The following is a 41,730-nucleotide window of genomic DNA, read 5'->3' as shown; positions in this document are numbered from 1 at the left end:
TAATTGTCTAACTTTTTGGGGTCAGTACATTATCGGACAGGTCTTTTATCAGTAATTCCTGCTTTGTAAAATATCCATAATATCTTCATGCCTATCTGCATTAATATTTGATGAAACTGCCCATACCATCAATAAAATCCAGCCTAGTAGGGTCGGACTAAGTAGAAAGCATAGAAGAAAAATAATCAACTTACTTCCTGTTCGACAAATCAAAGCTGGAAGAATAGCTAGCCAAGTGAATAAAGCAATTAAAATAATAATAACACTTAAAACAATATTCTCATATTCGACAGACATACTAGCTGCTATTTGAGGTAAAAAGAACAAATAAATAACTGTATAGGTAGGAATTGCATAAAGCATAAAAAAGATAAGATTAGTTAGAGATTGTTTCATAATTAATTTCCTTATTTTCTATAAACTGAATTCTTATGTTCAGTATATTCTCCAAAAGTAAGTTCTCTACGATTGTTTTTCAATAGTACCCCATAAAGCTTCCGAGTCATTCCATCATTATCTGATATCAAAGTGATAACTATATTTGCCACGTATTCCTTAGGTTCTTGAGGTGCTCCATTGTCATCTAAAACAAGACCCCAAACTTTTGTTTCCTGACTAGGTTCTTCTATTTTTACTTTGAAAAGCGTTTCTCCTCCTGATGTAATCATACTTCCTGTTCCATCTTCTTTAATTACGTAGCGAATACTTGATGTCCAGTTAACATAGTAGCCTGCCCATTCTTTGTAGAGCGATGAATTATTGCTAATTGAAGATTCCGAACTATCAGCAGATGACGGTTTAGTTACCTTTGTAGTATAATCGAGAGCAATCCATCCTTTTCCAGACTTCACACGCCCCCAAAGGTGTCCATCCATTTGGACCGTTTCAGTAATCGTGTAAATCCCTTTCTCAATGAAACCTAAATCTTTCCCATTTAATGCTGGTTTCTCGCGAATAATCAAATTATCAATATCGACTTGCACTTGATAATTTACTGGTACCGAAGCAACGCTACTAGACAGAGTAGGGCTATTTTGTTTTTCTTGAACATTAGTTGATGATTCTTTTTCAACAACTTCTTCCTGATTTTTTGTATCCCGAATCTGGCTACTAGATGCTTGAACAGTTGCTATTTGAGTACGATAAGCATTAATAGCATTTTTATAGATGATAAAAACAAGACAGAGTAAAGATAAAATCATACAAGTAGAGATAAAAACAGTATCTCTTTTGCTTTCCTGTCGCCATCGCAATCTGTCTTCTAAATCAACTCCTGCTGAATGACTATTTTGTTTATTTAATTTGGCAGCAAGCTCGTTTTCCTCTGATTCTTTTTTAGCCCACGAATCTCCATGTACATGATTTACCGATACGAGCTGTTCCTCTAATGTTTTATCTACTGCCAACTGAATTTGCTGTGCTTGTGATTCTGCAAGCTGCTTTTTCTCATAATAAATCTCCCTCTTTTGCTCTTCCTCATTCAATAAAACTTGCAAGTCTCCCCGAATAAGTAAATCTGTTGTCTGAGCTAAAGTTTTTCTCAGCTCAAAAATACGTTCGTCCATTTTTTCCTCTAAAAGGGCGATTCGTGCTTTTTCAGCTAACCTTTGCTTTTCTAACAATCGTTCCTCACGTAATTTAGCAGCACTTTTATTTTCTTCCATAACTTTTTCATCCCTTTTTTCTCAGTTAAGCATTGAGCCCCAAATCAATGCTTGTTATGCATAGTATAGCAACTTTTTTATATAACGACAATCTTAAAATAAAAAAGCATAGACCTGAACTGCAACCCCAACAATGCTTTTAAAATCTTTATCAAAAACTAAATTTCAAAACAACAAAAACCAGATTGGAAAATCCAATCTGGCTAAACTCATATTCAAACAATTTATTGCCCCGGCCAATTCAGTCCAACATGAGAATTCATTTCCTGATAGGCGGTATCAATCCGTGCTCTGGTTTCTTGATCCAGTTTGTCTCGATACTTGCCGCCTTCGACAAAGTCATCCAAAATCCAGGTCTGATATGTGTATAAAGGTAGACCGTCTGCTGAAGTAGCGCCCTTTTCAACTCGGCTGACCCAGCTCGGATGAGCCTGAGCACTTTTTATCTGCGTGCCTGATGCTGTCTTCTCAATGGTAACATCCATCAGCACTCCGCGCTCGGTCCAATGAGCATTTTCAATCTCCTCCATGGTTTCGATGCGCTGATTGGAAATGAAATTTCCCATAGAATACATGATCAGCTTCTTCTGGCCATCTTTCTCTAAAATCTCCGCCGGCTCAACCACATGCGGATGCCCTCCAAAGACGATATCTGCTCCCCAGTCAACCATTTTATGGTAGAGGGTCATCTGCTCCTCTGTTGGCTCCAGCTGGTACTCTATCCCCATCTGAGGCATGACGACTGTAATATCTGCTTCCTTTTCTGCCCGCTCAATCTCGGCTCGCATCTTTTCTTCATCCAGATTGGACAGGCGGTTGTCATAGTCTTCCTGACTGAGCAGCCCCTCCATGCCATTGTAACCATAGGAGTAAGCCAGCAGTGCAATCTTAATGCCTTTGACTTCCTTTATTAATAGCGGTGCCTGACTGCGTTTTTCATGAGGATAAACACCGATGGGAGTGATTCCCTCTTTTTCAAAAGCCTGAGCTGTAGTAAAAACACCCTCCAAGCCGGAGTCCAAAATATGGTTATGAGCCAAGTCCATCACCTGATAGCCGGCATCCTTGATTGCTGGAACTACGGCTTCTGGAGCATTAAAGAGCGGATAGCCATTCAAGGGATAGTCCGGCCGAATCGTGCCTTCAAAGTCCCCTAAGACCAAGTCTCCCTGCCGAAGCCATTCTTTGGCATAGTGGAAATTCTCAGAAAATTCATAAGTTCCATCTTCTTTCTGAGCGCTCAGATAAAGTCCGTCGTGATAAAGCAAATCCCCAGTCGCCATGATACGAACCGTCTGATTCTGAGAAGAACCTGACTGCTGCTCTTTCTTACTAGGAGACAGAAAGGTAAAATCCTGCATATGCTCTGACAGCAGAATTAAGCCGGCTGACAGCCCAACAACTGTCAAAAGTACTCCGACAAACTGCCGATTGCTAAGTTGTTTTTGAAAGAACTTAGAACGAGGAAGCAGCAACTTCTTAATCCAATCCCGCCAAGCATGGTAAGCATCTGCCAGGAGAGTATGCTCCGCAGCAAAATCAGATATCTTCTTCCAAAGTTCCTGAAAAAAAGTCTTAATTCTCTCCCAAAGAAATTTTTTATCCATCACATCTCTCCGCTTTTTCTTGCTTGATAATAGTGCATCAACATTTACTATATTGTACTATTTTTATCACCAAAAAGAAAGAAAAGCAAAAAGCAGGAACTGGGAGAGGCATGCTACAATCTAGAAATTGTCGCAATCTCTCCCACTCTCCTGCTCCATTTTCTATTTTTTCAATTCTAAGAGCTGATTGCCGAGATGAAACTCGGCTTTCATTCTTACACAAAACTCCCTACATCAACGGTCAGCACTTGGCCGTCTCGAACGACCTGCTGTCCTGCAATGTAGACATCCTGAACATCGCTGCCTTTGACTGCGTACACTAGGTGTGACAGCATATTTTCCAAAGGATAGAGATGAAGTCGCCCCTTAGGTTGAATAACAATGAAATCGGCTTGCTTGCCTGCTTCCAGACTGCCAATTTTCTTCTCTAAGCCCAGCGCCTTGGCTCCCTCAATAGTCAAAGCTTTTAAAGCCTGCTCAATTGTAAACTGAGTCGCATCTCCTGCCCGCATCTTCTGAAGGAGGGCAGCTGTCCGACCTTCTTCAAACATATCCAGATTATTATTGGAAGCGACAGAGTCCGTCGCTAGGCCAACGGTCACCCCAGCGGCTAGTAAGTCGGTCACCGGAGCTACACCAGAAGCCAGCTTGAGATTGCTGATAGGATTGTGGGCGATGCTGACTGGTGAAGCCGCTAAGTCCGCAATCTCTGAAGGATTCAGCTCAACCCCGTGAGCAAAAATGGCTGGCTGCTCCAAGTAGCCCAGGCCTTTTAAGAAAGCCAGAGGCCGTTTACCATAACGCTCAAGGATGATTTTATTTTCATCCTGTGTCTCAGCCACATGGATATGAAGCTTCAAATCCAGCTCACGCGCTAGCTCAAGACTCCCCTTGAGCAGTTCTTCGTCACAGGCATAAGGCGAATGAGACGCCACCATGACCTGAAAATCTTCATCGTCATAGGAGCGAATTTTCTCAATAATGGCCCGAGTACGAGCCAGAGTCTCTTCTGCCGTTTCCGCGGCTGAGCTAAAGAGGGTTGGTGAGAAATAGCAGCGCATACCAGACTGCCGCACAGCCTGATAAATCCGGTCAATATCCACTCCCTGAGGATTATACATGTCGTTAAAAGTCGTTGTTCCTGACAGCAGCATTTCAGCCAGAGCCAGCTGGACAGCCTGGGTCGTTAAATCCGCTGTGAATTGACTTTCTGCTGGCCAAATATAATCCTCCAGCCATTCATGCAGATTGCTGTCATCACGAATCCCGCGCAGCAAGGTCATGGCCGAGTGAGTATGACAGTTGACCAGCCCTGGCATAATCCAAGCACCTTCATAATCTACTCTTTCACTGCACTTCCCTAGCCAGTTTTCATCATAGGGACCACAGTAGGCAATGCGGTCGTCCTCAACCACTAGCAGCCCGTCCCGGTAAACATGAAATGCGCTATCACAGGTCACCAGATTGACATTTGTATAAGCTTTCATCCGCCATACCCTCACTTTCCCAACACTTGGTTTCAAAAGATTTTAGCTATTATAACAAGCCTAATCTAATTGTGCAAGTCTTTTTATAAAATCATGGCATAAAAAAGAGCCCCGCATGGAGCTCTCCAATACCAACTTAACGTTTATCAACTTTCTTAGTAACGAAGTCACCAAGAATTTGAATAATAAATACCAATATCAAAATACAAACTGTTGATACAAAAATAACATCTTGCATATTTCGAGTAAAGCCAACTTGATAAGCAAGGTTACCAAGACCACCTGCACCAATTACCCCAGCAATAGCAGTTGACCCTACTAGAGCAATAGCAGTTACAGTAATACCAGAAACAAGTGCAGGTAAAGATTCTGGAATTAGGACTTTCCAAATGACCTGAAAAGTATTAGCTCCCATAGATTCTGCAGCCTCAATGACACCAGACGGTATTTCATTTAGAGCAATAGAAACTAATCGAGCATAAAATGGAGCCGCGCTGATAACCAGAGTTGGAATGGCACCTTCCGGACCAATAATTGTTCCCATGATTGAACGAGTAAAAGGAATCAATAAGACCAAAAGGATGATAAAAGGAATGGAACGAAATACGTTAATGATCCCTGCCAGTAAAAAATTAACAAACCTGTTGGCTAGAACTTTTTTAGGACCTGTAAGATAGAGAAATAATCCCAAAATCAATCCTATAACAAAGACATAAAATGTTGATACCAGAGTCATATACAAGGTCTCTTGAATAGCAACAATTAAATTTTCCCAAACAACATTTTTAAAACTCAACATTTCGTTCAGGAGAGCCAAGAACCCTCTTTGTTCTACACTAGCGAACATTATCTAACACCTCCACACTGACACCAGCCTGACGGAAACGATCCAGAACTTCGTGTGTCTTTTCTTCATTTTCTTCGACTACAATAACCATGGAGCCCAACGGGCCTTTTTGGGTTACATTGACTTTGGCTTGCAGAATGGTAATCGTAGCATCCAAATCCCGAATAACGTTCGAAAGCATGCCTTCTGCTGTCTTATCTCCCAGATATTGGATACGAACCAGAGTTCCAGATTTTAGCGATTTTTCTAGATGATGATAGACATGTGTCAGGTCATCTTCCGCAAATTCTTCTCCGACAAACTGTTTGGTGATTTCCTGCTGAGGATTCTTAAAGACATCAATGACTTGCCCTTCTTCGACTACACGGCCATTCTCCATAACGGCAACCTTATGACAAATCTGACTGACCACATGCATCTCATGGGTAATCATAATAATAGTCAGTCCAAGTTTCTTATTGATATCCACTAGAAGTCTCAGTATATCATCGGTTGTTTTAGGATCTAATGCACTCGTTGCCTCATCACAAAGAAGAACTTCTGGGTTATTAGCTAGTGCACGAGCGATCCCTACACGCTGTTTCTGACCACCAGATAATTGAGCTGGATATGATTTTTCTCGCCCTTTTAAACCTACTAACTCGATCAACTCATTGACACGTTTTAGACGCTCATCCTTAGGAACTCCTGCAACTTCCAGCGGGAAGGCAATGTTTTGCTCCACTGTTCGAGACCAGAGCAAATTGAAATGCTGGAAAATCATCGCAATCTTTTTACGTGCTTCTAACAAGTCTTTCCGTTTCAGACTGCTAATATTTTTATCGTTAATGGTTACAGTACCTTTGCTAACCGTTTCAAGACCATTCAGCAAGCGAACTAAAGTGCTCTTTCCTGCGCCAGAAAAGCCTATAATCCCATAAATCTCACCTGTTTGGATATCTAGTGAAACATCATCAACAGCCTTTACCAAACCTTGCTTAGTTTGGTAATACTTAGATACATTCTCAATACGAATCATTATTAGTCCTTTCATTTTTTCATGATGCGCAATCATTCATTTTCTTACATAGAGTGGATAAAATAGCTTATTCTATGAAAAAAACGAACTTAGGAGGAAATCTGTGCTTGATGTAAGTCAGAGTCGCCTCCAAGCGTTCGTCTTTTATATCTCATTATTTTGCTGGAATAACTGATCCGTCCTTGTATTTATCCTTGATGAATTTTTGAATCTCATCACCTTGCAATACCTTAATCAACGCTTTGATTTTTTCGGAATCTTTGTCAGCTGGTCTAACAGCAATCAAATTTGCATATGGTGATTCACTATCCTCAAGAGCAATAGAGTCCTTGACTGGAGAAAGCTTCGCATCAATAGCAAAGTTTGAATTAATAATAACTGCATCTCCTTCATCATTGTTATAGGTTTGTACCAACAATTCTGGAGCAATCTCTGTTTTAATCTGGATATTCTTTGGATTTTCAACAATATCTTTCAACTGAGCATCGACTGGATCAACCCCATCCTTAATCTTCATCAAACCATTTTTGACAAAAAGATCAATAAAGCGACCTACCTCAGCAGGATTGGTTGAAGCATATACTACAGCATCATTTGGTAAATCTTTGATAGATTTGTATTTCTTAGAATATAGCGCCATTGGCTCAATATGAACATTCCCCACACTTACCAAATTTTCATTATTCTCTTTGTTAAATTTATCCAAGTAGGGAGTATGCTGGAAGAAGTTTGCATCTGCGTCACCATCAAAGACTAGTTTATTAGGTGTCACATAATCATTGACAATTTTAACTTCTAAATCATAGCCCTCTTTTTTCAAAATCGGTTTAGCCGCTTCCAAAATCTCAGCATGAGGTGCTGGCGAAGCAACTACCAATATTTTTTTGTCATCACTAGCAGCATCTTTATTTTTTGCACCTCCGCCACAAGCTGCCAATCCCAAGGCTGCAAGGCCGACTAAGCCTACCGAAAAGATTTTTTTCAAATTCATCATTTATTCTCCTTTAATGGATAAAATTCTAAATCTTCTATTTTATAAGATTACTTCTCATTTTACCATGTTAAAGAAGACTTGGCTTATATAAATAATTTATCGCCGTGATAAAAAAATTATATGACTGATTGAAGCATTTGAGTCGATTTTATGCCCTTTTACTGAATGAAAGTCAGCAGATAGCCGTATCCTTCTGCTTCCATTTTCTCTTTTGGGATAAATCGCAGAGCTGCTGAGTTGATACAATAGCGCAAGCCACCTGCTGCTTCTGGACCGTCTGTGAAGACATGCCCCAGATGGGCATTACCAGAACGGCTGCGCACTTCAATCCGCTCCATGCCATGACTCTTGTCTTCATAGTATTTTAGAACATCTTTGGCAATCGGCCGGCTAAAGCTAGGCCAGCCGCAGCCAGACTCAAACTTGTCTCCAGCAAAAAAGAGGGGCTCACCAGTCGTCACATCAACATAAATTCCTTCTTCAAAAGTGGCATTGTAGACATTATGGAAAGGACGCTCTGTCGCACTGTTCTGGGTCACCTGGTACTGCTCTTCCGTCAGCTGCTCTTTTAGTTCCGCATCTGTAGGCTTCTCGTATTGGCCAGGATCGACCAAGGGCTGATAGGCATCATTGACATTGATATGACAGTAGCCACCAGGATTTTTCTTGAGATAATCCTGATGATAGTCCTCAGCTAGGACATAGTGGCGCAAAGGCTCTAGCTCAACAGCAATCTTTCGGCCCAGCTGCTTTTCCTGATTAGCAAAGACCTTCTCAATGACGTTCTTATCGGCTTGATTGGTATAGTAAACGCCTGTCCGGTACTGACGTCCTACATCATTTCCCTGCTTATTGACCGACAGAGGATCAATGACTCGGAAATAATAAAGCAGGATTTCCCGCAGGCTAATCTGATTTTCATCATAAACTAGATGAACCGTCTCTGCATGGTCCGTCTGGTGAATCAGCTGGTAGTTGGTTGATTCCACCTGTCCATTGGCGTATCCCACTGTCGTTTGCTCCACACCCTCAATGCGAGAAAAGTACTCTTCCAATCCCCAGAAGCATCCGCCTGCTAAATAAATTTCTGCCATAAAAGCACCTCATTTCTTTGCGTCTATTTTCTCATAAAAGGAGTCGAAATTATAGCAATTTGATTTGAACTTTCTTCAAATTGATATGAAAAAGCTGGGTTTCAATACTTCTCAACCTAGCCATGTTCTTCATTTCAAATCACAATAACTCTTGTATAGAAGATTACTCCTCAATATACTGCAATTTTCCTCGAAAATCTTCTAAGCTTTCATAGCCTTTTTCTTCCATAATAGTCTTGAGTTCTGCGGTGATACGCTCGAAGGCTGCCACTCCTTCTTTATGAAGGGTTGTTCCTACTTGCACCATACTGGCACCACAGAGGATATGCTCAAAGGCATCACGCCCAGTCAAGACACCACCAGTTCCGATGATTTGGATTTCCGGTTTCAGGCGTTGGTAAAAAGCATGGACATTGGCCAGAGCGGTTGGCTTGATGTACTGACCACCGATACCGCCAAAGCCGTTTTTCGGACGAATGACCACTGACTCATCTTCTATATAAAGGCCGTTTCCGATAGAGTTTACGCAATTGACAAACTTGAGCGGATATTTGTTAAAAATCGCAGCGGCCTGATCAAAATGCACGATGTCAAAATAAGGAGGCAGCTTGATACCCAACGGCTTGGTGAAATAAGCAAAAACCTCTGCCAAAAGCTTATCCGTCGTTTCAAAGTCATAGGCAATCTGAGGCTTGCCAGGGACATTGGGGCAGGAGAGATTGAGCTCAGTAATCCCTTTAAAGTCACTTGCCTGCACTTTCTGAAGAATGGTGTGGGTTTCTTCTGGCGACATACCGACCAAAGAGAGGAAGAAGGTACGATTCGATTCGCTTTCCTGGAGTTCCAGCAAGTAGTCCAGATAGTAGTCTAAGCCATTGTTGGGCAGGCCCATGGAGTTGATAGACCCCAGCGGAACATCCTGATAGCGCGGTTCTGGGTTTCCCTGACGAAATTCCAGCGTCGCTGTCTTAGTCACAAATGTTCCCGCAGCAGAATCTTTGACTTCTGCCAGTTCCTCTTTTGTCATGCAGGCAACCCCAGCTGCATTCATCAGGCAGTTGTCAAATGCAAAACCAGCAATCTGTGTAGATGTCGAAACCATAGTAAAACGCTCCTTTTTCTTCTGAAGGCGAGTGCCTTTAGCTCATTTCCTCTATTATATCACCAAAACTCGCTTTTTCGTTTTTTAAACCAGCAATTCCTGACTAACGTTCGGAAAACATCTAGTTCGCTCAGCTATTTTCTGGAATGTTTCAGAAAATAAATTGTGGAAATTTTTAGAAAATTCAACTTTTTTCTTTACAAGAGAAAAAAAGTCTGCTATAATGTTCCATGTAATAAAATATGACATCTAAAAGATGTCTGTTTTAAGAATCTAAACACATCCTCGTCACACAAGCTGCAAGCAGCTTCCGACAGGATGGTTTACTATTTTATTTAAAGGAGAATGACAGATGACAACTGCTAAAGAATATATCCAAAGCACTTTCGAGATCGTAAAAGCCCGCAACGGACACGAGGCAGAATTCCTCCAAGCTGTTGAAGAGTTTCTCAATACTCTGGAGCCCGTTTTCGAAAAACACCCAGAATACATTGAAGAAAACATCCTAGCGCGTATTACTGAGCCTGAGCGTGTAATCAGCTTCCGTGTTCCTTGGATAGACCGCGAAGGTAACGTACAAGTCAACCGCGGTTACCGCGTGCAATTTAACTCAGCAGTTGGTCCTTATAAAGGCGGACTTCGTTTCCACCCAACTGTAAACCAAGGTATCTTGAAATTCCTAGGATTTGAGCAAATCTTTAAAAATGTATTGACCGGCCTGCCAATCGGCGGTGGTAAAGGTGGATCTGACTTTGATCCCAAAGGTAAGACTGATGCTGAAGTGATGCGCTTCTGCCAAAGCTTTATGACAGAATTGCAAAAATACATCGGCCCATCCCTTGACGTTCCAGCTGGTGATATTGGTGTTGGCGGACGTGAAATCGGCTACCTCTACGGCCAATACAAACGTCTTAACCAATTCGACGCTGGTGTCTTGACTGGTAAACCTCTTGGATTTGGCGGCAGCTTGATCCGTCCAGAAGCAACTGGTTACGGCTTGGTTTACTACACCGAAGAAATGCTCAAGGCTAACGGCCAAAGCTTTGCTGGCAAGAAGGTGGTTATTTCCGGTTCTGGTAACGTAGCCCAATATGCTCTCCAAAAAGCAACTGAGCTGGGAGCAACTGTTATCTCTGTATCTGATTCAAACGGTTATGTCATCGATGAAAACGGTATTGACTTTGATCTTTTGGTTGATGTCAAAGAAAAACGCCGCGCTCGCTTGACAGAATATGCTGCTGAAAAAGCAACTGCTACTTACCATGAAGGTTCTGTCTGGACTTACACTGGTAACTATGATATCGCTCTGCCATGTGCCACACAAAACGAAATCAATGGCGAAGCCGCTAGACGCTTGGTTGCTCAAGGTGTTATCTGTGTATCTGAAGGTGCCAACATGCCGAGTGACCTGAATGCTATCGCTGTTTACAAAGAAAATGGTATCTTCTACGGACCTGCCAAAGCTGCCAATGCTGGTGGTGTAGCTGTATCTGCTCTGGAAATGAGTCAAAACAGCCTTCGTCTGTCATGGACTCGCGAAGAAGTTGACGGCCGCCTCAAGGACATTATGACAAATATCTTCAACACAGCTAAGACTACCGCTGAAACTTACGGACTTGGCAAAGACTACCTTGCAGGGGCAAATATCGCTGCCTTCGAAAACGTAGCCAATGCTATGATTGCGCAAGGTATTGTCTAACTAGTTGATACATCCTATCGGAGGGTAAATCATGAACTTACGGCCAATGGAAGTGAGAGACAATCCAGCTGTAGCGCAGCTCATTCGAGCCAGCCTAGAAGAATTCGGGCTTGACAAACCAGGAACTGTCTACTTTGATTCTCATCTAGATCATTTGGCCGACTACTATCAACATCAAGAGAAAGCAGCTTACTTTGTTCTGGAAGATGAAGGACAGCTCGTTGGCTGCGGTGGCTTTGCACCTGTGTCTGATAAAATTGCTGAATTACAGAAACTGTATGTCACTAAAAACAGTCGTGGCAAAGGTTATTCCAGTCGGCTGATAAAGGAGATATTCCAAGAAGCCCGCCTAGCAGGTTATGAACAGCTTTATCTAGAAACCACTACTGAACTGGCTACGGCCGTGGCCGTCTATCAACACTATGGTTTTACATCACTGCAACAACCACTTTCTAACGCTGCCGGACACCCAGCTATGAATATTTGGATGATAAAATCCCTCTTACCAGATGAATAGATGTCTGTATACTCTGGCTGTCTCAAGAATATCATGACCAACATCCTCAACACAGCTAAAACTACCGCTGAAACTTACGGACTTAGCAAAGACTATCTGGCTGGTGCTAATATCGCTGCCTTCAAAAACGTAGCCAATGCTATGATTACCTAAGGTGTGGTCTAAAAAAATCAAAACAAGAACTCAAAAAATCCGACTGCTTATCAAAGCAGCCGGATTTTTATATATCTAATTTTTCAAAAAATTTGCCTGCTACCTGCTTTTCTTTTAGCTTCTCTAACAGCTCATTCTCCAGGAAAGGACTTAGTTCGTCAAAATCTTGGCAAACCTTAAAGACAGTTTCTCTGTCCAACTGGCCATAAGTTAGTTCATAATAGTCCTTATTATGATGCCAGTCCTGGTCATAGTTGATATCTGTCCGTTGATAGTAAACAATGTTTTGCTTGGGTGTCAGGTAAAGCTTCTGTGTTAGAATGCTTTTCTGATCTTTGGACAGCTTGCTGCGGCTGAAAATTTTAACACCTTGAAAAATCTTGCGCTCATGGATACCTTGATTTGTGACTTTTAATTCAATTCTTTTATAATGCATACTGATACCTCCAGAAATCACCTACATTATATCAAGTTTTGACAGATTTTCAAGTAAAAGTGTCATTTCCAAAAGTCTTTAGTCGCCTCTAAAATTTCTTCTGTCGGTGTTACTGTGGCCTCAATAATGCTCTTGCCAGTCTTTTTCAGATAGGCTTGTATCAGATGATAGCCATAAGCATAGCCTGCAGCATAAGGCATACCGACTGGTATTTGCCCCTGTATTTCTGCAATTTCATCACCGTAGAGATAAGGAGCCATTTCCGCCATCCCTGTTAGCTGAAGCTGACTGGAGATGATGGGCTTAATCTCTTCTAACTGCTCGGAACTAGTTGAAGTGACCCAAGGTCCAATGAGCTCCTTGCCATAGAGTTCAGCAGCAAAGGACTCTGCCAATCCTTCACTAACTACCCAGTCTGCTAGTGTCGTCTGCTGGTTCCATTTGATAAATTGGAAGCGGACATTATGGTTGCACTCGTGAGCCAACGCAGCCTGCACACGTGGTAAAGTATAGTCATTTGGCAGCAGACTAAGCATGAGGTAGCCTGGAATTCCTCCATCTCCGCTGTAACCCTTATTGAGCTGTAGCATGGGCTTTTCTGGATTGCCTAACAAAATAGTAAAATAGTAATCCTCAACCTCTAAATCATAGCCAGCTTGCTCAAAAAGACCGATACTCCTCTTGATGGTATCTTGACAATTTTGCCAGAGTTGATCAGAGCTCAGAGCATCAATAGCCGGCCTATCCTTTTCTGACAGAGTGCCGGGTAGCTGATTCATAAAGCCAAGTAGGAAAAGAGCATCAAATCCTCCGGGATACTTCGCTTTCAGAGGAATGTGTTGTGTTTGATATTTTGTTGCAAAAGGTGCTAAAATCTTAGCTCGAAAACAACCCTCTCTTTTTTCCAATGGCAGTTCAAGCAACTCCTGATAAACTTTATCTGAACGAATCATATTGATTTGCATGGTAATCTCCTTTTCTAATTTTCACCAGTATACACCCTCCTCTAAGGTCAGAGTCAAGAAAAAGATTTGAAACTTTCGCCTCAAATCCTCTTTTATCTATAGCATTTGCTGCCTCCACTTTCAAATCTAGTGAGGAAAGTAGCAAAGACATTAGAGTAATAGGTTAATTTTCCCTATTGCTCCTTCTTTTTCTCTTGCTTTGTCTTGTTTTTCTCCTTTTGCCACTTAGCATTTTCGTAGGTCACGGTATAGGTATCCTCATCGCCGCCTTCCCCGTCAAAGATTAGGTCAAAACGGACTGACTTGCCCGGCGCCAGATTGGTGCCGATTTGTGTATTGTCAAAGGTTGAGCCATCCAAAATGTAGACATTTTCCTTCTTGTCATAGAGTCCAAAATCATAAGGACTAACCAGAATGGGCTTTTTAGAAGTATTTTCAACCGTGATTGTCGCAACGACAGCTACACCAGTTGACTCATCACTCATGACTTTCTTGCTGTCTTCTACTGCTGAATGAACGGTCACCTTAAGTCCACTGGAAAATTCAACTGTTTTTTCAAAAGCATGGCTGTTATAGGACTCTAAAGGCGAGTTATGGTAGCCTGTGAGGGACTTGAGATGGTCATTTTCCTCCATAAGGCCAATCGTGGTGATGACGAGGAGAATGCTGAGCAAGGCCAGAAGAAAGATGATAATCCCAGACACCAGAGCCGCCCAAAAGAGACCCTGCTTGTGGAGAGGACGTTTTAAACGGTAAACACGATTGTTCTCACTGACAATCTCCTGCTGAATTCGCTGATTCATATGGACCTTTCTAAATCAATAATTACTTGCCTTTTGAAAGAGGTCCAAGCGTCGGAAGCTCAATCCCCTCTCGTAAAAGCGCCTCATGGTAAAGACGGTAGAAGATATGGTAAATAGAAATCTGCATGCCTCCCTGCACTATCATACTGATACGGAAGTTGAACTGGCCATTTGAAGCCATCTGCGGCCCCAAAATATTCGGCTCTTTAAGAATCTCTGGATGTTCTGGCCCAGCTTCTTCATTGACCTTGGCAATGATGCGGTAAATCTCGTCCAAATCCGTCTGGGCATAAATGGGAATGTCAATCAGAACACGCATATCGCCTCGAGACAGATTGCTGACAACCATGATATTGCGGTTGGGCACAAAATGCAGCGTGCCGTCCGCGTCCCGTACCTGCGTCGTCCGAATCCCAACACTGATTACTGTTCCAGCGATGTTGATAGGACCGTTAGTCAGGCGAACATTATCACCAACATCTAACTGCCGCTCGAGAAGGATAAAGAAACCATTGACCAGATCCGACAGAAAGCCCTGGGCTCCCATCCCGATGGCCACCCCGGCAATTCCGGCACCAGCTAAAAGGCTGGAAACTGGCAGACCCAAGATGGATAAAACCCAGTAAATCAAGAGGAAATACAAGACATAATTAAGCAGATTCTCAATCAAACGAGTAATGGTTTTCTGTCTGGCTACATCCTGCTTGGATAGTTTAAGAGAGGGAGCAATAATCTTGGTCACTGACAAATGCAGGATTTTCTTAACGATGTAAAATAAGATAAAAAGCAGAAGTAAAGAAACCAGCTTGGAAAAGAGGTCATCTGCAATCTTGCTCCAGTCAAACTGCTGGATATAGCGGGAAAAGACATTTCCGGTCTTAGACATAGGCTACCTCCAAAAAGATTACTACCATTATACCACAAAGACCAATCTGCGCGGACATAGAATGGTTAGTCCGACCTAGCATTGCTTTCACCCCCTTTCTATCGTATAATAAAATAAGTATCTAAGACAAGAAAGGAACTTACATGCTCCATCGCTTCATCACAATTTGGAATAAAACCAATCTAATCAAGCGGACTTCCATCGGTATTGGCATTGGTGTCCTACTGGCTGTCATCTTCCCCCAAGCACAAGCCATCGGACTTCTGGGCCAAATCTTCGTTGGCGGCCTCAAGGCCATCGCTTCGCTCCTGGTCTTCGCTCTGGTGGCAAATGCCCTGTCTCAGCAGCAGAAAGGACAAAAGAGCAATATGAAAACAGTCATCTTGCTCTATCTTCTGGGAACCTTTGCGGCGGCCTTGGTCGCGGTCCTGGTCAACTTTTTCTTTCCCATTAGTATAGAGTTGCTTCATCCTCCCAAAAGGTTTCTCCGCCAGATGGGATCGGACAAGTCCTCAGCAATCTTCTGCTTCAGCTGGTGGACAATCCCGTCAACGCCCTCATCACCGCGAACTACATCGGTATCCTATCCTGGGCTCTCATCTTTGGAATTGCCATGCGGGAAGCCAGCCACCACAGCAAGGAACTGCTCCAAACCTTGGCAGATATTACTTCTAAGATTGTCGAGTGGATTATCAACCTAGCCCCTCTCGGCATTCTAGGTCTGGTTTACACAACCATTTCCGACAATGGCTTCCAAGCTCTAAAAAGCTATAGCATCCTGCTGCTGGTCTTGATAGCCAGCATGCTGATTGTCGTTCTGATTATCAATCCTTTGATTACCTTTATCATGCTGCAGAAAAATCCTTATCCCTTGGTCTGGCGCTGTTTGCGAGTCAGTGGTGTGACTGCCTTTTTCACGCGCAGCTCTGCGGCAAACATCCCCGTCAATATGAAACTCTGTCGGGATCTGGGGCTCAATCCAGAGACCTACTCGGTCTCTATTCCTCTGGGAGCTACTATCAACATGGCAGGGGCTGCTATTACTATCAATACCTTGACCTTGGCTGCTGTCAACACGCTGGGTATCCGGGTTGACTTTGGCACAGCTCTAGTTCTCAGTATTGTAGCGGCAATTTCTGCCTGCGGGGCTTCCGGTGTAGCTGGCGGGTCTCTCCTACTCATTCCGGTCGCCTGCAGCCTCTTTGGGATTTCCAATGATTTGGCCATGCAGGTAGTCAGCTTCGGCTTCGTTATCAGTGTCATTCAGGACTCCTGTGAAACAGCCCTCAACTCTTCTACTGACGTTCTCTTTACAGCTGTGGCCGAGATGAGCAGCTGGCCAAAAGAAAAACGCTATTAATTTCGACAAAAAACCTCTAGACTTCCATCATTACGGAAAGCTAGAGGCTTTTTTATGTGCGAAAGTTAGTTCTTTCGATGCTTGTCAAAATATTTCTTTGTTTCACTAATGACAATTGGAGACAAGACTAATAAGGCAATCAAGTTTGGCAAGGCCATGAGGGCATTGACAATATCTGCAATAATCCAGACCGCCTCCAGACCCACAAAGCCACCGAGTACAATCATCAGGACAAAAAGCAGACGATAAACGCGGATATAGCGAACCCCAAAGAGAAACTCAAAACAGCGCTCACCATAGTAGTTCCAGCCCAAGATAGTCGTAAAGGCAAAGAGAACTAGAAAGACTGAAAGCAGGACAGGACCAAAATTAGCAAAAACAGTCGCAAAGGCTGCCTGAGTCAGGGACACACCATTGAGATTGCCATCCCAGACCCCTGTGATTAAAATCGTCAATCCTGTCAGGCTACAGATAATCAGGGTGTCGATGAAGGTTCCGGTCATAGAAATCAGGCCTTGTTCTACCGGTTCCTTCGCCCGAGCTGCTGCCGCTGCAATGGGTGCTGATCCCAAACCAGATTCATTGGAGAAAACTCCACGCGCAACCCCATTTTGAATGGCCATCTGGATGGTCGCACCAGCAAAGCCACCGACAGCAGCCGTCTGACTAAAAGCTGAGCTAAAGACCAGCTGGAGAGTCGGCAGTAATCGATCTAGATTGACCACTAAGACAGTCATAGTGCCCAAGATATAAATCGCCGCCATAAAGGGCACAACCTTGGTCGATACTCGAGCAATAGACTGGATGCCGCTGAAAATAACCAGAGCTACTAAAATAGCCAAGATAGAAGCTGTCACAGCTGGAGGCAGCTGAATGGTATTCTGCATGGCCTCTGTGATGGAATTGACCTGCGTAAAAGTCCCAATCCCCAAAAGAGCCACCAAGATACCAGCTATCGCAAAAAAGATGGCCAGCGGGCGCCACTTCTCGCCCATCCCTAGTAAGATATAGTGCATAGGACCGCCTGCCATGGCTCCATGAGCATCCTTGCGGCGGTACTTGATAGCGAGAAGACCTTCAGCATACTTGGTCGCCATTCCAAAGAAAGCAGCTACCCACATCCAGAAGAGGGCACCCGGTCCACCGGTTTTAATAGCTGTTGCTACTCCGATGATATTTCCTGTCCCAACAGTCGCGGCTAGAGCTGTACAGAGAGCCGCAAAGCTAGAGACATCGCCCTGATGCTCCTCGTCTGATACAAAAATTAGCCGAAAGGCACGCGGAAGCCGAAAAATCTGCAGCAAGCCCAGACGCAGACTGAGATAGATACCGGTACCAACCAACAAAATGAGCAGGGGCGGACCCCAAACTAAAGAATCCAGACGATTCAATATTTCCAACATGATATAAGCTCCTTTTCACACCGAGAAAAAGAAAGAGCACATGCAAAACATGTACTCTGGATGTGCTGGAGTAGGGAAATCCCTGCCTCTTCGCTCTGTCCTTTTACCTGAGAGTTTGAGCGGTTCTATACCGCCTTGCCCCTTCGGTGCCATTCATGGTCTCTCCAGAGTTCCGTCCATTTCACAGTCAGAGACATCTACCTCTTTCTGAAAAACTTCGTTCGGTGTTGATTATTAATTTTATATTATTCTAAAAGAACATTCGCCTTTTGTCAATATTTTATGAAAATTTTTAAGGATGTAAACGTTTTTTGATACAAAAAAAGAAGCCCAGAGGCTTCTTGCTTAGCTTAATTCGGCGATAATAGCCTTGAGCTGGTCTTTGGTGTGAACACCTGCGATTTGCTTAACGACTTGACCATCTTTCTTGAACAGAAGGGTCGGAATGGACATAATGCCAAATTCACGGGCAGTATTTGGATTTTCATCCACATCCATTTTAAGGATTTTCAATTCGTCCTCATGAACTTCTCCTGCCAACTGCTCCAAGATAGGTGCCTGCATACGGCACGGACCGCACCAAGTTGCCCAAAAATCAATCAGAACCAGTCCGTCTTTTGTTTCTTCTGCAAATGTTGCATCTGTAACTGCTGCTACCATAAATTTTCTCCTTTAATAGCTTACTTTTGATAACATTTTACACCAAAAGCCAGAGAAAGAAAAAATTCTCTAGCTAAGTAAAGAATTCTTATTTTTCCAAACAATTTTTTAAAATAAAAATAGATTGAGGAACATCTGAGAAAACTTGGCTTAAAAATTCCAAATGTTGCTGATCTTTGCTACCTAAAGCTACGGTGTGCTTGACATTTACAGTGCCATCATCGTTCTCAATGATCTGATGACCAAAAAGGATATCTCCAAACGGGGTCGCTGTTTTATCCCAAAATTCCTAAAAGGGCTTGACAAGTGTCAGCTGATATTCCATTGGGGGCATTCCTTCGAGTTCCATCATCCCACAAGAACCTGTCTTAAATCCACCATTTAATGTAATATTTTTTAAATCTTCTTCCCAGTCATACCACTTTTCAATATTTTCATAGTAGGCCCATACATCTTCTTTTGATGCTTTTATGGTTAAACTAAAACTAAATTCCATTATAAAATCTCCTTTATAATATGTATGATTATTATAAGTGTATTTATAATGTTTTTTCTTTCTAGCATTAGCATTTCTTCTAAATGAGCTACCTGCTTTGGTTCTTCTTTTCATACTGATAAAATGGAATCAGAACGATGTCCTGGTCGTATGGCTTGATTTTCGCTCTCTTATTTAACCATTTAGGCAATAGTGCGATTCCTTTCCCGTTTTCGACTAAGCTGATAATGTTCTCAAAAGAATCAATTTCTACAACTGATTTTAAATGAGCAAACTTCATTAAGCTTTGTTTTCTAAAAGGGCAATTTTTATCTTTATTAACGAATATAGGCATTTCCTCAGTAGCCTTTATATTGCTCGAACAAGCATAAACTGACTCGATATGCCCGATAGTCTCATCATAATGCTTTAAATTTTCAATTTTTTGAAAGCAAAAAATTTTATCAAAGTCTTCCTGATGAGCAATGATTGGTATATCCGAAGTTTTTTGGATATTGATCTCACTTTTATTCAAATCAATTGCTTGTGAATTATTAATATCGTGATTGAACAATAATTCTGAAATTAAGATGGATATTTTCGAGGTTTCACATTTCTTTTTTAATTTCTCTAAATTGTTAGAAGTTTCCTTACAAAATTGATAAAATAAATCTCCACTTTCTGTCGGAATTAAACCATTATATTTTCTGTAAAATAATTTTGTATCTAATTCAGTTTCAAGCACCTTCAATCTAGCACTGAGATTAGATTGCGCATATTGTAAGAACTCTGAACTTTTGTTTATTGACCTTGTCTCATAGATTGTCACAAAAATGCTCATATCATTAAAATTCATTTAAAACACCCTATCACTTTTTATGATAATTATATCATTTTTAAGTATTATTCAATATGATATAAATCATTTATACTATCAATAGTTCATTAGAAAAGGGGTACTACAATGCAAGCAATGCAATATACTATAAAATTACCAGCAGATTATGATATGGATATCATTAGACAACGTGTCCGAAATACAGGTCATTTGATGGATGGATTCGACGATTTGTTTTTCAAAGTTTATTTAATCTCTGAAAAATCTGAAGGCCAATTATTTAACAGTTACTGTCCGCTATATATTTGGAAAAATACCAACGGAATGACAAAATTCATATTTGATGGTTACTTTGATCATATTTTAAATTCGTTTGGCTGGCAAAATATTGAAATCGGAATAACTTCATCAGTCGAAATATCTGATCATTTTGACTCAAGTAAATATGCTACATTAGAAGTCATTGATATAGAAGCATCTGAAAGTTTAAAATCCTTTACCATTCACGAGCAAATGCAAAACAACGAAAGTGGCAAAGCCGTTATTTTCAATCCTGATAAATGGAAAAAATGTATCTTTACTTTTTATACCAATAAACCCGACACACAACTACCAACATTTGAAATTTTGCACATTTCACAATAAGTGCTTATGATAAGTTATAGGGAAACGCCTGAGCAAACACTTCTTCAGTATTTTGCACACTATGATAGTATACTTGCTCTTCCCAAAATTGTATGACCTTTACTGTCATCGGCTAAATGAAAAAATCGTTACGACATGTAACGATTTTTTGGCTATGCTATTATCTCAATTCGGCGATAATAGCCTTGAGCTGGTCTTTGGTGTGAACACCTGCGACTTGCTTAACGACTTGACCATCTTTCTTGAACAGAAGGGTCGGAATGGACATAATGCCAAATTCACGGGCAGTATTTGGATTTTCATCCACATCCATTTTAAGGATTTTCAATTCGTCCTCATGAACTTCTCCTGCCAACTGCTCCAAGATAGGCGCCTGCATACGGCATGGACCGCACCAAGTTGCCCAAAAGTCAATCAGAACCAATCCGTCTTTTGTTTCTTCTGCAAATGTTGCATCTGTAACTGCTGCTACCATAAATTTTCTCCTTTAATAGCTTACTTTTGATAACATTTTACACCAAAAACATCAGAAAGAAAAATATTTGCTACGGGTAGGTTCTTAGTCACTCAGTGAGAAATGGTTGATCATGAGATTGCTGGCATCCAAGAGAACTTTTTCCAAGAGCTGGTCTGTCGCTTCTTGCACCTTGTCGCTCATAGCTTGATTTTCAGCTTCAAAGTCCACATCCTCGCCCTTAGCCAGAGGTCGATCTACCCGACCAATCATTTCATGACCCCAGGCCATGGTCTTTTCCTGATAATCATCCAAGTCTCCGACATGACTGCTAAAATGAGCATCAGCCAACCCAGCAATCAGGCGATTGGCCCAGTAGAAGGAATCCGTCGAAACCTTGTCTGTCGTGTTGGCAAAGTAGTCTGGCGTTGTTGAGACTTGAGTAAAGAAAGGAACGGCTGTATTGTAAGGCATGGAGCCATAGGATAGCCACTGGATCCCAGTCGTTGCCTGCGGTTGGTTAGGGCGCAGCTACAAGATAGCTGTCTGACTGGTCCGATTGATTCCAATAGTCCGAAAGGCACGTCTGCTATGGTGGTCACCCTCTGCTCCGTAAGGATCATAAGGCGAATCCTGATAGTGACTGCTCAGCACATACTTGACATCTTCGATTGTGATCTTGCGGTAAGGCTTGCGGCACCAAGGAATGAAGAAACTCCTTGGATCTTGCTCCACTTCTGGATTGAGAAAACGCTGGATATCCCAAGCTCGCGGTGTATTGTAATGGCGGTCCTTATCCTTCTGGCTGCCAAAAGCATAGCGTGGATTGAAACCCTCATCTGAGTAATTCAGATTGAGATGGTTTTCCTTGATAAAGTTTTTGAGATTTGGATGACAGAGAAAATGCTCAGGATTGTCAAATTCAAAATAATCACTGCCCAGCTGATTGGGATTGGTCACATAGGCATCATCCGGTACACGCCGCGCCATCCAATGATGCCCGCCAATGGTTTCCAGCCACCAAATCTCATTGACATCCGAAATAGCAATCCCATTGGACTCATAAGTGCCGTACTCCTCTAGGATTTTCCCTAAGCGTAGAACCCCTTCGCGAGCTATTTTGATATAGGGCAAGACCAGCGTAAGGATATCTTCCTCGCTGATACCTGACTCTACCAAAGGATCAGCTCCTAGCACGCGGCTATTGGTCGTAATCATTTCCGTTGCGCTGACAGCAACATTATAACTGTTAATCCCAGCAGCTCCCCAAATCCCATCCTTGGAAACTGCATCTGGCACTGCCGTATAGCGGACTGGATTGTCCGGCAAATCTATCTCAAATGATGTCAAAACTGACTGATAATGGCGAGGCTGGTCTTGTGGCTCCACTACGATAAATTTCTTGGGTGTAAAGACCCCATTTTGTGAATCCTCCGTACGAGCCACAATGGTTGAACCGTCGTAACTGGCCTTCTTGCCCACCAAAATAGTCGTGCAGGAATCTGATAAATAATTAAATTTCATGGCTTATCTCTCCAATCTATTATACGCCTACATTATAGCACAAAAAATGGCTTAACCAGCCATTTTTCTTTATCTTTCTTACTTAAAGATCACAATCGTCGCGCCGCTGCCGCCAGCATTTTGTGGAGCATAGCCGAAGGACTTAACGTGCTTGTTGCGGCGGAGGTATTTTGTCACCCCTTCACGGATGACACCGGTCCCGATACCGTGGATAATATCCACCTGAGCCATGTTATTGAGGAGGGCCTGATCGATAAAGGCATCAAGCTCTTCCATAGCCTCTTCATAGCGTTTGCCACGCAGATCCAGTCTGGCTTTGGGTCCAGCAGTATTGGCCCGCTTGACCACATTGACCTGCTTGCGCTTAGGTTGCTGCTCCTTTTCAGCCTTGAGTAAGTTAAACTCCTGCTCTTCTAGAGTCATCTTGATAAGACCGACCTGAGTTTCCCAACGGCCGTCCTTGAGTTGCTTGACCAAGGTTCCCCGCTGACCATAGCTGGTGACTAGGATATCATCTCCCACCTTGGGCGCCCGATTTTTCTTGGCTTGCTTGAGCACCTTATTCTTTGATAAATCAACGGTTTCTGGTGCTAACTTTTTAAGCTGAGCCTTGGCTTCAATAATCTCATGCGGCTTGAGACTGGACTTATCATGGAGATTTTTGAGAATGCTCTCACTCTCTGACAAAGCCAAATCAACGATTTCCTGGGCTTCCAAGCGCGCCTTATTGAGCTCGGTTTCCTTTTCTCGGTTAAACTCATTATATAGCTTTTTGAGGGCTCGGTTAAATTTGAGATTTTCCTGCTCCACCTCACGGATATTATCCAAGCGCTTGCGGCTTTCCAAAGTCTGCTCTTCTAAGCGCTCAATAATCCGATTGACATCGCTGTCTGTGTTGGTCTGCTCTTGGGCATGGCCAACGATAACTTCCGCCAAGCCCAAACGCCGAGCGATTTCAAAGGCATTGGAGCGGCCAGGCACTCCCTGCATAAAGCGATAGGTCGGTCTTAAACTATCTGTATCAAATTCCATGCTGGCATTTTCCACCCAGTCCGTCTCAATCCCATAGGCTTTGAGCTCAGGATAGTGGGTCGTCGCCATGGTTTTAATCTGTCTTAGCCGCAAATCTTCCAAGATAGCAATAGCCAGAGCTGCACCCTCCTGCGGGTCAGTCCCAGCTCCCAACTCATCCAGCAAAACCAAACTCTCGCTATCAACCTGATCTAAAATAGAGACGATATTGGTCATGTGACTAGAGAAAGTTGACAGGCTCTGCTCAATGGACTGCTCATCACCAATGTCTGCAAAAATCTGACTGAAAATCCCGACGCGACTCCCCTTATCCGCCAGAATCGGCAGACCTGATTGGGCCATGATCTGAGCCAAACCCAAGGTCTTCAGCATGATGGTCTTACCACCCGTATTAGGACCGGTAATGACAATCTCTGTCAAATCTGGCCCGAAATGCAAGTCATTAGCCACTGCATTTTCAATCAGGGGATGACGGACACTGAGCAGTTGGATGTCCTGCTCTTCCGACAGGTCAGGCACCACCGCTCCCGTCTCCTGCATGAAGCGGACCTTGGCACGCACCAGGTCCAGATGTCCGATAATCCAAGCATTGTTGGCAATTTCAGCTGCATGGGGACGGAAGAGGTCAGATAATTCTTGCAAAATCCGCTGAATTTCATAACGCTCGTCCGCCCGACTGCTGGCAATTTCCTCGTTGAGATTGACAACTGCTCTAGGCTCGATATAGACGGTATTGCCGCTAGCAGAAATATCGTGAACCACACCAGAAATGCGGTTGCGGTAGGTATTTTTCACGGGCAGCACATTTCGGCCATTCCGGCTGGCCACTACCTGATCCGCCAGCATCTCTCCCTTGTTTTTGAGAATCTCTTGCAGAATTTCCCGTACCTGATTTTCATTTTCTTGAATTTTTCGGCGGATACGGCTCAAACTTTCGCTGGCAAAGCTTTCGATAAAACCGCCATCATTCACAGCCTGCAGACTTCCTTGCAGCTTAGGAAAAACAGCCAGGTTCTCAAACAGACGGTCCAGCTTTTCCAAGTGCACATTCTCCAAGTCCTCATAAAAGGACTTGAGCTCCTGAGTCACAGCCAAGACGCGCTTGAGGGCTAAAAACTCCTCGATATTCAAGTCGCTTTCCAGCCCCAAGCGCTTGGTCAAGGCAGTAATATCCTGAGTCGCAGCCAGACTAAAGTGCGGATGCTGCACAAAAATCTGCTGCATATCTGTCATTTCCAGAAAAGCCGAGGCCATTGTCTCCTTCTTGCTGGTCGGCAAAAGCAGGGCCAGCTCCAGCTGCCCCTGCTCTGTCAAAAGATAGGGAGCAAAAAGTTCTTTAATCTTGCTAAATTCTAAGGTTTCTAAAATTTTTGTGTTCATAATTTTCTTTTCTAGTAAAAAAGAACCCAGCTAGCAGGCCAACTGAGTCGTCTTTTATCCGATAACTTGATTCACCCAGAGATCTTTGAGGATATTGGATGTGATAGGGGTATACTTGACAATAAAGCGAATCATGAAGCTGCTATTGAGCCGCTCCTGAACCATCTCCATCGGCACCGTCGCTAAAATGGTCAGGCACATTCCCAAAACAAAAATAGAGATGCAAACAGCGATGGCTCCGCTGGTCACATTGTACCATTTGGTGTCCAGCTTATTGGGGTAGGGAATCAGATTCGCAAAAATCCCGAAAAAGCGCCCAAGGATGTAGACAGCCGTAAAGATAATGAGATAGGCCAAACCAGCATAAAAAACCTGGTCCAACTTAAAAAGCTGGGAGCTAGGGAAAAAGTAGGTCGAAGAGCCCTGAGTTGCGCTGGCATAAGGTACCCAAAGGCTGATAAACTTAGCCAAGCTCTTATAAAAAGCTCCAGCCACCAGCATAGAAACCATGGTTGCAGCAGCATAATAGCCCTGCAGAACAATACCACGCGAGTAGCCAATATAAAAACTCCAGGCCAATATTAGTAAAATAATAATAGAAAACATTATTGCTCCTCTATTTACCCGACTTTTCTCTCAACTCACTGAGCATTTTGTGACGAAAATCTTCTAGTTCTTTTTCCTTGTCGTCAAACTCAATCTCGCGGCTAAGCTGAGTAGATAGACTATTGACCGCCAGCAAAATCGCCAGGACCTCATCATCTGCCGCAGGCATCTGCTCTTTGATAGCCTTGTATTTTTCCTTTGCTACCCGTTCTACTTCTTCCATAAAGAGATTATCGTGTTCTGTTGTTAGAGTTAAGGTCTTGTTTCCAAATGTAAATTTATATCGATTCAAATTTGCCATAAAATCACCTCATTGTATTATATCAAAAAAGAAGCCCTTTGTCAGTTATTAAAACACTTGGAACTAGACAGGGACTTTCTTTTTCATCTTTTTTGACATTGCAAGCAGCGGTGCTCTACTACAAAATTTTTGTAGGATTTTCAATCTTATGGCTTTCGACTTTTCCTTTTTATGGTACAATAGGGGGTATGGAAAGTATCACCCTCAGTCCCAAACAGCAAGAAATTCAGGCTTTTGTTGAGAATTATCAGAGCCAGCTGGCTCCCAACAAGAACCCGCATATTCAATATTTCTTCCGGCTGGATCAGGCGACGGTCAGTGTCTTTAGCTCCGGAAAAGTTCTCTTTCAAGGGGCAAAAGCTGCTCACTACGCTGGCTTTTTTGGCCATCAACCAGAAAAATCTAGTTCTAGTCCTGCTTCTCAGAATTTTGCCCTCATTGGGACCGATGAGGTCGGCAACGGCTCCTACTTTGGAGGACTAGCCGTCGTAGCTTCTTTCGTCACTCCAGACCAGCACGACTTTCTGAGAAAACTTGGTGTCGGTGATTCTAAAACCTTGAACGATAGCAAGATTCGCCAACTGGCACCTGTCTTGAAAGAAAAGATTGCCCATCAAGCTCTGCTCCTATCGCCAGAGAAGTACAACGAAGTCATCGCTTCTGGCTACAACGCCGTCTCTGTCAAGGTAGCCTTACATAATCAAGCTATTTACCTACTGCTGCAAAAAGGTCTAAATCCCGAAAAAATTGTCATCGATGCCTTTACCAGCCAGCAAAACTACAATAAATACCTAAAGCAGGAAAAAAATCATTTCCCAAATCCAGTAAGTCTGATTGAAAAGGCTGAAGGAAAGTTCCTAGCTGTTGCGGTCAGCTCTATTATTGCTCGTGACCTCTTTCTGGAAAATCTAGAAAACCTCAGCCAAGAGTTAGGCTATACCCTGCCTAGCGGGGCCGGAAGCAAGAGCGATCATGTTGCCAGCCAGATTCTTCAAGCCTATGGAATGGTCGGTCTGCAGCATTCTGCTAAACTCCACTTTAAAAATACTGAAAAAGCACAAAAACTTCTAGAAAGGTAACCTATGAAAAAATCAAATCCTGTCCTCGCATTTCTCAAAGAATGGGGCCTCTTTCTCTTCTTTATCTCTGTCATTATCCTGTCACGGCTATTTCTCTGGTCCCCTGTAAAGGTAGACGGTCACTCTATGGATCCTACGCTGGCCAATGGGGAATACCTGCTTGTCCTCAAACATCAGTCTATTGACCGCTTTGATATCGTTGTCGCCACTGAGACAGATAATGACGGAACGACCAAGGAGATTGTCAAGCGGGTCATCGGTATGCCGGGTGACACTATTCAGTATGAAAACGATACTCTTTACATCAACGGCAAAAAAACAGACGAACCTTACCTGACAGACTACATCAAGAAATTTAAAGAAGACAAGCTCCAATCCACTTATACTGGGGACGATTATGATGATAATGGTGAGTTTTTCAGAAAACTCGCAGCTCAGGCTCAAGCTTTCACTGTTGATAGTGAAGGCAGCCCTGTCTTCACCATCAAGCTTCTGGATGATGAATACCTGCTTCTGGGTGACGACCGGATTGTTTCCAAGGATAGTCGCCAAGTCGGTACCTTCCAAAAAGAACAAATCCAGGGCGAAGCCAAGTTCCGCTTCTGGCCACTGCTACCTTTTAAGACCTATTAAGCATATCGAACTCAGTTGAACTTCAGCTGGGTTCGTTTTAAAAGAAGAACCTATAAACTATGGAATTTTACTTTTCAGGAACGATTGAACGCATTATTTTTGAAAATCCCAGCAACTTTTTCCGCATCCTGCTCTTAGATATTGAGGATACAGATGCCGAGGATTTTGAAGATTTTGAAATCATTGTCACCGGCTCTATGGCAGATGTCATGGAAGGCGAAGACTACACCTTCTGGGGCAGTCTTGTCCAGCACCCCAAATATGGCCAACAGCTGAAAATTTCCCGCTATGAGCGAGCAAAACCCAGCAGTAAAGGCCTAGTAAAATACTTCTCCAGTGACCATTTCAAGGGCATCGGTGTCAAGACTGCTCAAAAAATCGTCCAACTCTACGGAGAAGATACTGAGGACACCATTGACAAGATTTTAGCAGAGCCGGAAAAGCTGACCCAGATAAACGGCTTAGCAGCCAAGAATCGCGAGGCCTTTGTCGCCAAGCTAAGACTCAACTACGGAACTGAGATGGTACTAGCTAAGCTGGCAGCCTACGGCATTCCCAATAAGCTGGCTTTTCAAATCCAGGATACCTACAAGGAAGAAACGCTGGATATTGTCGAAAAATATCCCTATCAGCTGGTAGAGGATATTCAGGGGATCGGATTTAAAATCGCTGACCATCTGGCAGAAGAGCTGGGGATCCAAAGTGATGCCCCTGAGCGTTTTCGGGCTGGCCTTATCCACACCTTGCTGACCCAGTCCATGGAGCGGGGAGATACCTATGTCGAAGCTCGTGATTTACTAGAGCACACCATTGAGCTCTTAGAAAGCTCACGTCAAGTGGAGCTGGATCCTAGTCTAATCGCTGATGAGCTGGCCCATCTGATTGAGGAAGATAAGGTTCAGAATGTAGAAACCAAGATCTTTGAAAACAGCCTATTTTTTGCTGAAGAAGGAATAAGGAGTAATCTAGTCCGTCTGCTGGAAAAAGGCAAGCAAGATTCTTTCGACCAAGATAAGATTACTACAGCTATCCAGCAAGTGGAGGAAAGCTCCGGCATCTCCTATGACAGTATCCAAAAAGAAGCCATCCGTCAGGCTATCAATCAAAAGGTCTTTATCCTAACCGGCGGACCGGGTACTGGAAAAACTACCGTTATCAACTGTATCATCGCAGTCTACGCCCAGCTTCGCGGTTTGGATCTGCGAAAGGTCAATGATCTGCCTATTCTGCTAGCGGCTCCCACTGGACGTGCTGCTCGGCGCATGAACGAATTGACTGGTCTTCCTAGTGCTACTATCCACCGCCACTTGGGGATGACTGGCGATGATGATACCAGTCATTTGGATGATTATCTGGATACTGATTTTATCATTGTGGATGAATTTTCCATGGTGGATACTTGGCTGGCTAATCAGCTCCTCAGCAATATCTCCTCTCAGACCAAACTCTTGATTGTCGGAGATGCGGATCAACTTCCGTCTGTCAGTCCAGGTCAGGTTCTGGCAGACTTGCTGCAGATACCGACTATCCCACAGACCAAGCTGGAAACCATCTATCGGCAGAGCGAAGAGTCTACAATCGTCACACTGGCCAGCCAGATTCAGAAGGGCATTTTACCAGCAGACTTTACAGAGAAAAAAGCGGATCGATCATATTTTGAAGCTAGAAATGAGCATATCCCGCCTATGATTGAGAAAATCGCTAGCGCAGCTATTCGCAGCGGTATCCCAGCTCAAGATGTTCAGGTATTAGCACCTATGTATCGGGGGCCAGCCGGTATTGACCAGATTAATAATCTTATGCAAAATCTCATCAATCCTGTCGAGAAAGAGGAACTGACCTTTGAAGCTCCCGACTGTCAGTATCGCCAAGGAGATAGGGTTATCCACTTGGTCAATGATGCCGAAAGCAATGTCTTCAACGGTGACTTAGGCTATATCAGCGACCTGCTGCCTGCTAAGTACACCGACTCCAAGCAGGACGAGCTGACCATTAACTTTGATGGCAATGAACTTGTTTATCAGCGTAGCGAGTGGTATAAGATTCGCCTGGCCTACGCTATGAGCATCCACAAGTCTCAGGGCAGTGAATTTCCCGTGGTCATCTTGCCCATCACCAAGAGCAGTCACCGGATGCTGCAGCGCAACCTCATCTACACTGCTATCACCCGCGCCAAGAGCAAGTTGATCTTACTTGGGGAAAAAGCAGCCTTTGACTATGCTGCAAAAAACACTGGAACCGCCCGTAAAACCTATCTAATCGAGCGCTTTGGCGACTTTCCGCAAGCTGAAACTAATATCCACAATCCTGTGGATAAAATGAAAGCGCCTGTGGAAAACTATGTCCTGACTAAGGAAAATTTCCTGAAAATCGACCCCCTAATCGGCCTGACCGAGGAAGATATCCACAGTATATTCAGCACATAAAAAAAAGGCTGGGACAGAATTAAATTTTTTAGTTCTGTCCCAGCCTTTTTTTTATGCCTTATTTTTCTGGCTAAAGAGCTGCAGGAGCTCGTCAGTAAAGATATCCAGACCGACCGAGGTCATCATAAACTGCAGAAAATGGAAACGTTCTGGCAGTTTTTCGGGCTCACTTTCAAAAGCGGTCCCATGCATCCAGAAGTTCACCAGCAGCAGAAAAACTTCTGCAGCCTCTTCCGGATACTGGGTCTGAAGGGAGCCATCTGCCATCCCTTTTTTGATAATGTCACTGACCACAGGGGCGCCTATCCGCAGATTGTCCCGCATCATAGTCAAAATAAAGCCCGCGTCCTTCTCATACTCACCCACAATGCCGTCCGTAGCCCGGGCTGTCTGACTTTCCAGATTAGACTTGAGGATGGTCTGCAGCTGCTCCCTGCCAGTCAGATTTTCCGTAGCCTTGAGCCACTGCTTCATCTCTTCTTCCATCAGCTCCTGCCGGCTCCTCAACACCGCAAGGACAATCTCATCTTTTGACTTGAAATGATGGTAGATAGCCCCCTTGGAGATGCCCGCCGTCTGAGCAATATCCTGCATACTGGTCTTTTCGGACCCCTTTTGGATAAAGAGCTGGGTTGCTGTATTTAAAATTTTTTCTCTCATGGCCTGGGATTTGTCTTTTCGCTGCGCCATTCTGTTCCCCTTTGTTTCTAATATAGCTTTATTCTACCAAAAAAGCCAGAGAAATACAAAATCATAAAAATATCTTTAAGCCTTGTCTTGCTGATCCCTTTGATACCAAAGATAGATACTGTAAGCCGCCATCAAGATATAGCCTAGGAAAAAGAGCGGATTTTCCGTCCCCTTCCCCAGGAAAATGCCTTCACCAATGGTATTGATGGCCCCGTGGAAAAGAACACAGTAAAGGATGGACTGACTGACCTTGTAAAGAGCCGCCAGCCAGAAACGGGCGAGCAGGCAGGCGGCAGTAAAGACTAGAAAAGAAGTCCCTGCCTGACTGCTGCCGGGGGTAAAGAAGAGGGGCAGATGCCAGACAGCCCAGATTAACCCAGTTGTACAGTTGCTATCGGAAAGGGCAGAAGTCTTTCCAGAGTCGGCTGCAGAAAACCTTGCCAGTCAATCTCTTCATTGTCGCCTGTCAGAAAAGTCGTCATGAGAAAAAGCAGAGCAATCCTGAGGGGGCTAAAACCAGGCAGGAGCGGGCTCCAAAAGACTATGGAAAGGGTATAAAGAATTGTCAAAATCAAGAGATGGGTCCAAGTCCTTTTTCGGGCCGACCCGATAGAAGCCAAGAGCACCTTGAACGATTTTCCTAAGACCAGTTTGGCTCCAATGGCCGGGCCAAAAACACCAGCGATGGTTAGGACCTGGGGAATAATAGGAATCCTCAGGAAAGCCGAAGCCAGCCAGGCAGACCAGCTGATACCAAAGGTCCAGGCCAGAAAGGGCAGGATATGCCTTGTCTCTGGCTCTACATGTGTTTGTTTGTTCATACGATAACTCCTTATCAAATGTAGAATAGTGAAAAGTCATCCGAAAACTGGACAAAGGCATCCTTTACTCTCAGTCCTTCAGATGATTGCCTGTTTTGAAACGCAGGTTTTTAAAATCCGACCATTCGGTTTGTTTTGTTATAAAAAATAAAGACCTGCGCCAAATAGAAAACGTAGTCTTTTAGTCCTTGCTTAAAATAAAAAGCAAAGATAGACTAAATAATGCTAAAAGCTATGTCAGCACCGTTTAGCTACTGCCTGCTGCTTTTAGTTTCTAAGTTGTCCTGACTCTGATGCTTAAGACAGACCATTTCTCTGCTACTTGCTCCTTTCTTGATTTTTCAATCGCCGGATATGCCAGAGATTGGAGGCAAGGCTCAGACCCCCTACTGCCATAATACCCAGTCCTCGCCAAGGGCTAAAGATAGAAGTCAATAGGCCATCAGCAAGGACAGCATATCCAGCTTTGACTCCCCACTTAGAATAGCGTATGCCATTCTCACCCTGTGTTATCTTTTCTAGCCACATCTTACGTTTTTCTGCCTGCTGCTGCAAAAACTCTTTCTGACCTTCCCGCTGCCGATCCAGTTCCTGATTCAACTTGAGAATGTGCTCGCTTGTTTTTTCTACTACAGATTTCTTCATTTCTGCTCCTTTCTTTTTAAAAAACCGACCAGTCGGTTTTTCATTTTATAAACTCAGTATAATAGACACAGAAAACTTTGTCCAGTATTTTTTCAAAAAAGATTATTTTTAGTTAATGAAAATCATCAGACAAATTAGAAACTCGTCACAAGCAACTCTCTCATACTAAAAACTATATCTAAAAAAGCCCGGTAATGAACCAAGCCTTTATCTTTATTCAAACCCCATCACTGTCAGTCCAAGCAGACGAATACCTCGTGGTTGCTCTTCCAAGCTATCGTAAATCTCATGAGCCGTTCGCTCGATTTGCTCCTTGTCTTGAGTGGCTAGATTCAAACTTTTCCTTTTAGTCAAGGTGGAGAAATCGGCATAACGGATTTTCAGAACGATGGTTCGTCCTTTCTTATCATGCTTAGTCAAGCTATTTTCTACCTTCTGTGCCAGCAAGGTCAGCTCTTTCTTGATATCCTCCTCACTATAGAGCAGTTTGGCATAGGTCCGCTCCTTCCCGATCGACTTACGAATACGATTGGATTTGACCGGACTATTGCTGATGCCACGCGCTTTCCGGTAGAGTTCAAAACCAAAGCGACCAAACTTATCAATCAGGGTCATTTCTGGTATCTTGAGCAGATCTGCACCAGTATAAACTCCCATTTCATGCAGTTTTTCAACACTCTTCTTACCAACTCCATGAAACTTGGCAATATCCATAGGCGCCAGAAAGACCTCAGCCTCTTCGGGTAGAATAACAGTCAGACCATGAGGCTTCTCATAGTCACTGGCAATCTTGGCCAGAAACTTATTATAAGAAACGCCCGCTGAAGCTGTAAGTTGCAGCTCATTCCAGATATCGTGCTGAATCAGCTTGGCTATTTTGACTGCAGATTTAATCTCTAGCTTGTTTTCCGTTACATCCAGATAAGCCTCGTCGATGCTCATTGGCTCAATCAAGTCCGTATAGCGTTTGAAAATCTCTCGGATCTGCAAGCCGACCGCCTGATATTTTTCGTAATTCCCCGAGATAAAAATGCCCTGCGGGCAACGCTCATAGGATTCCTTGGAGCTCATAGCCGAATGAACTCCGAACTTTCTGGCCTCATAATTGCAGGTGGAGACGACACCTCGACCGCCAGTCAAGCGGGGATCGCTGCCGATGATGACTGGATGCCCCTTTAACTTAGGATTATCCCGCTCTTCCACCGAAGCAAAAAAAGCATCCATATCAATGTGGATAATCTTCCGAGATGTATCGTTAATCAGTGGAAAAATCAGCATACCCTCCTCCTTTCTCCTGCCATCAATCTCAGCTTACAAGCTTTCACAAAGTTAGCCCATTTTGCTCAAATAAATCTGAAACAGTTTTTCATTCTTGTAAAAAGTATTTTAAACGTAAGATTCTTCATGAGCAATTTTTCTATGACATTTTAATTACTTTTATTATAACTTTTTTACCCATTTTTCCAAAATATTTGAAAAGAATTATGTTTTTCAAATCTATAGTACACATCCGCGACTTTTTACTTTCTGTATTATAAAAGAAAGTCTTTTTTTCTGCCGAAAATGGTTTGTGAAACCGATTACCGTATGATATACTTTACTTATAAATGTAACAGTTTATTGTTGCTAGAATAAAGAGGAAAATCAAATGGTTGTAAAAACAGTTGTTGAAGCTCAAGATATTTTTGACAAAGCTTGGGAAGGCTTCAAAGGTGAAGACTGGAAAGAGAAAGCAAGTGTTTCTCGCTTCGTTCAATCCAACTACACACCTTATGATGGAGATGAAAGCTTCTTGGCAGGTCCTACTGAGCGCTCACTCCATATCAAGAAAATCGTAGAAGAAACTAAAGCTCACTACGAAGAAACTCGTTTCCCAATGGACACTCGTCCAGCATCTATCGCTGGTATTGATGCTGGTTACATTGACAAGGACAACGAACTGATTTACGGTATCCAAAACGACGAACTCTTCAAATTGAACTTCATGCCAAAAGGTGGTATCCGCATGGCTGAAACTACTTTGAAAGAAAATGGATACGAACCAGATCCTGCTGTTCATGAAATCTTTACTAAATATGTTACTACAGTAAATGACGGTATCTTCCGTGCTTACACTTCTAACATCCGCCGTGCTCGTCACGCCCACACTGTAACTGGTCTTCCAGACGCTTACTCACGTGGACGTATAATCGGGGTTTACGCACGTCTTGCTCTTTATGGAGCTGACTACCTCATGGCTGAAAAAGTTCGCGACTGGAATGGTTTGACTGATATTGACGAAGAAACAATCCGTCTGCGCGAAGAAATCAACCTGCAATACCAAGCACTTGGTGAAGTTGTAAAACTTGGTGACCTTTACGGAGTAGATGTTCGCCGTCCTGCCTTTGACGTAAAAGAAGCTATCCAATGGACTAACATCGCCTTCATGGCTGTCTGCCGTGTCATCAACGGTGCTGCTACTTCTCTTGGACGTGTACCAATCGTTCTTGACATCTATGCTGAACGTGACTTGGCTCGCGGCACTTACACTGAATCAGAAATCCAAGAATTTGTTGATGATTTCGTTATGAAACTTCGTACAGTGAAGTTTGCTCGTACAAAAGCTTACGACCAACTTTACTCTGGTGACCCAACCTTCATCACAACTTCTATGGCAGGTATGGGGAACGACGGCCGTCACCGTGTTACTAAGATGGACTACCGTTTCCTTAACACACTTGATAACATTGGTAACTCTCCAGAGCCAAACTTGACTGTTCTCTGGACTGACAAATTGCCATACTCATTCCGTCGCTACTGTATGCACATGAGTCACAAGCACTCTTCTATCCAATACGAAGGTGTAACAACTATGGCTAGAGATGGTTACGGTGAAATGAGCTGTATCTCTTGCTGTGTGTCTCCGCTTGATCCTGAAAATGAAGATCAACGCCACAACATCCAATACTTTGGTGCTCGTGTAAACGTGCTGAAAGCCCTTCTGACAGGTCTCAACGGCGGTTACGACGATGTTCATAAAGACTACAAAGTATTTGACATCGAGCCTATCCGTGACGAAGTTCTTGAATTCGAATCAGTTAAAGCGAACTTTGAAAAATCTCTGGACTGGTTGACTGACACTTACGTAGATGCTTTGAACATCATCCACTACATGACTGACAAGTACAACTACGAAGCTGTTCAAATGGCCTTCTTGCCAACTTACCAACGTGCTAACATGGGATTCGGTATCTGTGGATTTGCCAACACTGTTGATACCTTGTCTGCTATCAAGTATGCAACTGTTAAGCCAATCCGCGACGAAAATGGCTATATCTACGATTACGAAACAATCGGTGAATACCCACGTTGGGGTGAAGATGATCCTCGCTCAAACGAATTGGCTGAATGGTTGGTAGAAGCTTACACAAATCGTCTGCGCAGCCACAAACTGTATAAGAATGCAGAAGCTACTGTGTCTCTTCTGACTATCACATCTAACGTTGCTTACTCTAAACAAACTGGTAACTCACCAGTCCATAAAGGAGTGTACCTCAACGAAGATGGCAGCGTGAACTTGTCTAAATTGGAATTCTTCTCACCAGGTGCTAACCCATCTAACAAGGCAAAAGGTGGCTGGTTGCAAAACCTTAACTCTCTTGCTAGCTTGGACTTCAGTTACGCAGCTGACGGTATTTCCCTGACAACTCAAGTATCACCTCGTGCGCTTGGTAAGACTCACGACGAACAAGTAGACAACTTGGTTACTATCCTGGATGGCTACTTCGAAAACGGTGGTCAGCACGTTAACTTGAACGTTATGGACTTGAAGGATGTTTACGAGAAGATTATGTCTGGCGAAGATGTTATCGTTCGTATCTCAGGTTACTGTGTAAATACTAAGTACTTGACTCCAGAGCAAAAGACTGAATTGACTCAACGTGTCTTCCACGAAGTGCTCTCTATGGACGATGCTTTGAGCTAATAAACGACTAAAGACTTACAAACCATTTGAAAGAAGATTGGAAATCCCCAATCTTCTTTTTTGTATTTCAGACTTCAAGTGACTACTAACTTGATGATATTTTTAAGAGGCTTTATGGTATAATGGTTCTATTGCTATACTAGGAAAAGGACTGGGGAAATGACAGAGAAAGGTATCAGGGAAGAAGCCAAAGATTTCAATCTGGCGGTAGATGTCATCATGCTGGCTGGGACACTGCTGCTGCAGAGCGGATCCGAGACCTATCGGGTAGAAGACACCATGATTCGCATCGCACATTCACAAGGGATCATCGACTGCAATGCCTTAGCAATGCCAGTGGCTATTTTCTTTTCGATTGAAAATACAAATGTCTCACGGATGAAGCGTAATCTCAAGACCAACTACAACATCGAGAAGGTCTGCGATGTCAATCAAGTCTCCCGTCAGTTGGTAACAGGAGAAATCAGCCTTCAAGAGGCTTTTGATGAGCTGAATCGCCTCAAAGTTAAGGAGCTGCCCTATAACAACAAGCAGCTGATTGCAGCAGCAACGCTCAGTGCTCCATTCTTCTCCATCATGTTTGGTGGAAATTTCTACGATGCTTTGGGGGCTGCCATTGCTACCTTCTTTGGCTTTGCTTTCTCTTTGTATGTTGACAAATATATCCGTATCCCTTTTGTGACAGCTTTTGCTGGAGCCTTTGTCTTCGGACTGCTGGCTCATATCTGGACACGCTATTCTGGTTTTAACTCCACAGATGATTTGATTATTGCGGGTTCTGTCATGCCTTTTGTGCCCGGCATTGCTCTGACCAACTCTGTGCGTGACATCATGACCAACCATATCAACTCTGGGATGAGCAAGCTCTTTGAATCGCTCCTCATAACTCTTGCTCTCGGTGCAGGTACCTCTGTCGCCCTCCTTATTATGAAATAAGCCTATGACAATCTTGACTTTCTTACTGCAAGCAGTTGCTAGCCTACTGGCTATCATTACTTTTTTAATCGTTCTAAATGTCCAGCGCAGTATGCTGATTCCCGGCGGAGTCTTGGGCATGGCTATTTGGCTACTCTATCTCCTGCTCAAAGGACCAACCAACGTCATCATAGCAACCTTTGTGGCTGCTATCGTCGGTTCCTGCGTCAGCCAAATCCTCAGCATCATCTATAAAACGCCCGCTGTTGTTTTTATTTTGGCTATTCTAGCGCCTCTGGTTCCAGGGTATATTTCCTATCGGACGACTGCCTTTTTTGTCACTGGTGACTACAGCCAGGCTATGATTCACGCCACTCTGGTGGTCATTCTGGCCTTGGTCATCTCGATTGGCATGGCCAGCGGCACCGTCGTACTCAAACTCTACCACTACTTAAAAAAACGCCAAACCAAACTCACAGCAAATAAACAGTAGAACCATCTGCTGTTTTTCTTTTGGAAAATACATCTTAAGCCTGATTTAGCTGAGATTAGATGTTTTTGTAAGAGTTTTATTCCTAAGTATGGTAAAATAGTCTTCGGAATATACTAGAATAAAAGGATTTAAAGAGGTCTTATAATGACAATCGGAATCGACAAAATCGGTTTTGCGACCAGTAATTATGTCTTAAAATTAAATGATTTAGCGGCAGCCCGTGGGACTGACCCAGAAAAGCTTAGCAAGGGACTCTTGCTCAAGGAACTAAGCATTGCTCCTCTGACTGAGGATATTGTTACCTTGGGAGCGGCGGCAGCAGAACCCATCCTGACAGCAGAGGACAAAGAAAAGATTGATATGGTCATCGTGGCTACTGAGTCAGGTATTGACCAGAGCAAGGCGGCAGCCGTTTTTGTCCACGGCCTTTTGGGCATCCAGCCTTTTGCCCGTAGCTTTGAAATCAAGGAAGCCTGCTATGGAGCAACTGCTGCACTGGACTATGCCAAGCTCCATATCGAAAAACATCCAGACAGCAAAGTTTTGGTGTTAGCTAGCGACATTGCCAAGTATGGCATTCATACATCTGGCGAGCCAACTCAGGGAGCGGGAGCTATTTCTATGCTGATTAGCAGCAATCCTCGTATCCTCGCTTTCAATGATGATAATGTAGCTCAGACACGCGATGTCATGGATTTTTGGCGCCCAAATTACTCGACAACACCTTATGTCAACGGGCTCTATTCAACCCAGCAGTATCTGGATAGCTTAAAGACAACTTGGACGGAATACCAAAAGCGCCACAAGCTGGCTCTCAAAGATTTTGCGGCCTACTGCTTCCACCTGCCTTATCCAAAACTGGCCCTCAAAGGCCTTAATAAAATCATGGATAAAAGCCTTCCTCAGGAGCAGCAAGACCAGCTTAGAAAGAACTTTGAAGCCTCTATTCTCTACAGCCAAAAAGTTGGAAATATCTATACAGGCTCCCTCTTCCTAGGCCTCCTGTCTCTTTTAGAAAACTCTGACAACCTCAAGGCTGGCGATCGGATTGCTCTTTTCGGCTATGGCAGCGGAGCTGTCTCTGAAATCTTTAGTGCCAATTTGGTAGAGGGCTATGAAAAGCATCTATCCAAGACACGCCTAGAGGAATTAGACCAGCGTCAGGCTCTTTCCATCGCAGACTACGAGCGCATCTTTTTTGAAGAAGCTAAGCTGGATGCGGAGGGCAATGCCCGCTTCTCTGGCTATGAAAACCAAAGCTTTGCTCTGGCGGAAATTGCAGAGCACCAGCGTAAGTACATCAAAGTTGAGAAATCATCATGAAAGTAAATTGGACTGGATTTTCCAAAAAAACTCCTGCTGAACGGCTCCAGATGCTGAAAGAAAAGGGACTTTTACAAAATGAACATTGGCAGCTGCTAGACAGTCAGCAGACTTTGCCTCTGGAAACAGCCAATCAGATGAGCGAAAATGTACTGGCCACTCTGGCCCTACCCTACTCTCTGGTGCCAGACTTTCTGGTGGATGGTAAGACCTATCAAGTTCCATTTGTGACAGAAGAGCCATCTGTGGTAGCAGCAGCCAGCTTTGCCGCTAAGATTATCAAACGTTCAGGCGGATTTGAGACAGAGGTTCACAAACGCCAGATGATTGGGCAAATCGCCCTCTATCAGGTTGATAATGCAGACCAAGCCATTAAAGATGTTCTCAGGAAAAAGAAAGAGTTGCTGGAACAGGCCAATCAAGCCTATCCATCGATTGTGGCTCGTGGTGGCGGTGCTAGAGATCTCTGGCTGGAGCAAAAGGATGACTTCCTCATTTTTTATCTATCTGTGGATACGCAGGAAGCCATGGGAGCCAATATGCTCAACACCATGCTGGAGGCCCTCACCCTTCCTCTGGAAGACCTGACTGGCGGTAAGAGTCTGATGGCTATCCTGTCAAACTATGCAACAGATAGCCTGGTAACAGCCCGCTGTGTCATCGACTATCGCTTTCTCAGTCGGGATAAGGCTGAGGCGGAACTTCTTGCGGAAAAGATGCAGCTAGCCAGCAAATTAGCCCAGGTCGACCCTTACCGAGCAGCTACCCACAATAAAGGTATCTTTAATGGTATTGATGCTTTGGTACTGGCTACTGGAAATGACTGGAGGGCTATAGAAGCCGGTGCTCATGCCTATGCCAGCCGAGAAGGAAGCTACTGCGGTCTCTCCGCTTGGACTGCAGACCTAGACAAACGCCAGCTTCATGGTCAGATGACCCTGCCCATGCCCATTGCAACCAAGGGAGGCTCCATTGGCCTCAATCCCGCAGTGACAGCCAGCTTTGACTTGCTAGGGCAACCTCAGGCCAAGGACTTGGCTTCCCTCATCGTATCGGTCGGATTGGCGCAAAATTTCGCCGCCCTCAAAGCCCTGGTCAGCACTGGCATCCAAGCTGGTCACATGAAATTGCAAGCAAAATCCTTAGCATTGCAAGCTGGAGCCCAAGACGAAGAAATTGCTGCTGTAGCCAGTCGCTTAACAGCCAAGAAGATTTTCAATCTCGCTGCTGCTCAGGAAGTACTAGCAGACTTACGAAAACAGGACAAGTAAAAAGGCCTTGATGGCCTTTTTTGTATGTCTTTATGCTTTTTAGTCAATCTGTTCCTGAGCTTCTTTTAGCCGACCGTAGAGTAGATAGGGAACATTCTTTAATTCTTGCAAGTTTCGGCAGGATAGGGCGCACATGATGAGACGCAGATCTGATTTCCAGCCTTCTACAATATCAATAACTTCTTCCACCGAGTGATTTTCCACCAAGTCCAGCATGGTACGAGAGAGGCCGACCGCCTTGGCTCCTAAGACCAAGGCTTTGATCATATCCAAAGGATGGCGGACACCTCCACTAGCCAAGAGTTCGACCTCATCGCGCAATAGCTGAAGCGCCAACAGGCTCTGCAGAGTAGATTGTCCCCAATCATTGAGGTAGTCACGATTGCCACCCCGCTGATTTTCAATATAGGCAAAGCTAGTGCCACCCCGGCCGGAAATATCAAAAGTCTGAATCCCCAAGGAGCGCGCTTCTTCGATAGTAGAGCGATCCATGCCAAAGCCAACTTCTTTAAGAATTAGGGGAAGATCCAGCCGCTGACCATAATCAGTCAAGTGCTGGCGCCAAGAACGAAACTCCCGCTCACCTTCTGGCATCAGCAATTCCTGCATGAGATTGACATGGACCTGCAAAAAGAGGGGATGCAAATCAGCTACTGTCTGCTGGGCGGCTTGATAAGGCTTGTCCAAGCCGATATTGGTAGCCAGTAATAAATTAGGCCGACTAGCCGCCACCTGATAGGAAAGATCAGAAGGATTTTTCAAGGCTGCGCTGTAAGAGCCAGTCACAAAAAGAAGGCCACAACTTTCAGCTACTTGAGCCAGCTTTTCATTTATTTGGCCGCCTTTTTGGCTGCCGCCAGTCATGGCATTGATGTAAAAGGGAAACTCCCAATCACGACCAGCAAAGTGAGTAGATAGGTCAATCTCTGCCAAATCATACTTGGGCAAAGAACGGTGAAACAGTTCCATTTCATCAAAACTGTTGTAACCCGGACGCTGCTCTAAAGCGTATTTGATATGGTCATCCTTACGATTCTGGCTCATCATGGCCCATCCTTTCTCTGTATAATAGCTCAATGCCAGCCTCTCGCCAGGCTTGAATCAGTTGCTTGCTAGACACAGCATCAAAGCTGAGAGCAATCCCGCAGTCTCCACCGCCAGCACCACTGCTCTTAGCTACACAGTTCAGTCCCTCTGCCGCTTCTTTTAAGACTTTCAGCCTGTCTGTATAAATAGCTGGGCTGAGCCTTTCTAAGAGCCGGCTAGCCTTTTCCAGACTAGACTGAATAGCGAACTTCTTTCCTACTAATAAAGCTCTCTCCAAAGCATCAACCTGCGTCCTACTGCCTGTCAAAAAGGACTCTGAAATAGCTGACTTGACCTGATTGACCAAGTCCTTAGAGATAGCCGGCTGCTTGGTCCAGCCAACTAGAAAATCCATGGCTAAGCAAGGCTTAATACTGCGAATTTCAAAACCCCAATCCTCTGCTAGTAATTGCTGTAAATCAACCTTGTCCATG

Annotated in this window: 36 protein-coding genes, 5 pseudogenes and 1 riboswitch (1 of these 42 cut by a window edge); of the genes and pseudogenes, 13 read left to right on the top strand and 28 right to left on the bottom strand. The window is 43.8% G+C overall.

Annotated features, from left to right (window positions below):
* Positions 1-48: 48 nt before the first annotated feature.
* The 9 genes from MK370_RS08125 to MK370_RS08085 all read right to left on the bottom strand — a co-directional run bounded on the left by MK370_RS08125 (position 49) and on the right by MK370_RS08085 (position 9,813).
* Entirely contained in the window at positions 49-396 is a 348-nt protein-coding gene (locus tag MK370_RS08125) for a hypothetical protein (RefSeq protein WP_268684874.1), read from the bottom strand.
* Positions 397-407: 11 nt separating this feature from the next.
* Positions 408-1,664, bottom strand: a complete 1,257-nt coding sequence (locus MK370_RS08120) for a hypothetical protein (RefSeq protein WP_268684873.1) — start codon at positions 1,662-1,664, stop codon at positions 408-410.
* Positions 1,665-1,888: 224 nt separating this feature from the next.
* Positions 1,889-3,271, bottom strand: a complete 1,383-nt coding sequence (locus tag MK370_RS08115; protein ID WP_268684872.1) for a CapA family protein — start codon at positions 3,269-3,271, stop codon at positions 1,889-1,891.
* Between the two features lie 215 nt (positions 3,272-3,486).
* On the bottom strand, positions 3,487-4,758 hold the full coding sequence (locus MK370_RS08110; protein ID WP_268684871.1) for a TRZ/ATZ family protein: 1,272 nt from the start codon (positions 4,756-4,758) through the stop codon (positions 3,487-3,489).
* A gap of 136 nt (positions 4,759-4,894) precedes the next feature.
* Entirely contained in the window at positions 4,895-5,605 is a 711-nt protein-coding gene (locus MK370_RS08105; RefSeq protein WP_004188762.1) for a methionine ABC transporter permease, read from the bottom strand.
* On the bottom strand, positions 5,595-6,623 hold the full coding sequence (locus tag MK370_RS08100; protein ID WP_268684870.1) for a methionine ABC transporter ATP-binding protein: 1,029 nt from the start codon (positions 6,621-6,623) through the stop codon (positions 5,595-5,597). The genes MK370_RS08105 and MK370_RS08100 overlap by 11 nt, the downstream gene beginning before the upstream one ends.
* 154 nt (positions 6,624-6,777) lie before the next feature.
* Entirely contained in the window at positions 6,778-7,617 is an 840-nt protein-coding gene (locus tag MK370_RS08095) for a MetQ/NlpA family ABC transporter substrate-binding protein (RefSeq protein WP_376739358.1), read from the bottom strand.
* A gap of 158 nt (positions 7,618-7,775) precedes the next feature.
* Positions 7,776-8,711 carry a peptide-methionine (R)-S-oxide reductase MsrB gene (msrB, locus tag MK370_RS08090; protein ID WP_268684869.1) on the bottom strand — a complete coding sequence of 312 codons (936 nt, stop codon included), beginning with the start codon at positions 8,709-8,711 and terminating at the stop codon, positions 7,776-7,778.
* A 163-nt stretch (positions 8,712-8,874) separates the two neighbouring features.
* Positions 8,875-9,813 carry a dihydroorotate oxidase gene (locus MK370_RS08085; RefSeq protein WP_268684868.1) on the bottom strand — a complete coding sequence of 313 codons (939 nt, stop codon included), beginning with the start codon at positions 9,811-9,813 and terminating at the stop codon, positions 8,875-8,877.
* Positions 9,814-10,165: 352 nt separating this feature from the next.
* On the opposite strand from MK370_RS08085, the gene gdhA reads away from it, so the two are divergent.
* From gdhA to MK370_RS08070, 3 genes and pseudogenes are all read left to right on the top strand, one after another.
* Entirely contained in the window at positions 10,166-11,512 is a 1,347-nt protein-coding gene (gdhA, locus tag MK370_RS08080) for an NADP-specific glutamate dehydrogenase (RefSeq protein WP_268684867.1), read from the top strand.
* 31 nt (positions 11,513-11,543) lie between these two features.
* Positions 11,544-12,029 (top strand): GNAT family N-acetyltransferase, encoded by a 486-nt coding sequence (locus MK370_RS08075; RefSeq protein ID WP_268684866.1) that lies wholly within the window; start codon positions 11,544-11,546, stop codon positions 12,027-12,029.
* A gap of 15 nt (positions 12,030-12,044) precedes the next feature.
* Positions 12,045-12,182 (top strand): annotated as a pseudogene (locus MK370_RS08070) (NADP oxidoreductase); the annotation flags it as partial.
* Positions 12,183-12,249: 67 nt separating this feature from the next.
* Here the strand turns inward: MK370_RS08070 and MK370_RS08065 are convergent.
* From MK370_RS08065 to MK370_RS08050, 4 genes are all read right to left on the bottom strand, one after another.
* Positions 12,250-12,618, bottom strand: a complete 369-nt coding sequence (locus MK370_RS08065) for an EXLDI protein (RefSeq protein ID WP_268684865.1) — start codon at positions 12,616-12,618, stop codon at positions 12,250-12,252.
* A gap of 62 nt (positions 12,619-12,680) precedes the next feature.
* A complete protein-coding gene (locus tag MK370_RS08060) occupies positions 12,681-13,583 on the bottom strand; it encodes a DUF2268 domain-containing protein (protein ID WP_268684864.1) in 903 nt (300 codons plus the stop codon).
* A 173-nt stretch (positions 13,584-13,756) separates the two neighbouring features.
* Positions 13,757-14,386 (bottom strand): DUF4352 domain-containing protein, encoded by a 630-nt coding sequence (locus tag MK370_RS08055; protein WP_268684863.1) that lies wholly within the window; start codon positions 14,384-14,386, stop codon positions 13,757-13,759.
* 22 nt (positions 14,387-14,408) lie between these two features.
* Positions 14,409-15,272 carry a mechanosensitive ion channel family protein gene (locus MK370_RS08050; protein ID WP_268684862.1) on the bottom strand — a complete coding sequence of 288 codons (864 nt, stop codon included), beginning with the start codon at positions 15,270-15,272 and terminating at the stop codon, positions 14,409-14,411.
* A gap of 143 nt (positions 15,273-15,415) precedes the next feature.
* Here MK370_RS08050 and sstT point away from each other — a divergent pair.
* Positions 15,416-16,632, top strand: a pseudogene (sstT, locus tag MK370_RS08045) (serine/threonine transporter SstT).
* Between the two features lie 65 nt (positions 16,633-16,697).
* On the opposite strand, the gene MK370_RS08040 reads toward sstT, so the two are convergent.
* The 4 genes and pseudogenes from MK370_RS08040 to MK370_RS08025 all read right to left on the bottom strand — a co-directional run bounded on the left by MK370_RS08040 (position 16,698) and on the right by MK370_RS08025 (position 20,026).
* Complete coding sequence (locus tag MK370_RS08040; RefSeq protein WP_268684861.1) at positions 16,698-18,035, bottom strand: alanine/glycine:cation symporter family protein; 1,338 nt, start codon at positions 18,033-18,035, stop codon at positions 16,698-16,700.
* Positions 18,036-18,120: 85 nt separating this feature from the next.
* Positions 18,121-18,213, bottom strand: a riboswitch (glycine riboswitch).
* A 167-nt stretch (positions 18,214-18,380) separates the two neighbouring features.
* Positions 18,381-18,695: a thioredoxin gene (gene trxA / locus MK370_RS08035; protein WP_268684860.1), complete on the bottom strand. Its 315-nt coding sequence runs from the start codon at positions 18,693-18,695 to the stop codon at positions 18,381-18,383.
* Between the two features lie 88 nt (positions 18,696-18,783).
* Positions 18,784-19,191: pseudogene (locus tag MK370_RS08030) on the bottom strand (polyketide cyclase).
* Between the two features lie 88 nt (positions 19,192-19,279).
* Positions 19,280-20,026 (bottom strand): LysR family transcriptional regulator, encoded by a 747-nt coding sequence (locus MK370_RS08025; protein WP_268684859.1) that lies wholly within the window; start codon positions 20,024-20,026, stop codon positions 19,280-19,282.
* A 108-nt stretch (positions 20,027-20,134) separates the two neighbouring features.
* On the opposite strand from MK370_RS08025, the gene MK370_RS08020 reads away from it, so the two are divergent.
* On the top strand, positions 20,135-20,653 hold the full coding sequence (locus MK370_RS08020) for a DUF4865 family protein (RefSeq protein ID WP_003074627.1): 519 nt from the start codon (positions 20,135-20,137) through the stop codon (positions 20,651-20,653).
* Between the two features lie 160 nt (positions 20,654-20,813).
* On the opposite strand, the gene trxA (MK370_RS08015) is transcribed toward MK370_RS08020, so the two are convergent.
* The 5 genes and pseudogenes from trxA (MK370_RS08015) to MK370_RS07995 form a co-directional block, all read right to left on the bottom strand.
* Positions 20,814-21,128, bottom strand: coding sequence for a thioredoxin (gene trxA, locus MK370_RS08015; RefSeq protein WP_268684858.1), 315 nt, complete (start codon positions 21,126-21,128; stop codon positions 20,814-20,816).
* 84 nt (positions 21,129-21,212) lie between these two features.
* A pseudogene (locus MK370_RS08010) lies at positions 21,213-22,631 on the bottom strand (C69 family dipeptidase).
* A 78-nt stretch (positions 22,632-22,709) separates the two neighbouring features.
* Positions 22,710-25,043, bottom strand: coding sequence for an endonuclease MutS2 (locus tag MK370_RS08005; protein WP_268684857.1), 2,334 nt, complete (start codon positions 25,041-25,043; stop codon positions 22,710-22,712).
* Positions 25,044-25,097: 54 nt separating this feature from the next.
* Positions 25,098-25,649 (bottom strand): CvpA family protein, encoded by a 552-nt coding sequence (locus MK370_RS08000; RefSeq protein ID WP_268684856.1) that lies wholly within the window; start codon positions 25,647-25,649, stop codon positions 25,098-25,100.
* A 10-nt stretch (positions 25,650-25,659) separates the two neighbouring features.
* Positions 25,660-25,950 (bottom strand): hypothetical protein, encoded by a 291-nt coding sequence (locus tag MK370_RS07995; protein ID WP_002919703.1) that lies wholly within the window; start codon positions 25,948-25,950, stop codon positions 25,660-25,662.
* Between the two features lie 188 nt (positions 25,951-26,138).
* Between MK370_RS07995 and rnhC the strand changes: the two genes are divergently transcribed.
* Genes rnhC through MK370_RS07980 form a run of 3 tightly spaced genes read left to right on the top strand, consistent with a single transcriptional unit; the run spans position 26,139 to position 30,088 of the window.
* Positions 26,139-27,029, top strand: coding sequence for a ribonuclease HIII (gene rnhC, locus MK370_RS07990; protein ID WP_268684855.1), 891 nt, complete (start codon positions 26,139-26,141; stop codon positions 27,027-27,029).
* A 3-nt stretch (positions 27,030-27,032) separates the two neighbouring features.
* The gene (gene lepB, locus MK370_RS07985) at positions 27,033-27,662 is read left to right on the top strand and encodes a signal peptidase I (protein WP_268684854.1); all 630 of its coding nucleotides are present in this window, start codon (positions 27,033-27,035) and stop codon (positions 27,660-27,662) included.
* Positions 27,663-27,721: 59 nt separating this feature from the next.
* Positions 27,722-30,088: an ATP-dependent RecD-like DNA helicase gene (locus MK370_RS07980; RefSeq protein WP_268684853.1), complete on the top strand. Its 2,367-nt coding sequence runs from the start codon at positions 27,722-27,724 to the stop codon at positions 30,086-30,088.
* Positions 30,089-30,139: 51 nt separating this feature from the next.
* On the opposite strand, the gene MK370_RS07975 is transcribed toward MK370_RS07980, so the two are convergent.
* From MK370_RS07975 to dinB, 4 genes and pseudogenes are all read right to left on the bottom strand, one after another.
* Entirely contained in the window at positions 30,140-30,778 is a 639-nt protein-coding gene (locus tag MK370_RS07975; RefSeq protein WP_268684852.1) for a TetR/AcrR family transcriptional regulator, read from the bottom strand.
* 75 nt (positions 30,779-30,853) lie between these two features.
* Positions 30,854-31,599 (bottom strand): annotated as a pseudogene (locus tag MK370_RS07970) (CPBP family intramembrane glutamic endopeptidase).
* A gap of 318 nt (positions 31,600-31,917) precedes the next feature.
* Positions 31,918-32,244, bottom strand: coding sequence for a hypothetical protein (locus MK370_RS07965; protein ID WP_268684851.1), 327 nt, complete (start codon positions 32,242-32,244; stop codon positions 31,918-31,920).
* Positions 32,245-32,457: 213 nt separating this feature from the next.
* Positions 32,458-33,522 carry a DNA polymerase IV gene (dinB, locus tag MK370_RS07960; protein ID WP_268684850.1) on the bottom strand — a complete coding sequence of 355 codons (1,065 nt, stop codon included), beginning with the start codon at positions 33,520-33,522 and terminating at the stop codon, positions 32,458-32,460.
* A 370-nt stretch (positions 33,523-33,892) separates the two neighbouring features.
* Here dinB and pflB point away from each other — a divergent pair, with 370 nt between their 5' ends.
* The 5 genes from pflB (at position 33,893) to MK370_RS07935 (ending at position 40,210) form a co-directional block, all read left to right on the top strand.
* The gene (gene pflB, locus MK370_RS07955; protein WP_268684849.1) at positions 33,893-36,208 is read left to right on the top strand and encodes a formate C-acetyltransferase; all 2,316 of its coding nucleotides are present in this window, start codon (positions 33,893-33,895) and stop codon (positions 36,206-36,208) included.
* A 159-nt stretch (positions 36,209-36,367) separates the two neighbouring features.
* Positions 36,368-37,144 (top strand): threonine/serine exporter family protein, encoded by a 777-nt coding sequence (locus tag MK370_RS07950; RefSeq protein WP_002901514.1) that lies wholly within the window; start codon positions 36,368-36,370, stop codon positions 37,142-37,144.
* 4 nt (positions 37,145-37,148) lie between these two features.
* The gene (locus MK370_RS07945) at positions 37,149-37,616 is read left to right on the top strand and encodes a threonine/serine exporter family protein (protein ID WP_223311878.1); all 468 of its coding nucleotides are present in this window, start codon (positions 37,149-37,151) and stop codon (positions 37,614-37,616) included.
* A gap of 144 nt (positions 37,617-37,760) precedes the next feature.
* Positions 37,761-38,939 carry a hydroxymethylglutaryl-CoA synthase gene (locus tag MK370_RS07940; protein WP_268684848.1) on the top strand — a complete coding sequence of 393 codons (1,179 nt, stop codon included), beginning with the start codon at positions 37,761-37,763 and terminating at the stop codon, positions 38,937-38,939.
* The gene (locus tag MK370_RS07935; RefSeq protein WP_268684847.1) at positions 38,936-40,210 is read left to right on the top strand and encodes a hydroxymethylglutaryl-CoA reductase, degradative; all 1,275 of its coding nucleotides are present in this window, start codon (positions 38,936-38,938) and stop codon (positions 40,208-40,210) included. The genes MK370_RS07940 and MK370_RS07935 overlap by 4 nt, the downstream gene beginning before the upstream one ends.
* Before the next feature lie 39 nt (positions 40,211-40,249).
* Here MK370_RS07935 and fni read toward each other — a convergent pair whose 3' ends face one another.
* Both fni and MK370_RS07925 read right to left on the bottom strand, forming a co-directional pair.
* Positions 40,250-41,257, bottom strand: a complete 1,008-nt coding sequence (gene fni / locus MK370_RS07930) for a type 2 isopentenyl-diphosphate Delta-isomerase (protein ID WP_268684879.1) — start codon at positions 41,255-41,257, stop codon at positions 40,250-40,252.
* Positions 41,238-41,730: the 3' portion of a phosphomevalonate kinase gene (locus tag MK370_RS07925; RefSeq protein ID WP_268684846.1), read on the bottom strand. Its footprint extends 527 nt past the window's final position; the window shows 493 of its 1,020 coding nt (coding positions 528-1,020); its start codon lies off the right edge, out of view — the gene reads right to left on this strand; its stop codon occupies positions 41,238-41,240. The genes fni and MK370_RS07925 overlap by 20 nt, the downstream gene beginning before the upstream one ends.

The organism is Streptococcus sanguinis, from assembly GCF_026781265.1.
Classification (GTDB): domain Bacteria; phylum Bacillota; class Bacilli; order Lactobacillales; family Streptococcaceae; genus Streptococcus; species Streptococcus sanguinis_T.
This window is presented reverse-complemented; position numbering and strand designations above follow the sequence as displayed.

Coding starts and splice junctions, on each gene's coding strand:
- MK370_RS08125 (WP_268684874.1), bottom strand. CDS start 396: ATGAAACAATCTCTAACTAATCTTATCTTTTTTATGCTTTATGCAATT.
- MK370_RS08120 (WP_268684873.1), bottom strand. CDS start 1,664: ATGGAAGAAAATAAAAGTGCTGCTAAATTACGTGAGGAACGATTGTTA.
- MK370_RS08115 (WP_268684872.1), bottom strand. CDS start 3,271: ATGGATAAAAAATTTCTTTGGGAGAGAATTAAGACTTTTTTTCAGGAA.
- MK370_RS08110 (WP_268684871.1), bottom strand. CDS start 4,758: ATGAAAGCTTATACAAATGTCAATCTGGTGACCTGTGATAGCGCATTT.
- MK370_RS08105 (WP_004188762.1), bottom strand. CDS start 5,605: ATGTTCGCTAGTGTAGAACAAAGAGGGTTCTTGGCTCTCCTGAACGAA.
- MK370_RS08100 (WP_268684870.1), bottom strand. CDS start 6,623: ATGATTCGTATTGAGAATGTATCTAAGTATTACCAAACTAAGCAAGGT.
- MK370_RS08095 (WP_376739358.1), bottom strand. CDS start 7,617: ATGATGAATTTGAAAAAAATCTTTTCGGTAGGCTTAGTCGGCCTTGCA.
- msrB (WP_268684869.1), bottom strand. CDS start 8,711: ATGGCAGAAATTTATTTAGCAGGCGGATGCTTCTGGGGATTGGAAGAG.
- MK370_RS08085 (WP_268684868.1), bottom strand. CDS start 9,813: ATGGTTTCGACATCTACACAGATTGCTGGTTTTGCATTTGACAACTGC.
- gdhA (WP_268684867.1), top strand. CDS start 10,166: ATGACAACTGCTAAAGAATATATCCAAAGCACTTTCGAGATCGTAAAA.
- MK370_RS08075 (WP_268684866.1), top strand. CDS start 11,544: ATGAACTTACGGCCAATGGAAGTGAGAGACAATCCAGCTGTAGCGCAG.
- MK370_RS08065 (WP_268684865.1), bottom strand. CDS start 12,618: ATGCATTATAAAAGAATTGAATTAAAAGTCACAAATCAAGGTATCCAT.
- MK370_RS08060 (WP_268684864.1), bottom strand. CDS start 13,583: ATGCAAATCAATATGATTCGTTCAGATAAAGTTTATCAGGAGTTGCTT.
- MK370_RS08055 (WP_268684863.1), bottom strand. CDS start 14,386: ATGAATCAGCGAATTCAGCAGGAGATTGTCAGTGAGAACAATCGTGTT.
- MK370_RS08050 (WP_268684862.1), bottom strand. CDS start 15,272: ATGTCTAAGACCGGAAATGTCTTTTCCCGCTATATCCAGCAGTTTGAC.
- MK370_RS08040 (WP_268684861.1), bottom strand. CDS start 18,035: ATGTTGGAAATATTGAATCGTCTGGATTCTTTAGTTTGGGGTCCGCCC.
- trxA (WP_268684860.1), bottom strand. CDS start 18,695: ATGGTAGCAGCAGTTACAGATGCAACATTTGCAGAAGAAACAAAAGAC.
- MK370_RS08025 (WP_268684859.1), bottom strand. CDS start 20,026: ATGAATTTTAATGATATGAGCATTTTTGTGACAATCTATGAGACAAGG.
- MK370_RS08020 (WP_003074627.1), top strand. CDS start 20,135: ATGCAAGCAATGCAATATACTATAAAATTACCAGCAGATTATGATATG.
- trxA (WP_268684858.1), bottom strand. CDS start 21,128: ATGGTAGCAGCAGTTACAGATGCAACATTTGCAGAAGAAACAAAAGAC.
- MK370_RS08005 (WP_268684857.1), bottom strand. CDS start 25,043: ATGAACACAAAAATTTTAGAAACCTTAGAATTTAGCAAGATTAAAGAA.
- MK370_RS08000 (WP_268684856.1), bottom strand. CDS start 25,649: ATGTTTTCTATTATTATTTTACTAATATTGGCCTGGAGTTTTTATATT.
- MK370_RS07995 (WP_002919703.1), bottom strand. CDS start 25,950: ATGGCAAATTTGAATCGATATAAATTTACATTTGGAAACAAGACCTTA.
- rnhC (WP_268684855.1), top strand. CDS start 26,139: ATGGAAAGTATCACCCTCAGTCCCAAACAGCAAGAAATTCAGGCTTTT.
- lepB (WP_268684854.1), top strand. CDS start 27,033: ATGAAAAAATCAAATCCTGTCCTCGCATTTCTCAAAGAATGGGGCCTC.
- MK370_RS07980 (WP_268684853.1), top strand. CDS start 27,722: ATGGAATTTTACTTTTCAGGAACGATTGAACGCATTATTTTTGAAAAT.
- MK370_RS07975 (WP_268684852.1), bottom strand. CDS start 30,778: ATGGCGCAGCGAAAAGACAAATCCCAGGCCATGAGAGAAAAAATTTTA.
- MK370_RS07965 (WP_268684851.1), bottom strand. CDS start 32,244: ATGAAGAAATCTGTAGTAGAAAAAACAAGCGAGCACATTCTCAAGTTG.
- dinB (WP_268684850.1), bottom strand. CDS start 33,522: ATGCTGATTTTTCCACTGATTAACGATACATCTCGGAAGATTATCCAC.
- pflB (WP_268684849.1), top strand. CDS start 33,893: ATGGTTGTAAAAACAGTTGTTGAAGCTCAAGATATTTTTGACAAAGCT.
- MK370_RS07950 (WP_002901514.1), top strand. CDS start 36,368: ATGACAGAGAAAGGTATCAGGGAAGAAGCCAAAGATTTCAATCTGGCG.
- MK370_RS07945 (WP_223311878.1), top strand. CDS start 37,149: ATGACAATCTTGACTTTCTTACTGCAAGCAGTTGCTAGCCTACTGGCT.
- MK370_RS07940 (WP_268684848.1), top strand. CDS start 37,761: ATGACAATCGGAATCGACAAAATCGGTTTTGCGACCAGTAATTATGTC.
- MK370_RS07935 (WP_268684847.1), top strand. CDS start 38,936: ATGAAAGTAAATTGGACTGGATTTTCCAAAAAAACTCCTGCTGAACGG.
- fni (WP_268684879.1), bottom strand. CDS start 41,257: ATGATGAGCCAGAATCGTAAGGATGACCATATCAAATACGCTTTAGAG.